The sequence below is a fragment of the Pseudomonas sp. B8(2017) genome, assembly GCF_002113575.1.
Taxonomy (GTDB): Bacteria; Pseudomonadota; Gammaproteobacteria; order Pseudomonadales; family Pseudomonadaceae; genus Aquipseudomonas; species Aquipseudomonas putida_Z.
Window position 1 is genome coordinate 1 of record NZ_NEIO01000008.1, and the last position, 56785, is coordinate 56785.

Annotated in this window: 49 protein-coding genes and 1 pseudogene; 16 read left to right on the forward strand and 34 right to left on the reverse strand. The window is 63.7% G+C overall.

All coding sequences use genetic code 11. From position 1 onward, the window contains the following. From CAG22_RS13825 to gloB, 11 genes are all read right to left on the reverse strand, one after another. Positions 1-204: hypothetical protein (locus CAG22_RS13825; RefSeq protein WP_139833458.1), on the reverse strand; the 204-nt coding region annotated here is incomplete at its 3' end. A 2-nt stretch (positions 205-206) separates the two neighbouring features. Then, a complete protein-coding gene (locus CAG22_RS13830) occupies positions 207-1160 on the reverse strand; it encodes a hypothetical protein (protein WP_085705614.1) in 954 nt (317 codons plus the stop codon). Between the two features lie 122 nt (positions 1161-1282). Then, positions 1283-2188: a LysR family transcriptional regulator gene (locus CAG22_RS13835; RefSeq protein WP_025339945.1), complete on the reverse strand. Its 906-nt coding sequence runs from the start codon at positions 2186-2188 to the stop codon at positions 1283-1285. A gap of 74 nt (positions 2189-2262) precedes the next feature. After that, positions 2263-5193, reverse strand: coding sequence for an aminotransferase (locus CAG22_RS13840; RefSeq protein ID WP_085705615.1), 2931 nt, complete (start codon positions 5191-5193; stop codon positions 2263-2265). Positions 5194-5674: 481 nt separating this feature from the next. Beyond that, positions 5675-7285 carry an ABC transporter ATP-binding protein gene (locus tag CAG22_RS13845; RefSeq protein WP_038409989.1) on the reverse strand — a complete coding sequence of 537 codons (1611 nt, stop codon included), beginning with the start codon at positions 7283-7285 and terminating at the stop codon, positions 5675-5677. A 1-nt stretch (position 7286) separates the two neighbouring features. After that, positions 7287-8306, reverse strand: a complete 1020-nt coding sequence (locus CAG22_RS13850; RefSeq protein WP_013973404.1) for an ABC transporter permease — start codon at positions 8304-8306, stop codon at positions 7287-7289. 1 nt (position 8307) lies between these two features. Then, complete coding sequence (locus CAG22_RS13855) at positions 8308-9381, reverse strand: microcin C ABC transporter permease YejB (protein WP_009686399.1); 1074 nt, start codon at positions 9379-9381, stop codon at positions 8308-8310. 1 nt (position 9382) lies between these two features. Continuing rightward, on the reverse strand, positions 9383-11218 hold the full coding sequence (locus tag CAG22_RS13860) for an extracellular solute-binding protein (RefSeq protein WP_085705616.1): 1836 nt from the start codon (positions 11216-11218) through the stop codon (positions 9383-9385). Continuing rightward, positions 11215-13044, reverse strand: a complete 1830-nt coding sequence (locus tag CAG22_RS13865) for an extracellular solute-binding protein (protein ID WP_218191907.1) — start codon at positions 13042-13044, stop codon at positions 11215-11217. The genes CAG22_RS13860 and CAG22_RS13865 overlap by 4 nt, the downstream gene beginning before the upstream one ends. A gap of 222 nt (positions 13045-13266) precedes the next feature. After that, positions 13267-14697: a lytic transglycosylase domain-containing protein gene (locus CAG22_RS13870; RefSeq protein WP_025339937.1), complete on the reverse strand. Its 1431-nt coding sequence runs from the start codon at positions 14695-14697 to the stop codon at positions 13267-13269. Positions 14698-14797: 100 nt separating this feature from the next. Next, complete coding sequence (gene gloB / locus CAG22_RS13875) at positions 14798-15577, reverse strand: hydroxyacylglutathione hydrolase (protein ID WP_085705617.1); 780 nt, start codon at positions 15575-15577, stop codon at positions 14798-14800. An 85-nt stretch (positions 15578-15662) separates the two neighbouring features. On the opposite strand from gloB, the gene CAG22_RS13880 reads away from it, so the two are divergent. The 4 genes from CAG22_RS13880 (at position 15663) to CAG22_RS13895 (ending at position 20131) form a co-directional block, all read left to right on the forward strand. Continuing rightward, positions 15663-16436 (forward strand): class I SAM-dependent methyltransferase, encoded by a 774-nt coding sequence (locus CAG22_RS13880; RefSeq protein ID WP_025339935.1) that lies wholly within the window; start codon positions 15663-15665, stop codon positions 16434-16436. Positions 16437-16449: 13 nt separating this feature from the next. Then, positions 16450-16896, forward strand: coding sequence for a ribonuclease HI (gene rnhA, locus CAG22_RS13885; protein WP_003261021.1), 447 nt, complete (start codon positions 16450-16452; stop codon positions 16894-16896). Positions 16897-16947: 51 nt separating this feature from the next. Further along, positions 16948-17706 (forward strand): DNA polymerase III subunit epsilon, encoded by a 759-nt coding sequence (gene dnaQ / locus CAG22_RS13890; RefSeq protein WP_025339934.1) that lies wholly within the window; start codon positions 16948-16950, stop codon positions 17704-17706. 175 nt (positions 17707-17881) lie between these two features. After that, positions 17882-20131 (forward strand): Orn/Lys/Arg decarboxylase N-terminal domain-containing protein, encoded by a 2250-nt coding sequence (locus CAG22_RS13895; protein WP_085705618.1) that lies wholly within the window; start codon positions 17882-17884, stop codon positions 20129-20131. On the opposite strand, the gene CAG22_RS13900 is transcribed toward CAG22_RS13895, so the two are convergent. Continuing rightward, positions 20115-20333, reverse strand: coding sequence for a hypothetical protein (locus CAG22_RS13900; RefSeq protein ID WP_003261019.1), 219 nt, complete (start codon positions 20331-20333; stop codon positions 20115-20117). The genes CAG22_RS13895 and CAG22_RS13900 overlap by 17 nt on opposite strands. Positions 20334-20490: 157 nt before the next feature. On the opposite strand from CAG22_RS13900, the gene chrR reads away from it, so the two are divergent. Further along, positions 20491-21051: a class I chromate reductase ChrR gene (chrR, locus tag CAG22_RS13905; protein WP_003261018.1), complete on the forward strand. Its 561-nt coding sequence runs from the start codon at positions 20491-20493 to the stop codon at positions 21049-21051. 187 nt (positions 21052-21238) lie between these two features. Here chrR and CAG22_RS13910 read toward each other — a convergent pair whose 3' ends face one another. Next, positions 21239-23305, reverse strand: coding sequence for a TonB-dependent receptor domain-containing protein (locus CAG22_RS13910; protein ID WP_085590414.1), 2067 nt, complete (start codon positions 23303-23305; stop codon positions 21239-21241). A 220-nt stretch (positions 23306-23525) separates the two neighbouring features. On the opposite strand from CAG22_RS13910, the gene CAG22_RS13915 reads away from it, so the two are divergent. From CAG22_RS13915 to CAG22_RS13925, 3 genes are read left to right on the forward strand one after another with little or no spacing between them, the layout of a single operon-like run. Further along, positions 23526-23774, forward strand: coding sequence for a helix-turn-helix domain-containing protein (locus tag CAG22_RS13915; RefSeq protein ID WP_075045814.1), 249 nt, complete (start codon positions 23526-23528; stop codon positions 23772-23774). Positions 23775-23785: 11 nt separating this feature from the next. After that, positions 23786-24133 carry a head completion/stabilization protein gene (locus CAG22_RS13920; protein WP_085705619.1) on the forward strand — a complete coding sequence of 116 codons (348 nt, stop codon included), beginning with the start codon at positions 23786-23788 and terminating at the stop codon, positions 24131-24133. Further along, positions 24126-24488 carry a hypothetical protein gene (locus tag CAG22_RS13925; RefSeq protein WP_085705620.1) on the forward strand — a complete coding sequence of 121 codons (363 nt, stop codon included), beginning with the start codon at positions 24126-24128 and terminating at the stop codon, positions 24486-24488. Before CAG22_RS13920 ends, CAG22_RS13925 begins: the two co-directional genes overlap by 8 nt. Here CAG22_RS13925 and CAG22_RS13930 read toward each other — a convergent pair. Continuing rightward, entirely contained in the window at positions 24485-24877 is a 393-nt protein-coding gene (locus CAG22_RS13930; protein ID WP_085705621.1) for a helix-turn-helix domain-containing protein, read from the reverse strand. The two genes, CAG22_RS13925 and CAG22_RS13930, sit on opposite strands and share 4 nt — an antisense overlap. 200 nt (positions 24878-25077) lie before the next feature. Between CAG22_RS13930 and CAG22_RS13935 the strand changes: the two genes are divergently transcribed. Beyond that, the gene (locus CAG22_RS13935; RefSeq protein WP_085705622.1) at positions 25078-25341 is read left to right on the forward strand and encodes an ogr/Delta-like zinc finger family protein; all 264 of its coding nucleotides are present in this window, start codon (positions 25078-25080) and stop codon (positions 25339-25341) included. 81 nt (positions 25342-25422) lie between these two features. Here the strand turns inward: CAG22_RS13935 and nuoN are convergent, their stop codons facing one another. From nuoN to CAG22_RS14005, 14 genes are all read right to left on the reverse strand, one after another. Beyond that, entirely contained in the window at positions 25423-26892 is a 1470-nt protein-coding gene (gene nuoN / locus CAG22_RS13940; RefSeq protein WP_025339926.1) for an NADH-quinone oxidoreductase subunit NuoN, read from the reverse strand. A 7-nt stretch (positions 26893-26899) separates the two neighbouring features. Next, positions 26900-28432, reverse strand: coding sequence for an NADH-quinone oxidoreductase subunit M (nuoM, locus tag CAG22_RS13945; RefSeq protein WP_015271056.1), 1533 nt, complete (start codon positions 28430-28432; stop codon positions 26900-26902). A 49-nt stretch (positions 28433-28481) separates the two neighbouring features. Continuing rightward, positions 28482-30335 (reverse strand): NADH-quinone oxidoreductase subunit L, encoded by a 1854-nt coding sequence (gene nuoL / locus CAG22_RS13950; protein WP_085705623.1) that lies wholly within the window; start codon positions 30333-30335, stop codon positions 28482-28484. Beyond that, positions 30332-30640 carry an NADH-quinone oxidoreductase subunit NuoK gene (gene nuoK, locus CAG22_RS13955; protein WP_003251446.1) on the reverse strand — a complete coding sequence of 103 codons (309 nt, stop codon included), beginning with the start codon at positions 30638-30640 and terminating at the stop codon, positions 30332-30334. Before nuoK ends, nuoL begins: the two co-directional genes overlap by 4 nt. A 3-nt stretch (positions 30641-30643) precedes the next feature. Continuing rightward, positions 30644-31144: an NADH-quinone oxidoreductase subunit J gene (gene nuoJ / locus CAG22_RS13960; RefSeq protein WP_003261007.1), complete on the reverse strand. Its 501-nt coding sequence runs from the start codon at positions 31142-31144 to the stop codon at positions 30644-30646. 10 nt (positions 31145-31154) lie between these two features. Further along, positions 31155-31703 (reverse strand): NADH-quinone oxidoreductase subunit NuoI, encoded by a 549-nt coding sequence (nuoI, locus tag CAG22_RS13965; protein WP_003251442.1) that lies wholly within the window; start codon positions 31701-31703, stop codon positions 31155-31157. A gap of 11 nt (positions 31704-31714) precedes the next feature. Next, positions 31715-32722 carry an NADH-quinone oxidoreductase subunit NuoH gene (nuoH, locus tag CAG22_RS13970; protein WP_003251440.1) on the reverse strand — a complete coding sequence of 336 codons (1008 nt, stop codon included), beginning with the start codon at positions 32720-32722 and terminating at the stop codon, positions 31715-31717. Beyond that, positions 32719-35433, reverse strand: a complete 2715-nt coding sequence (gene nuoG / locus CAG22_RS13975; RefSeq protein ID WP_085705624.1) for an NADH-quinone oxidoreductase subunit NuoG — start codon at positions 35431-35433, stop codon at positions 32719-32721. The genes nuoH and nuoG overlap by 4 nt, the downstream gene beginning before the upstream one ends. Before the next feature lie 132 nt (positions 35434-35565). Then, positions 35566-36930, reverse strand: a complete 1365-nt coding sequence (nuoF, locus tag CAG22_RS13980) for an NADH-quinone oxidoreductase subunit NuoF (RefSeq protein ID WP_025339923.1) — start codon at positions 36928-36930, stop codon at positions 35566-35568. Next, positions 36927-37424 carry an NADH-quinone oxidoreductase subunit NuoE gene (gene nuoE, locus CAG22_RS13985; protein ID WP_003251433.1) on the reverse strand — a complete coding sequence of 166 codons (498 nt, stop codon included), beginning with the start codon at positions 37422-37424 and terminating at the stop codon, positions 36927-36929. Before nuoE ends, nuoF begins: the two co-directional genes overlap by 4 nt. Positions 37425-37426: 2 nt before the next feature. Then, positions 37427-39208 (reverse strand): NADH-quinone oxidoreductase subunit C/D, encoded by a 1782-nt coding sequence (nuoC, locus tag CAG22_RS13990; RefSeq protein WP_013973384.1) that lies wholly within the window; start codon positions 39206-39208, stop codon positions 37427-37429. Between the two features lie 78 nt (positions 39209-39286). Continuing rightward, a complete protein-coding gene (locus CAG22_RS13995; RefSeq protein ID WP_003251429.1) occupies positions 39287-39964 on the reverse strand; it encodes an NADH-quinone oxidoreductase subunit B family protein in 678 nt (225 codons plus the stop codon). 9 nt (positions 39965-39973) lie between these two features. Continuing rightward, complete coding sequence (locus tag CAG22_RS14000) at positions 39974-40387, reverse strand: NADH-quinone oxidoreductase subunit A (RefSeq protein ID WP_003251427.1); 414 nt, start codon at positions 40385-40387, stop codon at positions 39974-39976. 383 nt (positions 40388-40770) lie between these two features. Beyond that, a complete protein-coding gene (locus tag CAG22_RS14005) occupies positions 40771-41433 on the reverse strand; it encodes a lysoplasmalogenase (RefSeq protein WP_085705625.1) in 663 nt (220 codons plus the stop codon). Between the two features lie 196 nt (positions 41434-41629). On the opposite strand from CAG22_RS14005, the pseudogene CAG22_RS14010 reads away from it, so the two are divergent. Next, positions 41630-41806, forward strand: a pseudogene (locus CAG22_RS14010) (DUF3077 domain-containing protein); the annotation flags it as partial. 239 nt (positions 41807-42045) lie between these two features. Here the strand turns inward: CAG22_RS14010 and aceA are convergent. Then, positions 42046-43371, reverse strand: a complete 1326-nt coding sequence (gene aceA, locus CAG22_RS14015; RefSeq protein WP_013973380.1) for an isocitrate lyase — start codon at positions 43369-43371, stop codon at positions 42046-42048. 489 nt (positions 43372-43860) lie between these two features. After that, positions 43861-44625: a secretin N-terminal domain-containing protein gene (locus tag CAG22_RS14020; RefSeq protein WP_170929302.1), complete on the reverse strand. Its 765-nt coding sequence runs from the start codon at positions 44623-44625 to the stop codon at positions 43861-43863. Between the two features lie 155 nt (positions 44626-44780). Between CAG22_RS14020 and CAG22_RS14025 the strand changes: the two genes are divergently transcribed. Together CAG22_RS14025 and CAG22_RS14030 are read left to right on the forward strand one after the other, a co-directional pair. Beyond that, positions 44781-46487 (forward strand): S8/S53 family peptidase, encoded by a 1707-nt coding sequence (locus CAG22_RS14025; RefSeq protein WP_085705626.1) that lies wholly within the window; start codon positions 44781-44783, stop codon positions 46485-46487. Positions 46488-46571: 84 nt separating this feature from the next. Next, positions 46572-48014, forward strand: a complete 1443-nt coding sequence (locus CAG22_RS14030) for a SulP family inorganic anion transporter (protein ID WP_025339918.1) — start codon at positions 46572-46574, stop codon at positions 48012-48014. A gap of 112 nt (positions 48015-48126) precedes the next feature. Here CAG22_RS14030 and fusA read toward each other — a convergent pair whose 3' ends face one another. Beyond that, positions 48127-50238 (reverse strand): elongation factor G, encoded by a 2112-nt coding sequence (fusA, locus tag CAG22_RS14035; protein ID WP_085705627.1) that lies wholly within the window; start codon positions 50236-50238, stop codon positions 48127-48129. Positions 50239-50311: 73 nt separating this feature from the next. Beyond that, entirely contained in the window at positions 50312-50737 is a 426-nt protein-coding gene (locus CAG22_RS14040) for a hypothetical protein (RefSeq protein WP_039613107.1), read from the reverse strand. 245 nt (positions 50738-50982) lie between these two features. Between CAG22_RS14040 and CAG22_RS14045 the strand changes: the two genes are divergently transcribed. After that, positions 50983-51285: a hypothetical protein gene (locus tag CAG22_RS14045; RefSeq protein WP_013973376.1), complete on the forward strand. Its 303-nt coding sequence runs from the start codon at positions 50983-50985 to the stop codon at positions 51283-51285. A gap of 13 nt (positions 51286-51298) precedes the next feature. Here the strand turns inward: CAG22_RS14045 and CAG22_RS14050 are convergent, their stop codons facing one another. Both CAG22_RS14050 and gcvA read right to left on the reverse strand, forming a co-directional pair. Then, entirely contained in the window at positions 51299-52552 is a 1254-nt protein-coding gene (locus CAG22_RS14050) for an aspartate aminotransferase family protein (RefSeq protein WP_085705628.1), read from the reverse strand. A 235-nt stretch (positions 52553-52787) separates the two neighbouring features. Then, positions 52788-53684, reverse strand: coding sequence for a transcriptional regulator GcvA (gene gcvA, locus CAG22_RS14055; RefSeq protein WP_015271044.1), 897 nt, complete (start codon positions 53682-53684; stop codon positions 52788-52790). 255 nt (positions 53685-53939) lie between these two features. On the opposite strand from gcvA, the gene CAG22_RS14060 reads away from it, so the two are divergent. The 3 genes from CAG22_RS14060 to CAG22_RS14070 all read left to right on the forward strand — a co-directional run bounded on the left by CAG22_RS14060 (position 53940) and on the right by CAG22_RS14070 (position 56663). Then, the gene (locus CAG22_RS14060) at positions 53940-55322 is read left to right on the forward strand and encodes an amino acid permease (protein WP_025339914.1); all 1383 of its coding nucleotides are present in this window, start codon (positions 53940-53942) and stop codon (positions 55320-55322) included. A gap of 60 nt (positions 55323-55382) precedes the next feature. Continuing rightward, positions 55383-55880: a PaaI family thioesterase gene (locus CAG22_RS14065; RefSeq protein WP_046615602.1), complete on the forward strand. Its 498-nt coding sequence runs from the start codon at positions 55383-55385 to the stop codon at positions 55878-55880. Positions 55881-55967: 87 nt separating this feature from the next. Then, positions 55968-56663, forward strand: a complete 696-nt coding sequence (locus CAG22_RS14070; protein ID WP_085614405.1) for a glutathione S-transferase N-terminal domain-containing protein — start codon at positions 55968-55970, stop codon at positions 56661-56663. Positions 56664-56785 lie beyond the last annotated feature (122 nt).

A 56785-nucleotide genomic window follows, 5' to 3' on the forward strand; every position in this document is an offset into this window, starting at 1 on the left:
GCGCAACTGGTCGGTGTGCATCGGGTGGAAGATGATTTCGCTATCGTCTGCCAGGCGATAGGGGCGCCCTGTATCCGGGCGCGGGGCGTAGGCCTCGCGCAGCAGCAGAATCGGCAGGCCGGAGCGTTCGCAGGCATTACAGGTGCCGTAGGTGTTGGGGATCTCTTCCTGCATGGCGATGTGGATGGCTTTGCTGATGCTCATGATTAACTCCTTGCCTTTGGCAGGCCGGCGACGATGTGCGACCAGGTGCAGTCGTCGTAGCTGGCGAAGCGGTCCGCCAGGCGCTGCTCGCCGGCCGCTGCCTTTTCCACCTCGTGCTGGATGGTCGGGTGCTGAAGGAGCAGTGGGTGGATCATGAGCATGTGCAGGCTCATGCACTGGATATCGGCGCGGTCGCGCAGGCCCTGCTTGAACGCCTTGAGGATCAGGTTCATGGCATGGGTGGGGGCGTTTTCCGGCAAGCCTGAGGAACCTGCGAAGTGCCAGGGTGCATGGGGATGCTGCACGGCACTCAGGCGATGCCAGGCGCCGAGCACTTGAATGATCTGTGGTGCGACGTGCTGGGTCGCCCTTACTGCCTCGGGGACGGCCAGTTCGCCAGCCATGGGTTCTCGCTCGAATACCTCGCAACTGCCACAACCATCGGGATGTAGCCAGCTGCGAACAGGCCCGAGGACTTCGCCTGCGTTTTTCAGGGTCGTGCGCAGCAGCGCCAGCCGCACGGGTTCGAACCAGGCGGTGATACCGTGCGGTTCTGGTTGACGCAGCACCTGACACTGCTGGCTGATGTGCTGGGCGATGAGGTCGGCGGGTTGATCGCTGGTCAGCCAGCCACACACGTAGTGCCAGGTAGCTGCCGATTCACGAGCGGCGCAGGTCGCGCTTAATGGGGCAAGGGCTGTGGGCGCATCGCCGGGTTTGGCGAGCCGCACCAGAGCTGGCCGGCACCCAGGATCCTGCACCAGCCCGCTGCAGTCGACGCGCGTTACGGCATCACTACCCAGCGCTTCGCTGAGGGCAGCGATGGCCAGCGGGTGCTCCGGTGGGCAGCCGGCGAATGGGTCCAGTAAAAGGTAGAAGGCCTCTTCTGGTTGGCGCTGCTGGTTGGCGAAGTGCTCGACCGACTGCACGTAGCCCTGCGCGGACTGGCTCGACATGAGAAGTTCCTTTTCTTCTTGATGGCGAGCAGAAACCTAACGAGGAATCAATGCCGCAGGTAGTTATTGGCTTCCTAACCAGTTGTAGGATTTTTCGCTTTCGGACGAGGCAGTCGTATTGCTCAGGACCTCGGGGATTCTGTTTCAAAGCATTGGCGCATCACGTCAAGGTAACGCCGGGCGCCCAGGCCCAACGGGCGCGACTTGACCCAGATGATGTCCACCCACAAGCGCAACCGGCTGGCCATGTTGTCGAAGCGCACCTCCGCCAGCGCGCCCGAAGCAATCAATGGCTCGACCAACGGCTGCGGCAGGTAGGCCCAACCGAGCCCCGATTGCACCAGGTCGAGCGTGGCCAGGTAGCTGTCGGTCAGCCAGATGCGCCGCGACAGCACCATGCGCGGGTCCGACCCGGTGGCCTTGCCCGAGGCCACGATGATCTGCCGTTGTTCGGCGAAAGCCTCTTCCGGCAACGGCATGCCGTTGTTCTGCCCGGCTGGATGGCGGGGGGAGGCGACGGCCACCAGCAATTGGCTGCCGGCCTCCAGGAATGACTCGCGCTCGTCGATGCCAGGCCGTTCGAAGACCAGTGCCAGTTGCACGCTGCCGTCATGCAGCAGGCGGATGGCTTCTGCCTGGGTGGCTGAGCGCACTTCGATTTCCAGGCTGGGAAATTCCTGGGCGAGGGTTTCCAGCGGCTGGCTCCAGCGGCCGGTCTGCAGTTCGGGGGCCATGGCGATGGTCAGGCGCTTTTCCAGCCCCTTGTGCAGTTGCAGGGCCTGGGCGTCGAGCAGGTTGAGCTGGCAGATCACCTGCCTGGCCTGGGGCTCCAGGGCCAGGGCGGCACTGGTGGGCAAGGCTTTGCGCGTGGCCCGGTCGAACAGCACCAGGTCCAGCTCCGCCTCCAGTTGGGCTATGGCCATGCTCACGGCCGAAGGCACACGCCCCAGCTTGCGCGCGGCGGCAGAGAACGAGCCTGCCTCCAGCACCGCGAGGAAGATTGCCAGGGAGTCGCTGGTAAAGGCCATTGTCAGTAAACCTGATGACGAGGAAGCGTTGTGGCCGAAAAGTATGAACACTCCTCGGCCAGCTTCGCAATGCTTTACAGGTCTTCGGTGAGCACCCGATCAATGCTGTCGACAAAGTAGTCCACGCTCGCCCGGGTGGTGCACATCGGCGGCTTGATCTTGAGGATGTTCAGGTAATCACCGGTCGGCTGCATGAAGATGCCCAGGTCACGCAGGCGGTTGCACAGGGCCATGGTTTCCTCGGTTGCCGGTTCCAGCGTTGCGCGATCGCGCACCAGTTCCAGCCCCAGGTAGAAGCCCGAACCATGCGCCGCACCGGCCAGCGGGTGCTTGTCCACCAGTGCCTGCAGGCGCGCCTTGAAATAGCGCCCGGTGTCGCGGGCGTTGTCCCACAGGCCTTCCTCCTGCATTACATCCAGCACCGCCATGCCGATGCGGCAACTGACCGGGCTGCCGCCGGCCGAGGAGAAGAAGTAGCCCTCGGCCTCCAGCGCTTCGGCGATCTCGCGGCGGGTGATGACTACGCCCAGTGGCTGGCCGTTGCCCATGCCCTTGGCCATGGTGATGATGTCGGGCACCACGCCCTGTTCCTCGAAGCCCCAGAAGTACTCGCCCAGGCGGCCATAGCCGACCTGCACTTCGTCGGCGATGCACACGCCGCCCCGGGCGCGGACCTTGGCATAGGCTTCGCGCAGGTAACCGGCCGGCAACGAAATACCACCGGCATTGCCGTACACCGGCTCGCAGATGATGCCCGCCAACTGGCGGCCACGGGCGTCGAGGTCGGCCAGCTTGGCGTCGACGTCGCGCAGGTAGTCGGTGGCGCTGTCGGCGCCACGGAAGCGGCCGCGGAAGGTGTTCGGCGCCTCGACCGGGTGCACCCAGTCCGGGCGGGTTTCCAGGGCCTGCGGGTTGTCGGCGATGGAAGTGGAAATGGCATCGGTGGCCACCGACCAGCCGTGGTAGGCCTCCAGCACGCTGAGCAGGTCGCGCCCGCCGCTGTAGGCCCAGGCCAGGCGAATCGCCAGGTCGTTGGCTTCGGTGCCGCTGTTGACCATGAACACCCGGTCGAAGCCTTCGGGTGCCAACTCCAGCAGGCGTTCGGAGAACTCGGTGATGGCCGCGTAGTGGAAGCGCGAGTTGGTGTTCAGCAGCGACCACTGCCGTGCCGACTCGGCGACCATGCGCGGGTGGCCGTGGCCCAATACAGCAACGTTGTTGAGCATGTCCAGGTACGAGCGGCCCTGCATGTCGATCAGGTAGTTGCGCCAGCCGCGTTCGATGTGAGGCGGTTGCGCGTAGTAGTGCTTCTGCGAGCGGGCGAAGCTGGCATCGCGGCGGGCCAGCAGGGCCTGTGGGTCGGGCAGCGGCTCGGCATTGCAGTCGAAGCCCAGCAACGCAGCTGGTGACGGGCACAGGGCCAGCCAGGCGGCCGCCTGGGATGGGGTGGCGAAGAACGGCGGCTGGAGGCCGCTATCCAGGCACAGCTGCACGCTGAGGAAGCCACAACTGCTGCCCAGCGGCTGGCCTTTTTCCACGGCCTGGCCATCTGCAGGCGCGTCTTCCAGGCCTTGCAGCCACAACGCCCAGTGCGCGCTGCGCAGACAGCCACGGCCGTCGCCATGGCGCTGCCAGGTGCCGGCATCTGGCGCTTGCACCAGGCTGCCGTTGGGTACATGCAGCTCGACGCCCAGGGCACAGGTGGCGGGCTCTTCGGGGCGGTCGATATGGGTTTGCGACAGGCGATACTGCCCGTGCAGGCTGCTGGCCGGGGCCGGTTGCGTGGTCAGCAGGTGCTGGTCGAAGCCTGGTTGCTCCCAGTTGCCCGCCTCGCAATGCCCGCTGAGCACGCCCAGGTCGACGCGCGTCACTACCTGCCCATCCAGTTCCGGCAGCAGGGGGGCGCAGCCGCTCAGGTCCGGCGTGGCAGGCTGCAGGCCCGCAGCCTGCAGGATGGCCGCTTCCATCAACGCGAAAGGTACGGCGGTGGCAGTGTCGAAGATTTCCCATTCATGGGCGATGTTGTCGCGGGTGTACTGGTTGCCGGGGTCGACGGCGAGCTGTTGCTCGCTGCTCAGCACCAGCACGGCGGCGCGGTTGAGCACCAGTGGCCACAGCGCCCGCAGTTCGGCTTCGCTCAGAGGGTTGAGCGCCTGGTAGGCACGCACGGCCGGCAGGATGCGCAGCGGGTCGCCCTCGGCATGGTGCAGCAGCGCCGCGCAGGTCACCGACAGGTCGGCGATGCGCCAGGTGCGCAACAGGTCACCGAAATCGATCACCCCTTGCAGCTGCCACTGGCGCTCGCCATCGCGGGCCCAGACGGCGTTGTCGTCGGTGATGTCCAGGTGCACGGCCTGGCTTGGCAGCTGGTCGACCAGCGGCGCCAGGTGCTCGGCGGCCAGCTGGGTGGCCTGCTCGATGCGGGCGCGTTGCTCGGCGTTGCCCAGCACGGGCAGCAGGTGCTGGATCAGTGGCTGAGCATGTTGCGGGTCCCATTGCAGGGTGCGCGCCAGGCCCGGGTGGTCGAAAGTGGCCAAGGCCTTGTCCAGCCGCGCGCAGAGCCCGCCGAGTTCGGCCATCAGGCGTGGTTCCATGTGCTTGAGGCGGGTCAGTGGCTGGCCGTCGATGTAGTCGAGCAGGCGCATGCGCAGGGGTTGCCCGTCTATTTCCAGCGCCAGCAGCATCTGGCCATCGCTGGTCGGGCGCACGGCGGGCACTGGCAAGCCCTGTTCGCGCAGGTAGGCCAGGGCCGCGTGCTGGGCCTCGAGCTCCCGCTGGGCGTAGCTGCCGTGGCAGGCCTTGAGCACGAAACGGCCTTGTGGTGCGTCTACACGGAAGTTCAGGTCTTGTTGGCTGCCCAGTGCCGAGAGGTTGCCGGCAATGCCGTAGTGCGTTTGCAGCACGGCATGTGCCTGGGCTTCGCCGAGCGCAGGGCTGGGCAGGCCGGAGCGCTGGATCAGCGTGGTCAGGGCAGGGGAGGCGGGCTGGTGTTGTGGGCTGGACATGGGGCTCTACCGTTGCTGCTGGGGTTGACGGTGGAGAATTTATGCCCGATCTGGCTGATGATGGAAGACGATTGTTGTCAGAAAATTTGATAATTGGATTCGCTGCCCGGAGCTGTGTATGCCGTGTTCGCCTTGGTAGACGTGGTTTTGCTGACAGTGAAGTGGGTGTCTTCTGTGGTCATTCTTGAATCCCCTGAAAACTCTCGACTGCCTGGACCGGCCTCTTCGCGGGCACGCCCGCGAAAGGGCCGGCCCTGGCGACATATTAATCAGCCTTGGTGCAAGTCTTGGGTTCGGCGAGGATTGGGAAATGGCCTACAAGGAAGGGGATAAGTCTGTTTTTCGCCTCGCCGAAAGCGGGCCGCTTTGCGGCCCATCGCCGGCAAGCCAGCTCCCACAGGGATAGCGCATGGCTTGAAGCCGGCGCGGTCGGGGTGGGAGCTGGCTTGCCGGCGATGGGCTGCGCAGCAGCCCCCAAAAGCTAACTAGCCGCATCCACTTCCAGAAACGCCGCCTCCAGCAACTGTCGGGTATACGGATGCTGCGGCGCATGGAAGATCGCCTGCGCATCCCCTTGTTCCACCACATGCCCATGCTTGATCACCATCAACTGGTGGCTCAACGCCTTGACCACCGCCAGGTCATGGCTGATGAACAGGTAGGTCAGGTTGTATTTCTGCTGCAGATTGCGCAGCAACTCCACCACTTGCCGCTGCACCGTGCGGTCCAGCGCCGAGGTAGGTTCATCCAGCAGGATCAGCGCCGGCTTCAATACCAACGCCCGGGCAATGGCAATGCGCTGGCGCTGCCCACCGGAAAACTCATGCGGATAGCGATGCCGCGTGCGTGGGTCCAGCCCCACTTCCTCCAGGGCCGCAATAATCGCCGCTTCCTGTTCCTGCGCCGTGCCGATGCGATGGATGCGCAACCCTTCGCCGACAATGTCCTCCACGCACATGCGCGGGCTCAGGCTGCCGAACGGGTCCTGGAACACCACCTGCATTTCCCGGCGCAACGGGCGCACGGCCTTCTGGTTCAGCCCTTCCAGATCCTGCCCATGAAAGCGAATGCCGCCCTGGCTGGAGATCAGGCGCAAGATCGCCAAACCCAAAGTCGACTTGCCCGACCCGGACTCGCCGACAATCCCCAGCGTCTGCCCTTGCGGCAAGCTGAAGTTGATCCCGTCCACAGCCTTCACATGGTCGACCGTGCGCCGCAGCAGCCCCTTCTTGATCGGGAACCACACCTTGAGGTCATCCACCTCCAGCAATGGCGCGCCCACCGGGTTGTGCGCCGGCAGCCCGCTGGGCTCGGCATTGATCAGCATCTGCGTGTAGTGGTGCTGCGGTGCGCTGAACAGCCTGGCGCATTCGGCCTGTTCGACAATCTGCCCGTGCTGCATCACGCACACACGGTGGGCGATGCGCCGCACCAGGTTCAGGTCATGGCTGATCAGCAGCAGGGCCATGCCCAGACGCGCCTGCAGTTCCTTGAGCAGTTCGAGAATCTTCAACTGCACGGTCACGTCCAGCGCCGTGGTCGGCTCATCCGCAATCAGCAGTTCCGGCTCGTTGGCCAGGGCCATGGCGATCATCACCCGCTGGCGCTGCCCGCCAGACAATTCGTGGGGCAGGGCCTTCAGGCGCTTGCGTGGCTCGGGAATGCCGACCATCTCCAACAGCTCCAGGGTGCGCGCCGTGGCCTCCTTGCCGGTCAGGCCCTTGTGCAGCAGGAGGATTTCGTTGATCTGCTTCTCGATGCAGTGCAACGGGTTCAGCGAGGTCATCGGCTCCTGGAAGATCATTGCAATGCGGTTGCCGCGAATGCGCTGCATGGTCTTCTCGTTCTGCTGCAGCAGGTCCTTGCCCTCGTAGCGGATGCTGCCGCTGGGGTGGCGGGCCAGGGGGTAGGGCAGCAGGCGCAGGAGCGAGTGCGCGGTAACCGATTTGCCCGAGCCACTCTCGCCCACCAGTGCCAGCGTCTCACCCTTGCGGATGTCGAAGCTGATGCCGTTCACAACGCGGTGGGCCTGGTCACCGGTGACGAACTCCACCGCCAGGTCGCGCACTTCGATCAGGTTCTGTTCACTCATGTCACTTCCTCGGGTCGAAGGCATCGCGGGCGGATTCGCCGATGAACACCAGCAGGCTCAGCATCAGCGCCAGCACGGCGAAGGCGCTGATGCCCAGCCATGGGGCCTGCAGGTTGGACTTGCCCTGGGCCACCAGTTCGCCCAGCGATGGTGCGCCCGGCGGCAGGCCGAAGCCGAGGAAGTCCAGGGCGGTGAGGGTGCCGATGGCGCCGGTGAGAATGAACGGCATGAAGGTCATGGTCGAGATCATGGCGTTCGGCAGGATGTGCCGGTACATGATCGCGCCGTTGCGCATCCCCAAAGCGCGGGCTGCGCGCACGTATTCCAGGTTGCGCCCGCGCAGGAACTCGGCGCGCACCACGTCCACCAGGCTCATCCACGAGAACAGCAGCATGATGCCCAGCAGCCACCAGAAGTTGGGCTGCACGAAGCTGGCGAGGATGATCAGCAGGTACAGCACCGGCAGGCCCGACCAGACTTCCAGGAAGCGTTGCCCGGCCAGGTCGACCCAGCCGCCATAGAAGCCCTGCAAGGCGCCGGCGATCACACCGACGATGGAACTGAGCAGGGTCAGCGTCAGGGCGAACAGCACCGAAATGCGGAAGCCGTAGATCACCCGCGCCAGCACGTCGCGGCCCTGGTCGTCGGTACCCAGCCAGTTGTCCGCCGACGGTGGGGCCGGGGCGGGTACGCGCAAGTCGTAGTTGATGCTCTGGTAGCTGAACGGGATCGGTGCCCACAGCACGAAGCTGTCTTTCTTCTCCAGCAGTTCGCGGATGTACGGGCTCTTGTAGTTGGCTTCCAGCGGGAATTCGCCGCCAAAGGTGGTTTCCGGGTAGCGCTTGAACGCCGGGAAGTACCATTCGCCGTCGTAGCGCACGGCAATCGGCTTGTCGTTGGCGATCAGCTCGGCGCCCAGGCTCAGGCCGAACAGGATCAGGAACAGCCACAGCGACCACCAGCCACGGCGGTTGGCCTTGAAGCGCTCGAAGCGCCTGCGGTTGAGGGGGGACAATGCCATGTCAGTGCTCCCGGCTGGCGAAGTCGATGCGTGGATCGACCAGGGTGTAGGTCAGGTCGCCGATCAGTTTCACCACCAGCCCCAGCAGGGTGAAGATGAACAGCGTGCCGAAGACCACCGGGTAGTCACGGTTGATGGCTGCCTCGAAACTCATCAGGCCGAGGCCGTCGAGACTGAAGATCACTTCGATCAGCAAGGAACCGGTGAAGAAGATGCCGATGAACGCCGAAGGGAAACCGGCAATCACCAGCAGCATGGCGTTGCGGAACACATGGCCGTACAGCACCCGTGGCCGGCTCAGGCCCTTGGCTTTGGCGGTGACCACGTATTGCTTGTTGATCTCGTCAAGGAAGCTGTTCTTGGTCAACAAGGTCATGGTGGCGAAGTTGCCGATGACCAGCGCGGTGATCGGCAGCACCAGGTGCCAGAAGTAGTCCAGCACCTTGCCGGTGGTGCTCAGCTCGTCGAAGTTGTTGGAGGTGAGGCCGCGCAGCGGGAACCAGTCGAAGTAGCTGCCGCCGGCGAACAGCACGATCAGCAGGATGGCGAACAGGAACGCCGGGATGGCGTAGCCGACGATGATCGCCGAACTGGTCCACACGTCGAAATGGCTGCCGTGGCGCACGGCCTTGGCAATGCCCAGCGGGATCGACACCAGGTACATGATCAGCGTGCTCCACAGCCCCAGCGAAATCGACACCGGCATCTTCTCGATGATCAGGTCGATGACCTTGGCATCGCGGAAGAAACTGTCGCCGAAGTCCAGCCGGGCGTAGTTCTTGATCATGATCCACAAGCGCTCGGGCGGCGACTTGTCGAAGCCGTACATGCGTTCGATCTCGGCGATCAGTGCCGGGTCCAGGCCTTGGGCGCCACGGTAGTTGGAGCCGGCCACGGACACTTCGGCACCGCCACCGGCAATGCGGCTGGTGGCGCCTTCGAAACCTTCGAGCTTGGCGATCATCTGCTCGACCGGGCCGCCGGGGGCGGCCTGGACGATGATGAAGTTGATGATCAGGATGCCGAACAGGGTCGGGATGATCAGCAGCAGGCGGCGCAGGATGTAGGCCAGCATGTTATTCGGCCTCGTCCGCAGTGGTTTCGCTGACGGCCGGGGTTACGCCGGGCTTGATCCACCAGGTGTCGATGCCGATGTCGTACTTGGGCGATACGTCCGGGTGGCCGATATGGTTCCAGTAGGCCACGCGCCAGGTCTTGATGTGCCAGTTGGGGATCACGTAGTAGCCCCACAGCAGTACGCGGTCGAGGGCCCGGCAGTGGTCGATCAGGCTCTGCCGCGAATCGGCATTGATCAGCTGTTCCACCAGCTGGTCGATGGCCGGGTCGCGCAGGCCGATGAAGTTGCGGCTGCCGGGGTTGTCGGCGGCGGCACTGGACCAGAACTCGCGCTGCTCGTTGCCCGGCGAGTTGGACTGCGGGTAGCCACCGACGATCATGTCGTAGTCGCGCGAGCGCAGGCGGGTGATGTACTGGGACACGTCGACCCGGCGGATGTTCAGGTCGATGCCGAGGTCGGCGAGGTTGCGCTTGAACGGCAGCAGGATGCGTTCGAACTCGGTCTGTGCCAGCAGGAACTCGATGCTCACCGGCTTGCCCTGGGCGTCGACCATCTTGTCGTCGACGATTTTCCAGCCGGCTTCCTGCAGCAGCTTGTAGGCCTGGCGCTGCTGTTCGCGGATCATGCCGCTGCCGTCGCTGACCGGGTTGTGGAAGGCTTCGCTGAATACCTGCTCGGGGACCTTGCCGCGCAGCGGTTCGAGGATTTTCAGTTCGCTGGGGCCGGGCAGGCCGCGGGCGGCCATTTCCGAGTTTTCGAAGTAGCTGCCGGTGCGGGTGTAGGCGCCGTTGAACAGCTGCTTGTTGGTCCACTCGTAGTCCAGCAGCAGGCTCAGCGCCTGGCGCACGCGCACGTCCTGGAACACCGGGCGGCGGATGTTGAAGATGAAGCCCTGCATGCCGGTGGGGTTGCCGTTGGGCAACTCTTCCTTGATCAGGCGGCCATCGCGCACGGCGGGTACGTTGTAGGCGGTGGCCCAGTTCTTCGCGCTGACTTCCAGCGCATAGTCGAACGCCCCGGCCTTGAGTGCTTCCAGGGCGACGGTGGTGTCGCGGTAGGAATCGAAGGTCATGACGTCGAAGTTGTAGAAGCCGCGGTTGATCGGCAGGTCCTTGGCCCAGTAGTCCTTGACCCGCTCGTAGCGCACCGAGCGCCCGGCCTTGACCTCGGCGACCTTGTACGGGCCGCTGCCCAGCGGGATTTCCAGGTTGCCGCGGTTGAAATCGCGGCTTTCGTACCAGTGCTTGGGCAATACCGGCAGTTGGCCGAGAATCAGCGGCAGCTCGCGGTTGTTCTTGTGCTTGAAGGTGAACAGCACCGTCAGCGGGTCTTCGGCGACCACTTCGGCGACGTCGGCATAGTACTGGCGGTACAGCGGCGCGCCGTCCTTGATCAGGGCATTGAAGGTGAACACCACGTCGTCGGCGCGCATCGGGTGGCCGTCGTGGAAGCGTGCCTCGGGGCGCAGGTAGAAACGCACCCAGCTGTTGTCCGGGGCCTTTTCGATCTTGCCGGCCACCAGGCCGTACTCGGTGAACGGCTCGTCCTGGCTCTGGCGCATCAGGGTGTCGTAGATGCTGCCGATGTTCTCGGCCGGCACGCCCTTGTTGATGAACGGGTTGAGGCTGTCGAAACCGCCGAAGCTGGACTGGCGGAAGGTGCCACCCTTGGGTGCGTCAGGGTTGACGTAGGCGAAGTGCTTGAAGTCGGCGGGGTACTTGGGTGGCTCGTCGTACAGGGTGAGCGCATGCTGCGGTGCGGCCAGGGCGGGAAGGCTCAGGCAGGCAAGCAACAGGCTGCCGGCCAGCCGGCGCAGTCGGTGCGTTGGCGTCATTGGGCTTTCTCCGAAGTCTTGATCCACCAGCTGTTCAGCCCAAGGGTGTAGGGCGGCGTGGTGACGAAGGCGAACCGGTTGCGGTAGGCCAGGCGATGATTGTCGAGGTACCAGTTGGGGATCATGTAGTACTGCCATGAGAGCACGCGGTCCAGGGCGCGGGCGGCGGCGACCTGGTCATCGCGGGTACGGGCGGCGAGCAGGGTGTCGAGCAGATGGTCGACCACCGGGTCCTTGACCCCAGCATAGTTCTTGCTGCCCTTGGTGGTTGCCTGGCTGGAGTGGAAGTACAGCCACTGTTCGAGGCCCGGGCTCAGGGTCTGGTTCAGGGTCATCAGAATCATGTCGAAATCGAACTGGTCCAGGCGTTGTTTGTACTGGGCGCGGTCCACGGTACGCAAGCGCGCATCGATGCCGATGCTGGCCAGGTTTTCGACATACGGTTGCAGGATGCGTTCAAGGTTGGGGTTTACCAGCAGCAGCTCCATGCGCAGCTGCTGGCCCTTGCTGTCGACCAGGCGCTGGCCGTTCAGCTTCCAACCGGCCTCGGCGAGCAGGCCGAGGGCCTGGCGCAGGGTCTGGCGGCTGATGCCGCGGCCATCGGTCTGGCTGACCTTGTAGGGTTCGCTGAACAAGCTGGCCGGCAACTGGTCACGGAACGGCGCCAGCAGCAGCCACTCCTTGCCGGTGGGCAGGCCGGTAGCGGCGAATTCGCTGTTGGGGTAGTAGCTGGTCGAGCGGCGGTAGGCGCCGCTGAACAGGGCGCGGTTGGTCCACTCGAAGTCGAGCATCAGCCCCAGCGCCTGGCGTACCCGTGGGTCACTGAAGGTGGCCCGGCGGCTGTTCATGAACAGGCCCTGGGTTTGCGTGGGGATGCGGTGCGGGATCTGCGCCTTGATTACCTCGCCCCGGCGCACGGCCGGGAAGTTGTAGCCGTTGGCCCAGTTCTTCGCCTGGTGCTCGATATAGATGTCGAACTCGCCGGCCTTGAACGCTTCGAAGGCAACCGTGGCGTCGCGGTAGAACTCGTATTCCACGCGGTTGAAGTTGTATTTGCCACGGTTTACCGCCAGGTCCTTGCCCCAGTAGTTCTTCACCCGTTCGAACACCAGCCGGCGCCCAGGCTGGACCTGGGTGATGCGGTAGGGGCCGCTGCCCAGCGGGGGCTCGAAGGTGGTGGCCTTGAAGTCGCGCTTTTGCCAGTAGTGCTTGGGCAGCACCGGCATTTCGCCCAGGCGCAGGATCAGCAGCGGGTTGCCGGCGCGCTTGAACACGAAGCGGATGCGCAGCGGGCCGAGGATGTCCACCCGCTGCACTTCCTGCAGGTTGGTGCGGTAGATCGGGTGGCCATCCTTGAGCAGCGTGCGATAGGAGAAGGCCACGTCTGCCGAGGTGATCGGCTTGCCGTCATGCCAGTGGGCTTCCGGGCGCAGGTTGAACACCACCCAGCTGCGGTCCTCGCTGTACTCCACCGAGCGGGCGATCAGGCCGTAGCTGGAGGTCGGCTCGTCGCCGGACGGGTCGTACTGGCCGGTGCCGACCATCAGCGGCTCGTTCAGCTCGCTGATGCCGTATTGCTGGAAATTGGGCGTGGTAATCGGGCTCGACCCCTTGAAGGTGTAGGGGTTGAGGGTGTCGAAGGTACCGAAAGCCATGGCCCGCAAGGTGCCGCCCTTGGGCGCTTGCGGGTTGACCCAGTCGAAATGGGTGAATGTGGCTGGGTACTTGAGCGTGCCGAACTGCGCGTATCCGTGGCTTTCGCTCACCATCGCGGCTGCGGGAAAGCTCAAGGCCAGGCTGAGTGACAGCAGGAGGGGACGTATCAAGTCGGCATCCGATCCAGAGGCGTTGGGCTTTGATCGGGGTACAGTAACAGCTTGGTGGGGTTGGAAAAAGAGAGGGGGCAGGGGTTTTCCAGTGGGTATTTCTCAGGCCCATTCGCGGGCACGCCCGCTCCCACAGGTACAACACCGGCCTTGATGGCGGTGAAAAACCTGTGGGAGCGGGCGTGCCCGCGAATGGGCTGCAAAGCAGCCCCTGTAACTATATCAATGCGAGAGGTAGACGGTGAGGGTCTGGCCTGGCTTCAGGGCATGGCCGCTGCGCGGGTTCCAGCGTTTGAGGTGCTTCATTTCCACGTTGAAGCGCTTGGCCACCAGGTACAGCGAATCGCCTTTGCGTACCTTGTACTGCGTGGAGCGTTGCCCGGAGGCGGCTACCCGATTGCCAGCAGCACTCGGCGCGCTGCCTCCGCGCAGGGCCAGAACCTGGCCAGCGCGCACGCTGTTGCCGGAGAGGCGGTTCCAGCGCTTGATGTCCTTGACCGAAACGCGGTTGGCCTTGGCGATGGCGCCCAGGTTGTCGCCGCGCTTGACCCGGTAGCTGCGCGCCGCCACCGGGGCTTTGGCTTCGGCCACGGCGCGGGCGAACACCGCCTTGTTCGGCTGCAGGCTGACCAGCTGCTCGGGCTTGAGGTTGGACAGGCTGTCGCTCAGCAGCTGCGCCTTGGCGGTGGGTACCAGCAGCTGCTGCGGGCCATCCACGGTCATGCGCTTCTTGAATGCCGGGTTGAGCTGGATCAGCTCGTCTTCGTCGATGTTGGCGAAGGCCGCTACCCGCGACAGGTCGAGGCGGTCGTTGATGGCCACCGCCTCGAAGTAGGGTTCGTTGGCGATCGGGTTCAGGTTCACGCCATAGGCTTCCGGCGTGAGTACCACCTGCGACAGGGCCAGCAGCTTGGGCACGTAGTCGCGGGTTTCCTGCGGCAGCGGCAGGTTCCAGTAGTCGGTGGGCAGGCCGAGCCGTTCGTTGCGCTCGATGGCGCGGCTGACCGTGCCTTCGCCGGCGTTGTAGGCAGCCAGGGCCAGCAGCCAGTCGCCGTTGAACATGTCGTGCAGGCGGCTGAGGTAGTCCAGCGCGGCGTTGGTCGAGGCGGTCACGTCGCGACGGCCATCGTAGAAGTTGGTCTGGCGCAGGTTGAAGTGGCGGCCGGTGGACGGAATGAACTGCCACATCCCCGCAGCATGGGCGCGCGAATAGGCCATCGGGTTGTAGGCGCTCTCGATGGCTGGCAGCAGGGCCAGCTCCAGCGGCATGTCGCGTTCTTCGAGGCGCTCGACGATGTAGTGCAGGTAGAGGCTGCCACGCTCGCCGGCGCTTTCGATGTAGCTTGGGTTGCTGGCGAACCACAGGCGCTGCTGCTCGATGCGCGGGTTGACGTCGATGTTGTCCTGCAGGGCAAAGCCCTGGCGCATGCGTTCCCACACGTCCTGTGGTGCCTGCTCGGCCGGCTTGACCAGCAGCGGTGAAGGCTTGTGCTTGATCCGCGCCTGGTAGTTGTGCGCGCGAACGCTATCGGATTCGTCGAGCTGACGGGTGCTCTGGCAGCCCACCAAAGTGGCGGCCAGGGCCAGCGCACTGATTTGGGCCAGGCGCGTCAGGGCGACGGAATGAGAGGTTCTGCGGCTACGGGAAGACATCGGCTGACACAGGTTTCCGGGCGAAAAATTTCGGCGATTCTAGAAACCGCTCCGGGCCTGGTCAACCTTTGACCATCGCTTGCGATATATCTTGAGGTTATCAGAAGGTGTCCTTCCAAGACCTCAAGGCAGCAAAAACAGCGACATGCGAGGGGTTTGAATGTCCCTTCCATTCGTCTGCTTTTTGTTTAACTAATGTTTCAGAGGTGCGCAGGAAGGGGTTGGTCAGGCGCTCCAAACCGATCGTTGATGGCAATGTGATGCGATTTTCGGCACGCAAACGGGTAACGTCCTCGAACCGCTGCTGAACGTGCAGGTTCTCGGGTTCCACCGCCTTGGCGAAACGCAGGTTGCTCAGGGTGTATTCGTGGGCGCAGTACACCTCGGTCTGCTCTGGCAGGGCTGCCAGGCGGGCGAGGGCAGGCTGCATCTGTTCGGGGGTACCTTCGAACATGCGCCCGCAACCGGCGGCGAACAGCGTGTCGCCACTGAACAGCACCGGCGTTGCCGGCTGGTCGCTGAACAAGGCGATATGCCCCAGGGTATGGCCGGGCACGGCCAGCACCTGGAAGGTCACGCCCAGCACGGTCACCTGGTCACCTTCGTCCAGCGCCAGGTCACGGCAGGGAATGCGCTCGTGGGCCGGGCCGCAGACCCGGGCGCCGGTCAGTTGCTTGAGCCGTTCCACGCCGCCGACGTGGTCGTTGTGGTGGTGGGTGACCAGGATGTCACTCAGTACCCAGCCGGGGTTGGCCGACAGCCAGCGTTCCACTGGGCCGGCGTCACCCGGATCGACCACCGCGCAGCGGCGTTTGGCAGTATCCTGTAACAACCAGATGTAGTTGTCGGAGAAAGCGGGGAGAGCATCGATCTGTATCATGGTGCGGATCCGATTCGCCTAGCGTGGCACATGAAGGCATCTTATCCGCGATGGCGCGGTGCGAGAACCTTCGAGGGAGAGCGCAATGACCGACCAAGCCTTTGCCCAGGCCGACCCGGACTGGGTCAAGCTGATCAGCCTGGCCCGTGAGTGGTTCAACGGCCCACTCGGCCAACTGATGCTCAAGGAGGAGGAAAAACTGCTGGAAGAAGAGCTCGGGCGCTTCTTCGGGGGTTACCTTGTGCACTACGGGCCCTGCGCCGAGCCACCGCCCAGCGCGCCCCAGGTGCAGCGCAACGTGCGCCTCGGCGCGCCGCTGCCGGGGGTGGAGATTGTCTGCGAGGAGCAGGCCTGGCCGCTGAGCGAGCACGCCGCCGACGTGGTGGTGCTGCAGCATGGCCTGGATTTCTGCCTTTCGCCCCACGGCCTGCTGCGCGAGGCGGCCAGCGCGGTGCGCCCTGGCGGGCACCTGCTGATCGTCGGGATCAACCCCTGGAGCAGCTGGGGCATGCGCCATTTCTTCAGCCACGGCGCCTTGCGCAAGGCCCGTTGCATCTCGCCGTCGCGGGTGGGCGACTGGCTCAACCTGCTGGGCTTCGCGCTGGAGAAACGCCGCTTCGGGTGCTATCGTCCGCCGCTTGCCTCACCGGCCTGGCAGCAACGCCTGGCGGGCTGGGAACGGGTGGCCGGCGGCTGGCAGAGCTCCGGTGGCGGGGTATACCTGCTGGTAGCGCGCAAGATGGTGGTGGGCCTGCGGCCGTTGCGCCAGGAGCGTCGCGAGCCGATGGGCAAGCTGCTGCCGCTGCCACTGGCCAAGGTCAACCGCACGGCGGCCAACCCGGATACTGAAAAGCACTGAACATGAGTGGTACATGAGCGAAAGCGTCGAGATGTTTACCGATGGTGCCTGCAAGGGCAACCCTGGCCCTGGCGGCTGGGGCGTCCTTATGATCTACAAGGGCGTCGAGAAGGAACTGTGGGGCGGCGAACGCGAAACCACCAACAACCGCATGGAACTGATGGCCGCGATCCAGGGCTTGATGGCGCTGAAGCGCGAATGCGAAGTGGTGCTGACCACCGACTCGCAGTACGTGATGAAGGGCATCAACGAATGGATGACCAACTGGAAGAAGCGCGGCTGGAAAACCGCGGCCAAGGAGCCGGTGAAGAACGCCGACCTGTGGCAGCAGCTGGATGAGCAGGTCAACCGCCACAAGGTGACCTGGAAGTGGGTGCGCGGGCATATCGGCCACCCCGGCAACGAACGCGCCGACCAGCTGGCCAACCGCGGGGTCGATGAGGTGCGCGCCAAGCGTTGAGCTGGGGTACAATTCCGGCCTTTGTAACTGATGCAAGTTGGAGCGCCCCGCGTGGAGCAGCAGCAAGATAAACGGTTCGTCATTCTCGATACCGAAACCACGGGTATGCCGGTCAGCGAAGGCCACCGGATCATCGAGATCGGCTGTGTCGAGGTCATCGGCCGGCGCCTGACCGGGCGGCACTTCCACGTCTACCTGCAGCCGGACCGCGAGAGTGACGAGGGCGCCATCAACGTCCACGGCATCACCGATGCCTTCCTGGTCGGCAAGCCACGCTTTGGCGATGTTGCCGAGGAGTTCTTCGAGTTCATCCAGGGCGCCACGCTGGTCATCCACAACGCGGCGTTCGACGTTGGCTTCATCAACAACGAATTTGCCTTGCTGGGCCAGCAGGACCGCGCGGACATTTCCCAGCACTGCACCATCCTCGACACCCTGCTGCTGGCGCGTTCGCGCCACCCGGGGCAGCGCAACAGCCTGGATGCGCTGTGCAAACGCTACGACATCGACAACTCGGGCCGTGAGTTGCACGGCGCATTGCTCGACTCGGAACTGCTGGCTGACGTCTACCTGGCAATGACCGGTGGCCAGACCAGCCTGTCGCTGGCCGGGCATGGTGCAGAAGCTGGGGATGAAGGGACGGGTGCTGGTGGCAGCGAGATTCGCCGTATTACCGGGCGTGTGCCCGGCCGGGTGATCATGGCCAGTGCCGAGGAGCTGGAGGCGCATGCCGAGCGCCTGGCGGCCATTGCCAAGTCGGCGGGTGGGCCATCCATGTGGCAGGCTCTTACCGAGACACCTGCTGGCTGATCTTTCGCCTGCTCCGGCCTCTTCGCGGGCGCGCCCGCTCCCACAGGTACTGCGCAAGGCTCAAGTGCAGTGACGCTCCCTGTGGGAGCGGGCGTGCCCGCGAAGAGGCCGGTCCTGACCACACAGGTTCTACTACCCTGAAATGGACGCCATGTCCTTCGGAGGTAGCCACCTGATGTACAAGGACCTCAAGTTCCCCATCCTCATCGTGCACCGCGCCATCAAGGCCGACAGCGTCGCTGGCGAGCGTGTGCGGGGCATCGCCGAGGAACTGCGCCAGGACGGCTTTGCCATCCTCGCCGCCGCCGACCATGCCGAGGCCTGCCTGGTCGCTGCCACCCACCATGGCCTGGCCTGCATGCTGATTGCCGCCGAGGGGGTCGGCGAGAACACCCACCTGCTGCAGAACATGGCCGAGCTGATCCGCCTGGCCCGCCTGCGTGCCCCCAACCTGCCGATTTTCGCCTTGGGCGAACAGGTGACCCTGGAAAACGCCCCCGCCGAAGCCATGAGCGAGCTCAACCAGTTGCGCGGCATCCTCTACCTGTTCGAAGACACCGTGCCGTTTCTTGCGCGCCAAGTGGCGCGCGCCGCACATATCTACCTCGACGGCCTGCTGCCGCCGTTCTTCAAGGCCCTGGTGCAGCACACCGCGCAGTCAAATTATTCCTGGCACACCCCGGGCCACGGCGGCGGCGTGGCCTATCGCAAAAGCCCGGTGGGCCAGGCCTTTCACCAGTTCTTCGGGGAAAACACCCTGCGCTCGGACTTGTCCGTTTCCGTGCCGGAGCTGGGCTCGCTGCTCGATCACACCGGCCCCTTGGCCGAAGCCGAAGCCAGGGCCGCGCGCAACTTTGGCGCCGACCACACCTTCTTCGTCATCAATGGCACCTCCACGGCCAACAAGATCGTCTGGCACGCCATGGTCGGCCGCGACGACCTGGTGCTGGTGGACCGCAACTGCCACAAGTCGGTGGTGCATGCGATCATCATGACCGGTGCCATCCCCCTCTATCTGTGCCCCGAGCGCAACGAACTCGGGATCATCGGCCCGATCCCGCTCAGCGAGTTCAGCCCCGAGGCGATCCAGGCGAAGATCCAGGCCAACCCTCTCGCCCGTGATCGCGGGCAGCGCATCAAGCTGGCGGTGGTGACCAACTCCACCTACGACGGCCTGTGCTACCACGCCGGGCTGATCAAGCAGACCCTGGGCGCCAGTGTCGAGGTGCTGCACTTCGACGAGGCCTGGTTCGCCTATGCGGCGTTCCACGAGTTCTTCACCGGGCGCTATGCCATGGGCACGGCCTGCGCGGCAGACAGCCCGCTGGTGTTCAGCACCCATTCCACCCACAAGCTGTTGGCCGCGTTCAGTCAGGCCTCGATGATTCATGTGCAGGATGGGGCCAGGCGCCAGCTGGACCGTGACCGCTTCAACGAAGCGTTCATGATGCACATCTCGACCTCGCCGCAGTACAGCATTCTCGCTTCGCTGGACGTGGCCTCGACCATGATGGAAGGGCCGGCCGGGCGTTCGCTGCTGCAAGAAATGTTCGACGAGGCGCTGAGCTTTCGCCGTGCCCTGGCCAACCTGCGCGAGCACATCGCCGCCGACGACTGGTGGTTCAGCATCTGGCAGCCGCCGAGCGCCGAAGGCATCCACCGCCTGGCCGCGCAGGACTGGCTGCTGCAGCCGGGGGCGGAGTGGCATGGCTTTGGCGAAGTGGCGGACGACTATGTGCTGCTCGACCCGCTGAAGGTGACCCTGGTAATGCCAGGCCTGAGCGCGGGCGGTGCGCTGGGCGAGCATGGCATCCCGGCGGCTGTGGTCAGCAAGTTTCTCTGGGAGCGGGGGCTGGTGGTGGAAAAAACCGGCTTGTACAGCTTCCTGGTGTTGTTCTCCATGGGCATCACCAAGGGCAAGTGGAGCACCTTGCTCACCGAGTTGCTGGAGTTCAAGCGCCACTATGACGGCAATACCGCCCTGAGCAACTGCCTGCCGAGCGTGGTGGCTGCCGATGCCTCACGCTACCAGGGCATGGGCCTGCGCGACCTGTGCGACCAGTTGCATGGCTGCTACCGCGCCAATGCCACGGCCAAGCAGCTGAAGCGGCTGTTCACGCGTTTGCCGGAGGTAGCCATGAGCCCGGCCCGGGCCTATGACCAGATGGTGCGCGGTGAGGTGGAGGCGGTGCCGATCGAGGCGCTGCTGGGGCGGGTGGCGGCGGTGATGCTGGTGCCGTACCCGCCTGGTATTCCTTTGATCATGCCGGGGGAGCGGTTCACCGAGGCGACCCGCTCGATAGTCGATTACCTGGCGTTCGCCCGGGCGTTCAACCAGGGCTTCCCAGGTTTCGTCGCCGACGTGCACGGCCTGCAGAACGAAAGCGGCCGCTACACGGTGGATTGCATCAAGGAATGCGAATGATCTCGACGCCGCTGCGCGCCAGTTCGAAGCGGTTTTCACCCAGGTGGTTGACCTTGTCGCCGATGGCCAGGCGATAGGTGGTGATGGGGGCGCCCAGCGTGCTGCCGTCGGTTTGCAGGGTCGATTCCTGGAACTCGTGCACAGGGTAGATGCGGCCTTCGGCGTCACGGGCGTGGAATTGGCCGACCATTACTGCTGCCATTTGGGTGGAAACCTCTGAATTACGTGGGAAATGTCTGCAGGCATAGACCGTGGAACAGCGTCGGAAGTTTTCGCCCCGCGGAAAAAAAACCAAAGCGCCGAGGAACGGTCATCTATAACTACAACGTCCCTTTACCCAGCAGAGGTTGGAAATTGCCATGAGCCAGGTGTATTCGGTAGCAGTGGTCGTCGGTAGCTTGCGCAAGGACTCCTACAACCGCAAGATCGCCCGCGCACTCTCGGAGCTGGCGCCGTCCAGCCTTGCCCTGAAGATCGTCGAGATTGGCGATTTGCCGTTGTACAACGAGGATGTCGAGGCCGAAGCAGCGCCGGAAGCGTGGAAGCGTTTTCGCGACGAGATCCGCCGCAGTGATGCGGTGCTGTTCGTTACCCCGGAGTACAACCGCTCGGTACCTGGCGGCCTGAAGAATGCCATCGATGTGGGCTCGCGGCCTTACGGGCAAAGCGCCTGGAGTGGCAAGCCGGCGGCGGTGGTCAGTGTGTCGCCGGGGGCCATTGGTGGCTTTGGCGCCAACCATGCCGTGCGCCAGTCGCTGGTATTTCTGGACATGCCGTGCATGCAGATGCCCGAGGCCTACATTGGTGGCGCGGCTAGCCTGTTCGAGGATTCGGGCAAGCTCAATGACAAGACCCGACCGTTCTTGCAGGCGTTTATCGACAAGTTCGCTTCCTGGGTGAAGTTGAACAGGGCGGTTTGAGGCCTGTTCATTCGGTGTCAGCTTTCAAAGGGGCTGCTGCGCAGCCCATCGCCGGCAAGCCAGCTCCCACACCGACCGCGTTGGCTTTGGAGATTTGCTTCTTCAGGAAATTCACATGGCTTGAGAACGATGCGGTCGATGTGGGAGCTGGCTTGCCGGCGATGGGCCGCACAGCGGCCCCAGCGGCCTAGCGGAAGCTGTAGGAAACCCCGGCATACACGCCAAAGCCTTCGCCCGGCGTCGAACGGGCCTCATCCTTTCCAGCATCGTTGTAGCCAGGTGTCACCGTCGCCGCATAACGCTTGTTGGTCAGGTTGCGCAGGTCCAGCCAGGTCTGCCAGTCCTGCTTCGGTGAATCCCAGCCCAGACGTGCGCCGAGCAGGGCATATTCATCGGCGTGGTAACTGTTGGCGTAGTCCACCTGCACCTTCGACGCCATCTGCGTGTTCACCCCCGCGTAGAAACCGCTCGGCCAGTCATAGCGCAGCTCGGCCTGGTAGTAGTGCATCGGGATGCCCGGCAGGCGGTTGTCGCCGAACTTGTCGTCATCGCGGTAGTGGAAGTCACTGAAGGTGTAGGCCTGGCGCAGGCTCAGCCTGCCAGTACCGGCACGTTCCCACAGAGTACTGTCGAGGCCGGCTTCCACGCCTTGGTGCACGGTGGCGCTGGCGTTGAATTCCTTGGCCGGAGCGCCTTGCACTATCTCCACCGCCAGCAATTCATGGCGAACCTGCGAGTAGTACCACGCCAGGTCCCAATGCCCCAATGCCGATTCGCCGCGTGTGCCCAATTCCAGTGTGGTGGCCGTCTGGTTTTGCATTTCGATCGGTTGGTTGGCTGTGGGCGCACTCCAGATCAGGGCCCAGGGATGGGGTGGTTCGACCGAGCGGCTCAGGTTGCCGTACACCTGCAGGTCCGGGCTGATGTCATAGCGCAGCCCCAGGCGTGGTGCATAGTCCCAGTCATGCTGGCTCACTTTGCCGCCCCCGGCAGGGTGGTAAGTGACATCACTCTCACGGCGGGTATAGATCATCGCCAGGCCAGTGGTCAGCCACAGGTTCGGTACCAGCTCCAGGTCATTGCCCACATGCAACACGGTGTCCGAGCCCTGGTAGGTGAAGTCGCGGGTGCGCTCACCGAACACGTCGCCATTGCGGGTGAACTGCGAAGCACCGCTGTTGGGCAGGTGCTTGGTGGTGCGCCAGCCGACGGTGGTCTTGCTCTCGTGGCCGAACAGGGTATCGCGGCGGAAGTAGTTCAAGGTGCCGCTCACATCGGTATAGGCCACCTTCAGGCGCATCGGGCCTTCGCGCAGGTCCATCGGGTAGTCGTGGTAGACCAGGCCAGCTTCCAGGCGCGCATCGTCGTCGAGGTAGAAGGTGGTCTTGTTGCCCACCCAGGTACTGCCCGGTTGCGGGCGGCTGTCGTCGCGGGCCAGGTAGGCCGGGTTCGCGGCGCGGGGGTGGTGCTTGATCTGCTCCTTGGTCAGGCGCCCGGCCAACTCGTTCTCGGTTTCCCGATAGCGCAGGTAGAAGCGGGTTTCCAGGTTCGGGTTGAAGCGGTAGCCGACGTTGGCGGCAACCCCCTTGGCGCTGCCGCTGCTGTGCGCCTGGTAGCCGTCATATTCCGAATCGGTCAGGGCCACGTAGTAGTCGAGGTTGCCCAGCACCTGCCCCGAGCTGATGTGCCGATGCTGGTAGCCGCGGCTGCCGACTTCGTAGCGCACCTGCAGCGGCGCGCTGTCGTAGCCGGTGTGGGTGACGTAGTTGATTGCACCGCCAAGGGCGAGGGCCCCCTGGTCGAAGCCGTTGGCGCCGCGCAGCACTTCGGCACGGCTCAGCCACAGCGGTTCGAACAGCTCGTAGGGCGTACCGCCCGGGCCGGTCAGGGGCAGGCCGTCGAACATCGTGTACACCCCGGAGCCGTGGGCCCCCGGTGCGCGGTTGATGCCCGAACCGCGGATCGACAGCTTGATGCCATCGTTGCCCGCCGATTGCGCGAATACCCCGGGCTGGTAGGCAAGTACATCCTGGTTGCTGGCAACCCGGCCTTGCCCTACACGCTGCATGTCCACCAGGTTGCTGGCGCCAGGCACTTCGTGCAGGCGTTCGCTGGCGGCGGTCAGGTCGTTCTGCTCCTCATCGGTGATCAGCACCTGGCCCAACTCGACCGAGGGTGCCGCCAGGGCGGGCTGGTAGGCAGCGAAAGCAGCCAGCAGGCCGAGGCAGGATGGTGGGGGCAAAACGCAACGCATTGTACGACTCCAGGCGAAAGGCGAATGGACAACGGCGTTGAGACGAGCGAAATGCCGCTTGGAGCACGAGGAAAGTCGACAAATATCGCGCAACCTTCGTCAGACGGTTTTGTACGAAAGTTCTTTACAAGCCGTAGCGATGGAGCAGGGCGACCTGCGCTTCGTAAGGTGATTGCAGACCGGCAGCGATGCCTCGCTCAATCACCCGTGGAGTTCAAACATGACTGACAACGCACGACACTCGCAGCAACCCCTGGCGGACGCCCCGGTTCGCCTGACGCCACGTGAACGGCAAGTGCTGTTGTGGTGTGCCTACGGCAAGAGCTCGTGGGAGATTGGCCGGATCCTGGAATGCAAGGAATCGACGGTGAACTTCCATGTGTCGAACATCCTGCGCAAGTTCGATGTGCCCACGCGGGTGGCTGCGGTGATCAAGGCCATTCGCTACGGCATGCTGGCCGAGCAGTGAGGGGGTGAAGCATGGGCAACGATCCTCGGTTACCGCGTTTTGCCGACTGCCATGACCCGTTCTGGCCACGGGTGGACCTGGGCAGGCTGCGTGAGCGCCTGAAGCTGCAGCGGCCTGTCAGTGAGGCTGCGCTGGAGGTGGCCGCACGCTGCGCCGCCATCGATGCGGCACGCGAGTTCGCGCGCTGGCGCGCGGTGTTGCGAGAACGGGGCTACAAGCGCCTCGAGGATGTGGCCGGGCATGACCAGGGGCGTGCATTGCGGGTGTGCTACATCCGCTTTGTCGAAGCCGCGGTCATGCATAGCCTGGGCTCGAACTCCTACCAGCCCGCCGCACACCGAGGGGCTGCCCATGAGTGAAGAATCTGTTTTCGACAGCCTGGCCCCGGCGCTGGTGGAGTTGCTGGGCGTGGATGGCAATGTACTGTTCGCCGCGCTGCTGGGGGCTTTGTTGGTGAGCGCGGCGCGTGACCGCTTGATCACCAACAAGGCCAGGCGCCTGACGCTGGGCAAGAAACTGTTGCTGGTGTTCGTGACCGTGGGGGTGGGCCACCTGTTCGAGCCGCTGGTCTCGTCACTGGTGCCCCTGCTGAGCCGTGGCATGGCGGCGTTCGTGGCTGCCGTGGTGGTGATCCCCATCAGCCTCAAGGTGATGGTCTGGCTGGATACGCTGGACCCGCGCGAGCTCATCCAGCGCTGGCGCCGCCGGGGTTAGCCGCTGGCGGCATTGGGCGAGCGACTGGTCAGTGCGCTCAATTGCCGTTCCAGTTGCTGGATGCGTTGCTTGTCCTGGACCAGCAGGAGAACGGCCTGGCGATCGGCAAGCGACAAGGTGCGCAGGCGCGCGAGCATGTCCTGTTCCCAGCCGTCTTCGTCCAGGCCTGCGCGATGTCGTTCGGGTTCACCTAACAGAAGCCAGTCCAGTGAGCATGCATATTGCCTGGCAATGTCTATGCAAAGTGAATAAGGAATGCTGTCGCGCACCTTCCAGCTACTCAATGTCTGCGGGCTGATCGAAAGCGCTCTGGACAGCTCGGCGTCGGATTCCGTAGCGGTCAGAAGCTTCAGCCTGGCCAGCACCGAAGCAAGTACGTGGGTACTCATAACAAATATCCATGACTGGTTTAATGATATTCCATGGGCTTAAACTACTCGTTATGAATACAGCCCTGCGTTTTAAGGAGCGTTCCTGCAATGAGAAGCATCAAACTGAAGAATACACCTATATATGCAGCCAATACTGACAAAACCGGACGACTATTCTCACAGAAGGTAAGCCTGAACAATGTTTGCAGGTACTTGCCGTGAGTACATACAAGCTGGTTTGCCCGCATTGCCACAGCCGGATGCGCATACGCACCAGTGAAGGGCGTCATATTTTCCTGCGGATCGCCTATTTGCAATGCACCAACGAGGCATGTGGCTGGTCGGTGCGCGCCGAGTTCGAAATGACCCATGAACTCTCGCCCAGCGGCATGCCCAACCCGGAAGTGTACCTGCCTTCGGCCAATGGTGATTTACGCAAGGCAGCGCTACCGGGGGCCGCGCAGGACAATCCCGGTAAATGAGCCTTCATGCTCACGGATAAAAAGCGCGCAGATAAAAAAACACCCCGCATGAGCGGGGTGTCTTGTTTTACCGGGGCGCGATCAGCCGATCAGTTGCAGGCCGGCTTGCTGGACCATTTCCAGCAGCGGTTGCGGGTACACACCCAGCACGAAGGCAAGAATGGCGATGGCCAGCAGCATGACGCCGCCGGTGCGCTGTTCCCACTTCAGCGGGGCGTCGTGGCGACGCAGGTTCGGCTCGACCAGGTACAGGGTGACCATGACGCGCAGGTAGTAGTAGACACCGATGGCGCTACCGATCACCAGGGCACCGACCAGCCACCACAGGTGCGACTCGACGCCAGTGGCAATGATATAGAACTTGCCGATGAAGCCGGCGGTGAGCGGGATACCCGCCAGCGACAGCATCATCACGGTCAGTACCGCAGTCAGGTACGGACGGCGCCAGAACAGGCCGCGGTACTCGTACAGTGCATCGGCGTCACGGCCGCCGTAAGGCGAGGACATCAGGGTGATGACGCCGAAGGCGCCCAGGCTGGTGATCACGTAGGTGACCAGGTACACGCCCATGGCTTCCAGGGCCAGGCCCTTGCTGGCGACCAGGGCGATGACCAGGTAACCGAAGTGGGCGATGGACGAGTAACCGAGCAGGCGCTTGAGGTTGCTCTGGGTCAGTGCCAGCAGGTTGCCGATCAGGATCGAGGCTACGGCAATCACCGCCAGTACCGTGCTCAGCACGCCGCTGCTGGCAGCAGGGGAGAGCATGAACAGGCGCACGACCACGGCGAACACCGCAACCTTGCTGGCGGTGGCCAGGAAGGCGGCGACCGGTGCCGGGGCGCCTTCGTATACGTCCGGGGTCCACAGGTGGAACGGTACCAGCGACAGTTTGAAGGCCAGGCCGACCAGCATCATGCCCAGGCCCAGCTGGGCCACCAGGCTTGGCATGCTGGTGGCGGCCAGGGCCTTGCCGATCTGGTCGAAGCTCAGGCTGCCGGCGTCGGCGTACAGCAGGGCCATGCCGAACAGCAGGAAGGCCGAGCCAGCGGCCGACAGCACCATGTACTTGATGCCGGCTTCCAGCGAGCGCTTGTTGAAGAAGGCATACGCCACCAGGCCGTAGACCGGTACCGAGAGCAGCTCCAGGCCGATGAACAGGCCGGCCAGGTGGTTGGCGCTGACCAGCACCAGGCCACCGAGGGCCGACATCAGCAGCAGCAGGTACAGTTCTTCACGGTTGCCCGGGAAGCCCTTGGAGCCTTCGCCGAGGTAGGCGTGGGCGAGGGTGACGCAAGCCAGCGTCGCCACCAGGATGATCGCCATGTACAGGCAGGCGAACTTGTCGATGGTGATCAGCGGGGTGACCGCCAGCGGCGCAACCTTCAGCGCCGGCAGGATCGACAGCAGGGCCAGGTTGAGGCCCACGGTGGACAGCAGGAAGGTCTGCGAGTGGTTGCGCTTCCAGGCGATCGCCAGCATCACCACCACCGTGGTGATGGTGGTGATCAGCATCGGCGCCAATGCGATGAAGTGTTGAGTGGTGAATTCCATAGCGCTCTTACCGGGCCGAAGCGAGTTGAGTGAAAGCGGAACCGAGCCACTGCTGCACACCACTCATGGTGGCGGCAGAGGTGTCGAGGAACGGCTGCGGATACACGCCCAGCAGGATCAGCAGTACCGCCAGACCCAGGACCATGATCAGCTCGCGACCGTCCATGCCGGCCAGCACGGTGTCGGTCTTGGCCGGGCCGAAGTAGGCGCGGTGGATCATGATCAGCGAGTACACCGAACCGAACACCAGGCCAGTGGTGGCGATCACGGTGATCCACGGCACGCTGGCGAAGCTGCCGATCAGGATCAGGAACTCGCCGACGAAGTTGCCGGTACCGGGCAGGCCCAGGGAGGCGGCGGCGAAGAACAGGCTGATGGCCGGCAGGTAGGCAATGCGGTGCCACAGGCCACCCATCTGGCGCATGTCACGGGTGTGCAGGCGCTCGTACAGCTGGCCGGCCAGGATGAACAGCGCGGCAGCGGACAGGCCGTGGGCCAGCATCTGGATCACCGCGCCTTGCAGGGCCTGCTGGCTGCCGGAGTAGATACCGATCAGCACGAAGCCCATGTGCGAGACGCTGGAGAAGGCAACCAGGCGCTTGATGTCGGTTTGCGCGAAGGCCAGGAAGGCACCGTAGAAGATACCGATCAGGCCCAGGGTCATGGCGATTGGCGCGAACTCGGCCGAGGCGTTCGGGAACAGCGGCAGGGCGAAGCGCAGCAGGCCGTAGGCCGCAGTCTTCAGCAAGATACCGGCCAGGTCCACGGAGCCTGCGGTCGGTGCCTGGGCGTGAGCGTCAGGCAGCCAGGAGTGGAACGGCACCACCGGCAGCTTCACCGCGAAGGCGATGAAGAAGCCCAGCATCAGCAGGTACTCGGTACCGGCTGGCAGTTCGGCCTTGAGCAGGTCGCTGTAGTTGAAGGTGATCACGCCGGTGTTGGTGTAGTTGACCAGCACCAGGCCGAGGATCGCCACCAGCATGATCAGGCCGCTGGCCTGGGTGAAGATGAAGAACTTGGTCGCCGCGTAGATCCGGGTCTTCTTGCCGTCCGACGAGCTGTGACCCCAGAGCGCGATGAGGAAGTACATCGGCACCAGCATCATTTCCCAGAAGAAGAAGAACAGGAACAGGTCCAGGGCCAGGAACACACCGACCACGCCGCCGAGGATCCACATCAGGTTGAGGTGGAAGAAGCCGACGTGACGCTGGATCTCTTTCCAGGAGCACAGTACCGACAGCACACCGAGCAGGCCGGTGAGCAGGATCATCAGCAGCGACAGGCCGTCGAGGGCCAGGTGGATGCTGATGCCGAAGCGCTGGATCCACTGGACTTTGTATTCCAGGGCCCAGGCAGGCTCGGCGCCCGGAGCGGGGGCCAGGGTGTAGTCGCCGTTACCCCACAGCCACAGGCCGATGCCGAGCAGCAGGGACATGGTCAGCAGCGCGATCCAGCGCGGCAGGGTGGCGCCGAAGCGCTCACCCAGCCAGCACAGGAAGCCGCCGATGAAGGGGATCAGGATCAGCCAAGGCAAAATCATGACGGGTTCGTTTCCTTTTGCAGGGTCGCAAGGTTCGCAAGATTCATGGTCATACCGCGGCCACTACCACAGCGCCGAGTACCAGCACTGCGCCAACGGCGATCGAAGCGGTGTACCAGCGCAGCTGGCCGGTCTCGGTCTTGCTCATGGCGACGTGGCCGCCGCGAGCCAGGCGAGGGATCAGGCCGATGCTGCGGTCAACCGGGTCCTTGCGCAGGATGTGGCTGATCAGCAGGTAAGGTTTGACGAACAGCTTGTCGTAGATCCAGTCGAAGCCCCAGGCGGCGAACCACCAGGCCGACAGGACACGACCGATACCGCTGTTGGCGACGGCGCTGACGAAGCGGCGCTTGCCCAGGAACAGCAGGGCCGACAGCAGGATACCGGCGATGGCGATGGCGCCCGAAGTGAGCTCCAGCGCGTGCTTGGCTTCGCCACCGGCGTGGCCGGCGCTTTCAGGCAGCACACCTGCCAGCGGCGGGGTGATCCAGGCGCCGACGAAGGTCGACAGCACGATCAGCACGCCCAGCGGCAGCCAGTGGCTGATGCCGTGGCCAGCGTGGGCTTCGGTCTTGGCTTCGCCGTGGAAGGCGATGAAGATCAGGCGGAAGGTGTACAGCGAGGTCATGAACGCACCGACCAGGCCGGCGTACAGCAGGCCGGTGTTGCCGCTGGCGAAGGCTTCCCAGAGGATCTCGTCCTTGGAGTAGAAGCCCACGGTCACGATCGGCAGGGCAGCCAGGGCAGCGCCACCGACCACGAAGCTGGCGTAGGCCAGCGGCAGTTTCTTCCACAGGCCGCCCATCTTGAAGATGTCCTGCTCGTGGTGGCAGGCAACGATCACCGCACCGGAGGCAAGGAACAGCAGGGCCTTGAAGAAGGCGTGGGTCATCAGGTGGAAGATCGCCGCGTCCCAGGCGCCAACGCCCAGGGCCAGGAACATGTAGCCGATCTGGCTCATGGTCGAGTAGGCGAGGATACGCTTGATGTCGGTCTGCACCAGCGCGGCGAAGCCGGCCAGTACCAAGGTCACGCCACCGACCACGCCTACCAGGTGCAGGATGTCCGGCGCCAGCAGGAACAGGCCGTTGGTACGGGCGATCAGGTACACGCCCGCGGTCACCATGGTTGCCGCGTGGATCAGTGCGGAGACCGGAGTAGGGCCGGCCATCGCGTCGGCCAGCCAGGTCTGCAGTGGCAGCTGGGCCGATTTACCGACCGCACCACCCAGCAGCATCAGGGTTGCCAGCACCATCCAGGTGTCGCCAGCCTGGAACTTCTGCGGGGCCAGCACCAGCAGCTCCTGCACGTTCAGGGTACCCAGCTGGACGAACAGGATGAACAGGCCGATGGCCATGAACACGTCGCCGATACGGGTGACGATGAATGCCTTGAGTGCCGCGTTACCGTTGTTGCGGTTGCTGTAGTAGAAACCGATCAACAGGTACGAGCACAGGCCCACGCCTTCCCAGCCGAAGTAGACGAACAGCAGGTTGTCGCCCAGCACCAGGAACAGCATGCTGGCGATGAACAGGTTGGTGTACGCGAAGAAGCGCGAGTAGCCGGCTTCGCCACGCATGTACCAGGAGGCGAACAGGTGGATCAGGAAGCCGACACCGGTGACCACGCCGAGCATGGTGACCGACAGGCCGTCCAGGTACAGGGTGAAGTTCGGCGCGAAGCCGTCCACCGACATCCACTGCCACAGCAGCTGGCTGTACGCGCCGCCCTCAGGCGGGGCGACGTTGAATTGCCAGATGACGTAGGCGGCGGTGGCGGCCGAAAGGCCTACCGAGCCGACGCCGATCAGGGCGGACAGGTTCTCCGAGAACCGCCCGCGCGAGAACGACAGCAGCAGGAAGCCGACGAGGGGGAAGACGAAAGTCAGGAAGAGAAGGTTCATCCGCGCATCTCACTGGCAGCATCGATGTCGAGAGTGTGGAAGCGGCGATACAGCTGCAGCAGGATGGCCAGGCCAATACTGGCCTCGGCGGCTGCCAGGCTGATCACCAGAATGAACATCACCTGGCCGTCGGGCTGGACCCAACGGGCACCGGCGACGACGAACGCCAGGGCAGAGGCGTTCATCATGACTTCCAGGCTCATGAGCACGAAGAGGATGTTGCGGCGGACCATCAGGCCAACCAGACCTAAGCAGAACAGGATGCCGGCGACTGCCAGACCATGCTCGAGAGGGATAGCACCCATGATTTACTCCTTCGCCTCGTTGCGGCCCAGGTGGAAGGCGGTGACGGCCGCGGCCAGCAGCAGCATCGAAGCCAGTTCGACCACCAGCAGGTAGGGGCCGAACAGGCTGATGCCGACTTCTTTCGGGCCCACGGTGGTACCGCTGATGCCGGCGCCGCTCGGGGTGACGAACAGCACGTACAGCAGCTCCAGCAGCAGCAGGGCGGCGAGGATCACCGGCCCGGCCCAGATACCGGGCTTGAGCCAGCCCCGTTCCTGGGCGACCGAAGCCGGCCCGAGGTTGAGCATCATCACCACGAACACGAACAGCACCATGATGGCGCCGGCGTAGGCGATCACTTCCAGGGCGCCGGCGAACGGCGCACCCAGGGCGAAGAAGATCATGGCCACGGAAATCAGCGAAATGATCAGGTAAAGCAAGGCGTGCACGGGGTTGGTGCCGGTCACCACCCGAAGGGTGGAGACCACGGCGATCCCGGATGCGAAGTAGAAAGCGAATTCCATCTTTCTGTCCTTATGGGAGCAAGCTCTTCACGTTGATCGGCTCGGCTTCGTTCTGTGCAGAGCCCTTCGGCTTGCCAGCGATTGCCATGCCGGCAACACGGTAGAAGTTGTAGTCAGGGTTCTTGCCGGGGCCGGAGATCAGCAGATCTTCTTTCTCGTACACCAGGTCCTGACGCTTGAACTCGGCCATTTCGAAATCCGGAGTCAGCTGGATCGCGGTGGTCGGGCACGCTTCTTCACACAGGCCGCAGAAGATGCAGCGCGAGAAGTTGATGCGGAAGAACTCCGGGTACCAGCGGCCGTCCTCGGTCTCGGCCTTCTGCAGCGAGATGCAGCCGACCGGGCAGGCCACCGCGCAGAGGTTGCACGCTACGCAGCGCTCCTCGCCATCGGGGTCGCGGGTGAGGACGATGCGGCCGCGGTAGCGCGGCGGCAGGTACACGGGTTCTTCTGGGTACTGCAGGGTGTCGCGCTTGCGGAACCCGTGGGAGAACACCATTGCCAGGCTGCGCAGCTGGGTGCCGGTGCCCTTAACGATGTCGCCGATATACTTGAACATGGGTCAAATCCTCACTGGGCCGCGACGGCTGGCGTGTTGTAGAGCACGATCGCAGCGGTCACCAGCAAATTGATCAGGGTCAGCGGCAGGCAGAACTTCCAGCTGAAGTCCATCACCTGGTCATAGCGTGGGCGCGGGATCGAGGCGCGCAGCAGGATGAACAGCATGATGAAGAACGCGGTCTTCAGCGCGAACCACAGGAACGACAGTTGCGGCAGGATGCCGAACGGGCCGTGCCAGCCGCCGAAGAACAGGGTTACCAGCAGCGCCGAGATGAGGATGATGCCGATGTACTCACCGACGAAGAACATGCCCCATTTCATGCCGGCATACTCGATGTGGTAGCCGTCGGCCAGTTCCTGTTCCGCTTCTGGCTGGTCGAACGGGTGACGGTGAGTCACGGCGACGCCAGCGATGAAGAAGGTGCAGAAGCCGAAGAACTGCGGAATGATGAACCACAGGTTCTGGGCCTGGTATTCAACGATGTCGCGCATGTTGAACGAACCCACCTGCACCACCACGCCCATCAGCGCCAGGCCCAGGAACACTTCGTACGACACGGTCTGTGCCGAGGCACGCAAGCTGCCCAGCAGGGCGTACTTGTTGTTCGACGACCAGCCGGCGAACAGCACCGCGTAGACCGACAGACCGGCCATGGCGAAGAAGAACAGCAGGCCGATGTTCAGGTCGGCGACGCCCCAGGTCGGGGTGATCGGGATGACCACGAAGGCGATCAGCAGGGCGCTCATGGCCACTACCGGTGCCAGGGTGAAGATCACGCGGTCGACGAAGGGCGGGTTCCAGTCTTCCTTGAAGAACATCTTCAGCATGTCGGCAGCGATCTGGAACATGCCGAACGGGCCGACGCGGTTCGGACCGTAACGGTCCTGCCACCAGCCCAGCAGGCGGCGCTCGACGAAGCTGAGCAGCGCGCCGCAGACCACCACCGCCAGCAGGACCACGATGGCCCGCAGCACGGTCAGGATCACATCGATCACTTCGGGGGTGAACCAGCTCATTGTGCTGCCTCCTGCAGACCTTCGACGGATGCACCGAAGATGGCAGGCGGAATGCCGGCCAGGCCTTTCGGCAACGCGACCAGGCCAGCGCCCAGCTCTTCATTGATACGCAGCGGCAGGCGCAGGGCCACACCGGCAACGTTCAGGCTCAGCAGAGCACCGTCGTTGACGCCCAGGCGGTCGGCTTCGGACTTGGCCAGTGCCACGTAGGCTGCCGGGATGCGCTCTTGCACCGGGGCGGCGCGCGAGGAGCTTTCTTCGCTGCCGAACAGGTGGAAGAACGGCACGGCAGTCCAGGTGCCACGGGCCGGGTTGAAGGCGCCCGGAATGGCGTTGAACCAGTGCAGGCGGTCGCCTTGCGATTCGATCAGGCGAACGCCCGGGTCACCGGCACGCAGGTGGCCACCGACCTCGTCCTGGAACTTGTTCCAGGCTTGCGGCGAGTTCCAGCCCGGCGACCAGGCGAACGGCACCTGCTGGCGCGGTTCGGCCGAACCCGAGTAGCCTTCCATGGAGAAGGCGAACGCGGTGTCCTTGTCCTGCGGGGTACGCGGTTCGTGCACGCTGATGTTGGCGCGCATGGCGGTACGGCCGGAGTAGCGCAGCGGCTCACGGGCCAGTTTCATGCCCTTGATGCGGAACGCGGCGCTTGGCGCGGCGTTGACGATGCCGGCCAGTTGCGGGGCGGCTTCGGCGCAGGCGCTGGTGACGTGGTCCAGCTGGGTCCAGTCGACCGGCTTGTTCAGCAGGGTGGCACGCAGGGCGTGCATCCAGCGCCAGCCTTCGTGGATCTGGATGCTGCTGTCCAGGTATTGCGGGTCGAATACCTGGAAGAAGCGCTGGGCGCGGCCTTCCTGGCTGACCAGGGTACCGTCGCCTTCGGCGAACGAGGCGGCCGGCAGCACCAGGTGGGCGCGGTCGGCAGTCGGGGTTTTCGAGTGGTCGGCAACGATCACTACCTTGGCTGCGGCCAGGGCTGCATCGACCTTGGCGGCCGGTACGCGGGCGTACAGGTCGTTTTCCAGCACGACGATGGCGTCGGCCTTGCCGCTGATGACCGCGTCCAGCGCGGCATCGACCGACTCGCCACCGAGCATGGCCAGGCCGAGGCTGTTGGCTTCAGGCACCACCAGGCTCAGCGAGCCGTTCTTCTCGCGCAGCTTCAGCGCCTTGGCGATGTTGGCGGCGGCTTCGATCAGCGCCGGGTCGGCCAGCGAGGTACCGGCTACGACCAGTGGGCGCTTGGCTGCGACCAGGGCGTCGGCGATGCGCTGGGCCAGGGCTTTCGCTTCGGCGTCCAGGCCTTCTACGGCAGGGGCGCTCGGGTCGATGGCGTGGGCCACGGCGAAACCGATGCGGGCCAGGTCGGCCGGGGCGGCGTGCACGCATTCTTCGGCAACGTCGTCCAGCTTGGTTTCAGCCAGCGAAGCGATGAACAGCGGGTACAGCGCGTGCTGGCCGATGTTCTTCACGGCGGCGTCGAGCCACGGCTGCACCTTCATCGCTTCGGCCATGGCCTCGGCCTTGCCCTTGGTGGCCTGGCGCACGGCCAGGGCGACGCGGGCAGCGGTCTGGGTCAGGTCTTCACCGAGCACGAACACGGCGTCGTGGTCTTCGATGTCGCGCAGGGTTGGGACCGGCAGCGGGCTGTTGTTCAGCACGTTCAGGGCCAGGCGTACGCGGGCCAGTTCACCGGCTTCCATGCCCGAGTAGAAGTACTCGGCACCGACCAGCTCACGCAGGCCGTAGTTGCTTTCCAGGCTGGCGCGTGGCGAGCCGATACCGACGATGGTACGGCCGCGCAGCAGGTCGGCGGCCTTGTCCAGGGCGGCGTCCAGGCCCAGCTTGGTGCCGTCGGCCAGGTGTGGCTGGCGTGGGCGATCCTTGCGGTTGACGTAGCCATAGCCGAAGCGGCCACGGTCGCACAGGAAGTACTGGTTGACCGAACCGTTGAAGCGGTTTTCCACCCGACGCAGTTCGCCGTAGCGCTCGCCCGGGCTGATGTTGCAGCCGCTGGAGCAGCCGTGGCAGATGCTCGGGGCAAACTGCATGTCCCACTTGCGGTTGTAGCGCTCGGAGTGGGTCTTGTCGGTGAACACGCCGGTCGGGCAGACCTCGGTCAGGTTGCCGGAGAATTCGCTTTCCAGCACGCCGTCTTCGACGCGGCCGAAGTACACGTTGTCGTGGGCGCCGTAAACGCCCAGGTCGGTACCACCGGCATAGTCCTTGTAGTAGCGCACGCAGCGGTAGCAGGCGATGCAGCGGTTCATCTCATGGGCGATGAACGGGCCGAGGTCCTGGTTCTGGTGGGTACGCTTGGTGAAACGGTAGCGGCGCTCGTTGTGGCCGGTCATTACCGTCATGTCCTGCAGGTGGCAGTGACCGCCTTCCTCGCACACCGGGCAGTCGTGCGGGTGGTTGGTCATCAGCCATTCGACGACGCTGGCGCGGAACGCCTTGGACTCTTCATCGTCGATGGAGATCCAGGTGCCGTCGGAGGCAGGGGTCATGCAGGACATGACGATACGACCGCGGGTGTCGTTCTCGTCGGTGTACTGCTTGACCGCGCACTGCCGGCAGGCGCCAACGCTACCAAGCGCCGGGTGCCAGCAGAAATAAGGGATGTCGAGGCCGAGCGACAGACAGGCCTGTAACAGGTTGTCTGCACCGTTGACTTCGAGCGCTTTGCCGTCTACGTGGATAGTGGCCATTGTTCAAAGTTCTTCGTTGGCCCGCGTGAGCGGGCGTGGCTAATGGAAATCGGTGAGCTTGCGACACGCCACGATTTCTCGGGCCTGCCGGCAAGCTGGCGAGTGGTACGGACCACCCGCCTAATCATCTTGTTATGCGCCGACCACGATCGGCTTCGCCAGGTTCGGACGCAGCGCATCGCCAGCACCAGCTGGAGCGACACCTGCCTCGAATTCCGAGCGGAAGTATTTGATGGCACTGCCCAGCGGCTCGACGGCACCTGGTGCGTGAGCACAGAAGGTACGGCCAGGGCCGAGGAAGTTGACCAGGCCCAGCAGCGTCTCGATGTCTTCGGCGCGGCCCTGGCCTTTTTCCAGTGCGCGCAGCATCTTCACGCTCCACGGCAGGCCGTCACGGCATGGGGTGCACCAGCCGCACGACTCGCGGGCGAAGAACTCTTCCATGTTGCGCAGCAGCGAAACCATGTTGATGCTGTCGTCCACCGCCATGGCCAGACCGGTACCCATACGGGTGCCGACCTTGGCGATGCCGCCGGCGTACATCTGCGCGTCGAGGTGCTCGGGCAGCAGGAAGCCGGTACCGGCGCCGCCTGGCTGCCAGCACTTGAGCTTGAAGCCGTCGCGCATGCCGCCGGCATAGTCTTCGAACAGTTCGCGGGCGGTGACGCCGAACGGCAGTTCCCACAGGCCCGGGTTCTTGACCTTGCCGGAGAAGCCCATCAGCTTGGTGCCGTGGTCTTCGCTGCCTTCGCGGGCCAGCGACTTGTACCAGTCGTTGCCGTTGGCGACGATGGCCGGGACGTTGCACAGGGTTTCGACGTTGTTCACGCAAGTCGGCTTGCCCCACACGCCAACGGCGGCAGGGAAGGGCGGCTTGGAGCGCGGGTTGGCGCGGCGGCCTTCCAGCGAGTTGATCAGTGCGGTTTCTTCACCACAGATGTAGCGGCCGGCACCGGTGTGCACGAACAGCTCGAAATCGAAACCGCTGCCGAGGATGTTCTTGCCCAGCAGGCCGGCGGCCTTGGCTTCCTCGATGGCGCGGTTGAGGTTTTTCGCTGCGGTGGTGTATTCGCCACGCAGGAAGATGTAGCCACGGTAGGCCTTCAGGGCGCGGGCGCTGATCAGCATGCCCTCGACCAGCAGATGGGGCTGTTGCTCCATCAGCATGCGGTCCTTCCAGGTGTTCGGCTCCATTTCGTCCGCGTTGCACAGCAGGTAGCGGATGTTCATGGATTCGTCTTTGGGCATCAGGCCCCACTTCACGCCAGTGGGGAAGCCTGCACCACCGCGGCCCTTGAGGCCGGAGTCCTTGACGCTTTGCACGATGTCGTCGGCCGACATCTGCGCCAGCGCCTTGCGGGCGGCAGCGTAGCCGTTCTTCGATTCGTACTCGGCAAGCCAGACCGGCTCGCCGTCGTCACGCAGGCGCCAGGTCAGCGGGTGGGTTTCGGCCGTGCGCGCGATGCGGTTGGCCGGGCCGAAGGAAGTAATGGTCATACGTAACCCTCCAGCAGTTTGGAAACGCCAGCCGGCTGCACGTCACCGAAGGTGTCGTCGTCGATCATCAGTGCCGGGGCCTTGTCGCAGTTGCCCAGGCAGCACACCGGCAGCAGGGTGAAGCGCCCGTCGGCGGTGGTCTGGCCCAGGCCGATGCCCAGTTCGCTTTGAATCTGGCTGACCACGGATTCATGGCCGCCGATGTAGCAGACCATGCTGTCGCACACGCGGATGATGTGGCGGCCGACCGGCTGACGGAAGATCTGGCTGTAGAAGGTGGCGACACCTTCGACGTCGCTGGCCGGGATGCCCAGTACTTCGCCGATGGCGTGGATGGCGCCGTCCGGCACCCAGCCACGTTCCTTCTGGACGATCTTCAGGGCTTCGATGGACGCCGCGCGCGGGTCCTCGTAGTGATGCATTTCGTGCTCGATGGCCGAGCGCTCGGTTTCGCTCAGGGCGAAACGGTCTGTCTGGATAAGCGTGCTGTTCATGCTTAGCGGTCCACGTCAGCCATAACGAAGTCGATACTGCCCAGGTACGCAATGAGGTCGGCGACCATGCTGCCTTTGATCACCGAAGGGATCTGCTGCAGGTGCGGGTAGCTCGGAGTACGGATCCGGGTGCGGTAGCTCATGGTGCCGCCATCGCTCGTCAGGTAGTAACTGTTGATGCCCTTGGTCGCCTCGATCATCTGGAACGACTCGTTGGCCGGCATGACCGGGCCCCACGAGACTTGCAGGAAGTGCGTGATCAGGGTTTCGATGTGCTGCAGGGTGCGCTCTTTCGGCGGCGGCGTGGTCAGCGGGTGATCCGCCTTGTACGGGCCTTCCGGCATGTTGCGCAGGCACTGGTCGATGATGCGGATACTCTGGCGCATCTCCTCGACACGGACCATGCAGCGATCGTAGGCATCGCCGTTGTGGGCCAGCGGTACTTCGAACTCGAAGTTCTCGTAGCCGGAGTAGGGGCGGGCTTTACGCAGGTCGAAGTCGCAACCGGTGGCACGCAGGCCGGCACCGGTGGTACCCCAGGCCAGGGCTTCCTTGGTGTTGTACGCGGCAACGCCGATGGTACGGCCCTTGAGGATGCTGTTCTGCAGGGCAGCCTTTTCGTACTCGTCGAGGCGCTTGGGCAGCCATTCGACGAAGTCCTTGACCAGCTTGTCCCAGCCGCGCGGCAGGTCGTGGGCGACGCCACCGATGCGGTACCAGGCCGGGTGCAGGCGGAAACCGGTGATCGCTTCGATCACGGTGTAGGCGCGCTGGCGGTCGGTGAAGGTGAAGAACACCGGGGTCATGGCGCCGACGTCCTGGATGTAGGTACCCAGGAACAGCAGGTGGCTGGTGATACGGAAGAACTCGGCCAGCATCACGCGGATGGTGTCGACCTTCTGTGGCACCTTGATGCCGGCCAGCTTCTCGACCGCGAGCACGTACGGCAGGTTGTTCATTACCCCGCCGAGGTAGTCGATTCGGTCGGTGTAGGGGATGAAGCTGTGCCAGGACTGGCGCTCGGCCATTTTCTCGGCGCCACGGTGGTGGTAGCCGATGTCCGGTACGCAGTCGACGATCTCTTCACCGTCCAGCTGCAGGACGATACGGAACGCACCGTGCGCGGAAGGGTGGTTGGGGCCGAGGTTGAGGAACATGTAGTCCTCGTTGGCGCCCTGGCGCTTCATGCCCCAGGCTTCCGGGTTGAAGCGTGCCGATTCCTCTTCAAGCTGCTGCTTGGCCAGGGTCAGGCTGTAGGGATCGAACTCGGTGGCGCGGGCCGGGTAGTCCTTGCGCAGCGGGTGGCCTTCCCAGGTGGGCGGCATCATGATGCGGCTGAGGTGCGGGTGGCCGGCAAAGTCGATGCCGAACATGTCCCAGACTTCGCGCTCGTACCAGTTGGCGTTCGGCCAGATACCGGTCACGGTCGGCAGGTTCAGGTCGCCTTCGCTGAGCGACACCTTGATCATCACATCGCTGTTACGCTCGATCGACAGCAGGTGGTAGAACACGCTGAAGTCGGCAGCTGGCAGGCCGCGGCGCTGGGTGCGCAGGCGCTCGTCGACGCCGTGCAGGTCGTACAGCATGCTGTACGGTTTGGCCACGCCGCGCAGGAAGCTGAGCACTTCCTTGAGCTGCTCGCGCTTGACCCACAGCACGGGCATGCCGGTGCGGGTTTCCTGGGCGACGAATGCTTCGGCGCCAAAACGGTTGTGCAGTTCGACGACCACATCCTGGTCGTCAGCCTTGTAGGGCGGAATGAAAATAGCGTTGTCCGCTGTCATGGTCTCGGTCGCTTTGGGTCAACGTTAAGAATGAAGCCAGGCCGCCGGCTCCAGGGGAGCGGGCGGCAGGTCGCTGGATCAGACTTCGTCGGGGCTGCGCAGGTTGGTTACTGCAATGCGCTGCTCACGACGCAGGTCTTTCTGGGCTGGCATCTCGGCACGGTAAATACCTTGATCACCAACAACCCAGGAAAGCGGGCGTCGTTCTTGGCCGATCGACTCCTGCAGCAGCATCAAGCCTTGCAGGAAAGCCTCAGGGCGTGGCGGGCAGCCAGGCACATAGACGTCCACGGGGAGGAACTTGTCGACCCCCTGAACGACCGAGTAGATGTCGTACATGCCGCCGGAGTTGGCGCACGAACCCATGGAGATGACCCATTTCGGCTCGAGCATCTGCTCGTACAGGCGCTGGATGATCGGCGCCATCTTCACGAAGCAGGTACCGGCGATGACCATGAAGTCGGCCTGACGCGGCGATGCCCGGATGACTTCGGCGCCGAAGCGGGCGATGTCGTGGGGTGCCGTGAAGGCCGTGGTCATTTCCACGTAGCAGCAGGACAGGCCGAAGTTGTACGGCCAGAGGGAGTTCTTGCGGCCCCAGTTGACCGCGCCACGCAGCACATCTTCAAGCTTGCCCATGAAGATGTTCTTGTGGACCTGGTCCTCCAGCAGTTGATCGGTGACGGTTTCCCGTTCACCGACCGGGTACTGCTCGTTGGGCGCATCCGGATCGATTCTGGTGAGATTGTATTGCATGCCAAAGCCTCATTGTTTCAGCTTCGCTTGCCGCTTGCGGCGACCTTCGGGAGCCCAATCAAGTGCCCCGACGCGCCATAGGTAGACAAGACCAGCCAACAGAATTGCTATGAAAACGAGTGCTTCGACGAATCCGGTCCAGCCGCTTTCGCGGACGGACACAGACCATGCAAAGAGAAAGAGGGCTTCGATATCGAAGATCACGAACAGCATCGCGACCAGATAGAATTTGGCGGACAGGCGCAGGCGGGCGCTGCCGACGGGCAGCATGCCGGATTCGAAGGGTTCGTTCTTGGCGCGGCCCCAGGCCTTGCTACCGAGCAGGCTGGACAGGCCGAGCATGAAGGCGCACAGGCCGACGACACCCAGGAGGAAGATGGCAAAGCCCCAGTTGTGGGCGATGAGTCCTGCCGAATCGGACATGCTAGAGATCCTTATACAGAGACCCAGCTCTGCAGTCTGAAATAAGTGTAGAGCGGCGACTTGGTGTCGCACATGCAGTGACCAAATGTCGCAGCTGAATCAATCGCGCTGATTTTATGGGTAAACCCCGTGCAAGTAAAATTTCTGTCGCAAATTTATTCGTAGGATTAAGTACAAAAGCCGCTTGTAACTGGCTGAAAGCCTTGAGATTCGGGCATTGCGTGCGGTTTTGTTAATTATGTTTCTTGCGACGGGTAACGAATTGCAAGTTTCGTAATGATAATTGATATCATTTGACCTGATGCCTGATATTTCCCCTGTTCTGCGTCTTGTAAAGTTCATCTGGCGATTCCCCCTACTTGCAAATGCGAAAAACGCCTGTTCTAGCAGCTTTCGACACCGCTTGCCCCGCTCTGGGTCAATACTTTATCGATTGAGCGATGACTGGCTGATGAAGCGATCGCCCACTGGCCGAGCCAGTAGGTGAGGATGATCATGTACGGCGCGGCGGCGAACGGGCTGACGAAGCGGTCGATACCGATCAGGCTGTCGGAGAGCACGAACAGGCAGGCGCCGAGCGCGGCGAGCCCGCCGCAGGCCAGGGCGCGCCAGAGCATGGCGCTGATGGCCAAGGCATAGAGCACGACCGGGATCAGTAGCGGGCCGAGGCCGTGGCTGGCCAGTACGCCGAGCAGAGTGATACCGGTGATGGCGCTCAGCAGCAGTGCGGGCAGGGCTGGGCGCAGGGTCTGGCTGCAATAGGCGCGCAGGTAGGCCAGGTGGGCGCAGAGGAAGGCAGCCAGGCCGAACACGAACAGGTCGGCGGGGATGGCCAGCAGGATGTCGCCGAGTACCGAGAAGGCCAGGCCGAGGGTGATCCAGCGGCGATAAGGTGTGGCGCGAGCACTGCGCAGCCAGGCGATCAGGGCCAGTACCGGGAACGGTTTCGCCAGCAGGGCGAGCAGGGTGTTGTCGCTGGCCAGTGCATATATATAGAGGGCGGCGGCGACCAGGGCGAGAATCATCAGGTGGCTTGGACGAAGCATGGGCGGTCCTTGCGGCTGTGCTGCCTCAAGCATAGACCTGATCCCCGGTTTTGCTTCCTCCTGTACCGGCCCTTTCGCGGGTAAACCCGCTCCCACAGGATCACCACAGTCTTCAAGATTTGCACAGTACTTGTGGGAGCGGGCGTGCCCGCGAAGAGGTCAGCCCAGGTAGTCGAGAATTTTCAGGGATAAAACAATGACCACAGAAGACACCCAATTCACTGTCGGTAAGACCACGTTCTACCAAGGCGAAAACGGCACCCACCCACTGTTCCGCATCGAGCCAGGCATTCCCTGTCGCGACGCCCGCGAGCATTCCTCGGAATTGATGGGTTTCGTGCGCGAACTGACCATCACCGGCCTGATGGATGATGCGGAGTGCAGGGCTTCGCGATTGCTTTGTAGGAGCGGCCTTGTGTCGCGAAAGGGCCGCAGAGCGGCCCCGGGATTTAAGCATCGAGGCAAAAAATGCGGGGGCTGCTTTGCAGCCCTTTCGCGACACAAGGCCGCTCCTACAGGTTCTGTGTATTCCTGATAGGTGTGGTACAGGCAAAAAAAGAAAGGCCCGGGGCTTCAGCAAGCCTCGGGCCTTTCTTCAACAGCAACCCACTATCAGTGGAACTGCTCTTCCTCGGTCGAACCGGTCAGTGCCGTCACCGACGATGCGCCACCCTGGATCACGGTGGTCATGTCGTCGAAGTAGCCAGTGCCCACTTCCTGCTGGTGCGCCACGAAGGTGTAGCCTTTGTTGGCGTCAGCGAATTCCTGCTCCTGCAGCTTCACGTAGGCGGTCATGTCGTTGCGGGCGTAGTCATGCGCCAGGTTGAACATGCCGTGCCACATGTTGTGGATGCCGGCCAGGGTGATGAACTGGTGCTTGTAGCCCATGGCCGACAGCTCGCGCTGGAACTTGGCGATGGTCGCGTCGTCCAGGTTCTTCTTCCAGTTGAAGGACGGCGAGCAGTTGTACGACAGGATCTGGTCCGGGTACTCCTTCTTGATCGCTTCGGCGAAGCGGCGGGCTTCGTCCAGGTCCGGCTTGGCGGTTTCGCACCAGATCAGGTCGGCGTACGGCGCGTAGGCCAGGCCGCGGGCGATGGCCTGGTCGAGGCCGGCGCGTACCTTGTAGAAGCCTTCACGGGTGCGCTCGCCAATCACGAACGGCTGGTCGTACGGGTCGCAGTCGCTGGTCAGCAGGTCGGCGGCGTTGGCGTCGGTACGGGCCAGGATGATGGTCGGCACGCCCGATACGTCAGCTGCCAGGCGCGCGGCCACCAGCTTTTGCACGGCTTCCTGGGTCGGTACCAGCACCTTGCCACCCATGTGGCCGCATTTTTTCACCGAGGCCAGCTGGTCTTCGAAGTGCACGCCGGCGGCGCCTGCTTCGATCATGTTCTTCATCAGCTCGTAGGCGTTCAGTACGCCACCGAAACCGGCTTCGGCGTCGGCCACGATCGGTGCGAAGTAATCGATGTAGCCATCGTCGCCCGGGTTCTTGCCAGCTTTCCACTGGATCTGGTCGGCGCGGCGGAAGGCGTTGTTGATGCGCTTGACCACGGTCGGTACCGAGTCGACCGGGTACAGCGACTGGTCAGGGTACATGGACTCGGCCGAGTTGTTGTCGGCGGCAACCTGCCAGCCGGACAGGTAGATGGCCTGGATGCCGGCCTTGACCTGCTGCACTGCCTGGCCGCCGGTCAGGGCGCCCATGCAGTTGACGAAATCTTTTTCTGGGCGGAAGGACGGGTGGGCACCTTCGGTGACCAGCTTCCACAGTTTTTCTGCACCCAGGCGGGCCAGGGTGTGCTCCGGCTGCAGGGAGCCACGCAGGCGAACGACATCAGCGGCGGTGTAGGTACGGGTCACGCCTTTCCAGCGCGGGTTCTCGGCCCAGTCTTTCTCGAGGGCTGCAATTTGCTGTTCGCGTGTCAGTGCCATGGAAATAAACCTCGTCGCATCGATCTTGGGGTAATTGTGCTGATGCTCGGAGCAGATCAGGAGCTGGCGGCTGTCCTGTTCGCAGGAGTGCGGCGGCGAACGCGAAGGCTCGAAGGGGAAGGGTGTGCAGGCCAGGCGAAAGGGCGCTCCGGCAGGTTGGCTCGTGGTTGCCTTGCTGCGGTGCTACGCGATTGCCAGTACTGCGGTGATGCGCTTCCGTCCCTCGGGACAACTTCTTCGTTGCAGTCGCAATCCCGTCGAACCGCCTTGTGGGCCGTATAGACACGAGACGCCTCCAGGGGTGGGAGGAGTGCGCCTCGAAGGCCCTTGCCAGGGCCCCTGATTAGCGGGAGCGAGGCCATCATGCCCTTGGGAAAAAGACCCTGTCAAATGTTTTGTAGTGGTTTTTTTCACTTACTACATCTTTGGTCTAATGCGACTTGGCAGTCAGTTTCAAGGCCTTTGGTCGAGGCCTTGAATTGCCTGGGATCAGTCGAGAAGGTCGACTTTGACACGCAAAGTCATGTTTTCACCCCGTTGGGTGCTGTAACTGTGGCTTGACGCGCTACGGTCGGCTTGGCTCTGCTGGTTGTAGCCGGCCAGGGTGATCCATTCTCCGAGCTTGCCGGTGATTGTCGTGTCGGTGCTTTGCACTTTCACTACATCAGCACGTTCCTGGCTGATGCGGTCATTATTGGTGCTTATTTGCAGACGAACCGTATCGCCGCTCAAGCTGGGCGTGACGTAGAAACCCTGGGTCACGTTGCGGTATTCGGTATTGCTCTGGATGCGCCCGTAGCCGTCGGTGCTGGTGCTGGTGATCGGGATGCTCTGGCCGACCTGGATCAGCGCCGGCTGGCCTTCGCTGGCCTGAATCTGCTGCATGCCGCCGTCACGGTTGCTGGTGCCGTAGTGAATGACACGTGCGTTGCCACGGTTGTCCTGGAAGTTGCTGTCGTTGTTGTCGACGCTGATCAGCAGGCGCTTGGGTGCGGTGTCCAGCTGTTGCAGCAGGGTGCGCAGGTCGTCGATGCGCTCGGGGCTGGCGTTGACGATCAGCTTGTTCTCGAAGGCGCTGACCGTGCCGTCCTTGCCGATGAATGCCTGGGCGGCGGGCAGCAGTTCGGCGCTGCTGCGGTGTTGTAGCGGCAATACCTCGGTGGCGGCCTGGGCGGTGAGGCTGGCGGCCAGCAGCAAGGCGGCGAATAGGGGGCGTAGCGGCATGTCCATGATCTCCGCAGGTGGAATGGACATGATGGCAAATTTACTGACTTCCTGCCGGGTCTGGATCATGTCGATGATGGGGAAGTGGCTACGAAAGCACCTGGGGCGAGACGGCTGTCCGCCATAGCTGAACCTTTGATCTTTCCCGTCAGTCGCATTCACAGGGAGTGAGTGGGGCTGATGGCATGAAGCGTGGTCTGATCCTGTTGTTATGGCTTTGCAGCCTTGGTGCCGAGGCTGCAGCTGATTCGTTGCGCATCAAACAGCTGCAGCGTTGTGGCGACCTGTTTGGCGATGGCCAGCAGCAATGGTGCCTGCGCGCCGAGGGGCTTGGGGCGCAGCTGCCGACGGTCTGGCTCGGTGGTGTGCGGCTGCCGACAGCCGATTTCGAGCGGCAAGGTGACCGGCTTACGCTGAAATTGGCCAAACAAGCCCTGCGCAGTGCTCCGCTGTGGCTGGAGGACGGCGAGCGCACCAGCAACCCGGTTTGGCTGACCCGCCAGCGCAGCCATGTTGTGGCCGCCGGGCCTGATGAAGTGGCGAAGAACATGGATGGCCTCACCACCTATGTGGACCTGGTAAGCCTTTTGATCGAGGAAAAACATGATGGCCTCGGCGAAGCCCGACGGATCGCCGGGAAGTACGGCGCCCAGGTCGTGGGTGCCATACCGCCGCTGAATGTCTACCAGTTGCGCTTGCCGGTGGGCGACCTGGTGCAGCGCGACGCGATGATCCTGCGCATGGGCAGTGAAGTCAGCGTGGATGCAGTGATTGTCGAGGAGACTGCCCCGGAGCGTGGCGAGGAAGGCAGCGGGCGCGACGCCCTGGCCATCGATCAGGCGGATGAATGGGCCGCCAACCGCTTCATGGACGCGCTGTACTACTACCAGCGGCGAATTGCCGCTTCCAGCTTGCCGGTGCAACCGGTGCGGGTCGGGGTGATCGAGCGAGAGGTGGACTTCGACGCGCCAGGCTTCAGCCATTATCGAGGGCGCTGCGAGCAGGCGCAGACGTGCCTGTATGCGCGCGACAATGACCGCCCAGGCAGCCACGGAAACCATGTGGCCGGTATCCTGGCGAACCCGGATGAAGGCTTTTTGCCAAGGCTGGGCAAGCACAGTCCTGGCTTCGAGGTGATTGTCGAGCGCAACTCGGATGCCGGTATCACCGCCAACATCGCTGCATCGGTGAACCTGGTCGAGGATGGGGTGCGGGTGTTGAACTGGAGCTGGGGCATCCATCGGGTAGGGGCGCGCGATGTCAAAGGTGACGAAGTCGATTCGCTGGTGCGTTCCGGGCTGGCCATGAGTGGCTATGAGGAACTGCTCGAGGAGTTCTTCCTGTGGCTGCGCGCCGAGCACCCTGATGTGGTGGTGGTCAACTCGGCGGGTAATGGTGCGTCCTGGTCGGGTACCGATGAATATCGCCTGCCATCGTCGTTCATCACCGAACAATTGCTGGTGGTGGGCGGGCACCAGCGCAGTGACAAGTCAGTGGCGGTCGAACACCCTGGCCATGTGCGCAAGCGCCATAGCTCCAACATCGACATGCGTGTGGATGTCAGTGCGGCGGCCTGCATTCGCCCGGGTGCGGGCGCTGCGCATTGTGGCACGTCGTACGCAACACCGCTGGTGACTGCAACCGTGGCGACGATGCTGTCGATCAACCCGGCGCTGACCCCCGAACAGGTGCGCATGCTGTTGCGGCGCAGCGCCTTGACCCTGGGCGCCGAGCAGGATTTCGAAGCGATGGACGCCGAGGACCTGACGGCGCCGATCCTGCCGTCTGAGCGTGGCGGCCAACTGAACCACCCCGACCTGGGGCGTTCGGCGCGCCTGGACATGCAGCGCGCTCTGGACCTGGCCGTGCAAAGCCGGGAGCGGGTGCGCTGAACGGTGGCCGCTGCCAGACAAATTCCGTAACATCGCGCCCGCTTGTTTTCGATCCGTCCATCCGGACTGCACCACAGGATGCCCATGAAACCCGCCCGACTTCGCGCCGACGTGCTCGCCGGCCTGACCACCTCGTTCGCCCTGGTGCCCGAGTGCATCGCCTTTGCCCTGGTGGCTCACCTCAACCCGCTGATGGGCCTGTATGGCGCCTTCATCATCTGCACCCTGACGGCGCTGTTCGGTGGTCGGCCGGGGATGATTTCCGGGGCCGCCGGCTCGATGGCGGTGGTAATCGTTGCGCTGGTGGTGCAGCACGGTGCGCAGTACCTGCTGGCCACGGTTTTGCTGGGCGGCGTGGTTATGATCCTGTTCGGCTTGCTGCGCCTGGGCAAGCTGGTGCGGTTGGTGCCGTACCCGGTGATGCTCGGCTTCGTCAACGGCCTGGCGATCGTCATTGCCATGGCCCAGTTGGAGCACTTCAAGGAGGGCGGGCACTGGCTCGGCGGTACGCCGCTGTACCTGATGATCGGCCTGGTGGCGCTGACCATGGCGGTGGTCTACGTGCTGCCGAAGTTGACCCGTGCGGTGCCGCCAGCGCTGGTGGCGATCCTTGGCGTTGGTTTGCTGGTGTACCTGCTCGGCCTGCCCACGCGCACCCTGGGCGACATGGCGCGCATCGCCGGTGGCCTGCCGCAGCTGGCCCTGCCGGACGTGCCGTGGAACCTCGAGACCCTGAAGATCATCGCCCCCTACGCGGTGCTGATGGCCATGGTCGGCCTGCTGGAAACCCTGCTCACGCTCAACCTGACCGATGAAATCACCGAGAGCCGTGGCTACCCGGACCGCGAGTGCGTGGCACTGGGCGCGGCCAACATGGTTTCCGGCCTGTGCGGTGGCATGGGTGGTTGCGCGATGATCGGCCAGACGGTGATCAACCTCAGCTCCAATGGCCGTGGCCGGCTGTCGGGTGTGGTGGCCGGGGTGATGGTCTTGCTGTTCGTGCTGTTCCTGTCGCCGCTGATCGAGCGTATTCCGCTGGCGGCGCTGGTCGGGGTGATGTTCGTGGTGGCGCAGCAGACCTTTGCCTGGGCGTCGTTGCGGGTGCTGCACAAGGTGCCGCTGAGCGATGTGCTGGCGATCATTGCCGTGACCGTGGTAACGGTGCTCACCGACCTGGCGGTGGCGGTACTGTTCGGCATCGTCATCGCGGCGGTGAACTTTGCCTGGCAGCATGCGCGGGAGCTGTATGCCGACAGCCATGAGGATGCAGAGGAGGGCAAGCATTACCAGGTGCATGGCACGCTGTTCTTTGCCTCGACTACGGTGTTCCTGAACCAGTTCGACCCGGCTAACGACCCGGCCAAGGTGACCCTGGATTGCCAGCATTTGAGCTTTGTCGATTATTCGGCGATTGCGGCGTTGAAGACCTTGCGGGAGCGGTATGCGAGGGCGGGCAAGCAGTTGCGGGTGGTGCATCTGTCCGAGCGCTGCAAGAAGCTGCTGAAGCGGGCTGGGGAGCAGCACTGAGAAGGGTTGTTGCCTGTGCCGGCCCCTTCGCGGGCGCGCCCGCTCCCACAGGGATCGCATAACCCTTGTGGGAGCGGGCATGCCCGCGAAGAGGCCAGTGCAGGAGAAGGATTTATTCCCCGCGGTTCTTCTTGACGATGGCATCGGCAATGCTCGCCGGTGCCTCGGCATAACGGGTGAACTCCATCGAGAAGCTGGCCCGGCCCTGGGTCATGGAGCGCATCGAGGTGGCGTAGCCGAACATCTCGCCCAGCGGCACCTCGGCACGGATCACCTTGCCGGCCGGCGTTTCGTCACCGTCCTGGATCATCCCGCGGCGCCGGCTCAGGTCGCCGAGGATGTCACCCTGGTACTCCTCAGGGGTCACCACTTCCACCTTCATCACCGGCTCCAGCAACACCGCCCCACCTTTCTGCGACAGCTGCTTGGTGGCCATCGAGGCTGCGATCTTGTAGGCCATTTCGTTCGAGTCGACATCGTGGTACGAGCCGTCGAACACCGCCGCTTTCAGGTTGATCAGCGGGTAGCCGGCCAGCACGCCGTTCTTCATCTGCTCCTCGATGCCTTTCTGGATAGCCGGGATGTATTCGCGTGGGACCACGCCGCCAACGATCTCGTTGATGAACTCCAGGCCTTCCTTGCCCTCGTCGCCGGGGGCGAAGCGGATCCAGCAGTGGCCGTACTGGCCTCGGCCGCCGGACTGGCGGACGAAGCGGCCCTCGATCTCGCAGGTGTTGCGGATTTTCTCGCGGTAGGCCACCTGCGGCTTGCCGATGTTGGCTTCGACGTTGAACTCGCGGCGCATGCGGTCGACGATGATGTCCAGGTGCAACTCGCCCATGCCCGAGATAATGGTCTGGCCGGTCTCCTCGTCGGTGCGCACGCGGAATGACGGGTCTTCCTGGGCCAGCTTGCCCAGGGCGATGCCCATTTTTTCCTGGTCGGCCTTGGTCTTGGGCTCCACCGCCACGGAAATTACCGGGTCGGGGAAGTCCATGCGTTCGAGGATGATCGGCTTGTCCATGTCGCACAGGGTGTCGCCGGTGGTCACGTCCTTCATGCCGATCAGCGCGGCGATGTCGCCGGCGCACACATCCTTGATTTCAGCCCGCTGGTTGGCATGCATTTGCACCATGCGGCCGATGCGTTCCTTCTTGCCCTTTACCGAGTTGAGTACCGCGTTGCCGGAGCTGAGCACGCCGGAGTAGACCCGGGCGAAGGTCAGGGTGCCGACGAACGGGTCGGTGGCGATCTTGAATGCCAGGGCCGAGAACGGCTCGCTGTCGTCGGCGTGGCGCTCCAGGTGCTTTTCTTCGTCATCCGGGTCGGTGCCCTTGATGGCCGGAATCTCCGACGGGGCGGGCAGGTAGTCGATGACCGCGTCGAGCATCAGCGGCACGCCCTTGTTCTTGAACGACGAGCCGAGGATGGTCGGCACGATCTCGTTGTTCAAGGTGCGTTTGCGCAGGCCGGCCTTGATCTCTTCGATGCTTAACGCTTCGCCTTCGAGAAACTTGGTGAGCAGTTCGTCATCGGCCTCGGCCGCTGCCTCGACCATGTGCGCGCGCCATTCGTCGGCCAGCGCCTGCAGCTCGGCAGGGATGTCTTCTTCGCGGTAGCTGGTGCCCTGGTCGGCATCATTCCAGTAGATGGCCTTCATCTTCACCAGGTCGATCTGGCCGATGAAATTCTCTTCGCTGCCGATGGCCAGCTGGATCGGCACCGGATGGTGGCCCAGGCGCTGGTCGATCTGCTTGACCACGCGCAGGAAGTCGGCGCCCTGGCGGTCCATCTTGTTGATGTAGGCCAGGCGTGGCACGTGGTACTTGTTGGCCTGGCGCCATACGGTCTCGGACTGCGGTTCGACCCCGTCCGCGCCGCTGAACACCACTACCGCGCCATCGAGCACGCGCAGCGAGCGCTCCACCTCGATGGTGAAGTCGACGTGGCCCGGGGTGTCGATGATGTTGAAGCGGTACTTGTGGGCGAACTGCTTGGTCGAACCCTGCCAGAAGGCAGTGGTCGCCGCCGAGGTGATGGTGATGCCGCGCTCCTGCTCCTGGGCCATCCAGTCCATGGTCGCGGCACCATCGTGCACTTCGCCCATCTTGTGGTTGACCCCGGTGTAGAACAGGATCCGCTCGGTGGTCGTGGTCTTGCCGGCGTCCACGTGGGCGACGATACCGATATTGCGGTACAGCTCGATGGGCGTTGTACGGGCCATGGCGGACTACCTGCGGATGAGCGGATTCTCCCACGGTAGCAGAACGGGAGAATCCTGCTTTACCGCCGGGCCGTCAGTCGGCCTGGGCTTGCAGCAGCCACTGGCCATCCACTTCGCGGGCCAGGCCGCTGGCAGGCAGCAGGGCCAGCAGGCGCGTGTGCAGGGCGGCTTCGGTGAAGGTCTTGAGGGTGGCCAGGTCCAGTGCGCCGATCAGGTTGAGATCGGCCTTGGTGTACGAAAGCCAGGCCTTTTTCAGGGCCTGGGCGACGTCGCTGCCGGAGGTGCTGGCAAAGCGGCGGTGCCATTGGCGGCCGTCGAAGGTGAAGGTGTGGGCGTGGCTGTAGGTGCCTTGGTCGCCACCTTCGGTGCAGCGATGGCAACGGCACGGGCCTTCGCCGAAGGCGTTGCGCAGGTAGCTGTTGAAGTCCACCACGGGCTTGAGGGACAGGCGTTTGTCGACCTCGAACAGGTCGGCGATAAGGGGTTCTTCGGCGCTCACTCGGGATCCTCGTGTGGTGTGGCGTGCATCGGCGGGCACCCTAACAGATCGGGCCCTTCAGATCACCTTTTGCAGGCCCGGCCTCTTCGCGGGCTCGCCCGCTCCCACAGGTGCTGTGCACAACCTGAGCAACATGCGATCCCTGTGGGAGCGGGCGTGCCCGCGAAGAGGCCGGTAGAGACAATAGAGATCACCTGCCGTACTCTACGCGCCCATACGCCTACACACCCACAGAGGTAACCCGCTTGAGCACCAAGTACCCGTACATCGCCACCATCACCGTCAGCGCCGAAGACCGCGGCGGCGACGCCGAGGCCTCGGAAAACCCCAACATGCGCGTTGGCCTGGAAGCGGTGACCGAAACGCTGAAGAAGGTGCATTTCGTCGGTACGCTCGCAGCCCCCGAAAAGAACGCCACGCACATCTGCGTGACCCTGGAGAACGGCCTGACCTACTACGGCCCGATCGTCAACGGCCACGCCGAACTCGAAGGCGGCTGGATTGCCTTCGAGTCCGACATGCTCACCCCGCAGGAACTGGGTCTTTAAGCCCCCGTTCCTCTCAGGCGCCCAGCTCCGCCAGGCACTGCTCGAGGATATCCAGGCCTTCCTCGAGCACTTCGGCCTCGATGGTCAGCGGTGCCAGCAGGCGGATGATGTGCCGCGCCTTGCCGCTGGGCATCAGCAACAGGCCCTTGGCCCGCGCCGCGTCCATCACCTTGGCCAGTTGCGCCGGTGCCGGGCTGCCGTCGGCATTGACGAACTCGATCCCGCGCATGGCGCCGACGCCGGTCAGGCGGCCGAGGAACGGGCTCAGGCCCGAGGCCTTCCAATGCTCGAAGCGGCGCACGATTGCCTGCTCCTGGCGCTCACCCCAGGTAGCGATGTTCTCGTCGGTCATCTGCGCCAGGCTGGCCAGGGCCGCTGCGCAGGCGATCGGGTTGCCTGAGTAGGTGCCACCCAGGCCACCCTTGGGCAGTGCTGCCATCAACTCCTTGCGCCCGACCACCGCACCCAGCGGCATGCCGCCGGCAATGCTCTTGGCCAACAGCAGCAGGTCGGGCTCGATGCCCAGACGGGGGAAGGCGAAGCGCTGGCCGGTGCGGCCGAAGCCCGACTGGATCTCGTCGATGATGATCAGGATGCCGCGCTCGTCGCAGAAGCGGCGCAGGGCCTGGGCGAAGGCTGGGTCAAGGGCGAGGAAGCCGCCTTCGCCCTGCACCGGCTCGAAGATGAACGCCGCCACGTCCTCCACTGCCAGCTCGACGCTGAACAGGCGGTCCATGGCCTTGAGGGCCTGTTCGCAGGTAACCCCGGTGTCGGTGCTGGGGTAGGGCAGGTGGTACACCGGCCCCGGCAGCTCACCGACCCGCTGCTTGTACGGGGCGACCTTGCCGTTGAGGTTCAGGGTGGCCAGGGTGCGACCGTGGAAGCCGCCGTCGAAGGCGATGATGGCGCGTTTGCCGGTGGCACCACGGGCCACTTTCAGGGCGTTTTCCGCAGCTTCCGCACCGCTGTTGGTGAGCATGCCGGCCAATGGGTAGCTGACCGGTACGAATTGGCTCAGTTGTTCCATCAGCGCCAGGTATGGGCCGTGGGGGGCTGCGTTGAAGGCGTAGTGGGTCAGGCGAGCGGCCTGGGCATGGATCGCCTCGACCACGGCCGGGTTGCAGTGGCCCAGGTTGAGTACACCGATACCGCCGACGAAGTCGATGTAACGTTTGCCGTCGGTGTCCCAGACTTCGGCATTACGGCCATGGGAAAGTGTGATCGGGTGAACGATGGCAATGGATTGACTGATACTTTCCTGGTTCATGGGCACGCGGACCTTTGTTCGAGTTTCTTATTATCCAAGCGTGTTGGCAGGTTATTCCGCAAACGAATTATTCGATTGCGGTCATTCCCTGGATTCTTGAACTAGGTGGTTTTTGTATCTGCCATTCCGGCCCTATCGCCGGCAAGCCAGCTCCCACAAGTACTCCACAGCCATCAAGACCTCTGCCGTACCTGTGGGAGCTGGCTTGCCGGCGATAGGGCCAGTGCAGGAGGAATCAATCCCCCTCGGCCACCCGCTCCCGAATCCACTGCACGAAGGCCCTGACCTTGGGCACTTCGGCCGCATGCTCGGCATGGGCGATGAAGTGCCGGCCATTGCTCGCCACCGGGTGGTCCCAGGCCACCACCAGTTTGCCCTCGCTCAGCTCTTCGGCCACCAGGTAGCGCGGAATCAGGGCGATACCGCAGCCGGCAATGGCCGCGCGGATGCACAGGTAGAACGTGTCGAAGCGGGGCCCGTGGTAGCTGTTCTGGCTATGCAGCCCCAGCCCCAGGAACCATTCGTGCCAGGCCTCCGGGCGCGACACGCACTGCAGCAGGCGGTGTTCGGTCAGCGCCTGGGCGCTGTCGAACCGGTGGTTGGCCAGCAGCTGCGGGCTGCACACCGGCACCACTTCCTCGCTGAACAGCTCGATGCAGGTTGCCCCGGGCCAGGTGCCCTGGCCGAAGAAAAACGCAATGTCGGCCTTGGCCTGCACCAGGTCGAACGGCTCCAGCTCATTGCGGATATCCAGGTGAATGCGCGGGTAGCGGTCGCCAAAACCCTTCAGCCGGGGTACCAGCCAGCGCGCGCCGAAGGTGGGCTGGGTGGCGATGCGCAGCACTTCGGTCTCGTCGCCGTAGCTGAGGATGTAGCGGCTGGAAATGTCGATCTGGGTGAGGATCTTGTTCACTTCGGTGAGGTACAGCGCGCCTGCCGGGGTCAGGTGCAGGCGCCGGCGAATGCGCTGGAACAGCGAGTGCGACAGCATGTCCTCGAGCTGTGCCACCTGCTTGCTGACGGCGCTCTGGGTCAGGTGCAGTTCCTGGGCCGCGCGGGTGAAGCTGAGGTGGCGGGCGGCCGCTTCGAAGCACTGAAGGGCGGTGGTCGAAGGCATCAGTCGTTTGGACATGACGGGCAAATACCGAGCAAAAAAGGAAGGAGTTCATTCCATAACGGAATCATGTGTTTCGAAAAGGTCGTTTGTTGACCCCGGCCTATAGATTAATACTGACCTGGATCAACGATTACAACCGGTCGTGCGAAGAGGAGGTCAGTACCCGCTTCCGGCATCTGCAAAACAACAACAACGAACATCAGAAATTTATAAGAATTCTGCTCCAGTCTTCAGCCGCCCCGCTGCGGCCGACCCATTCGAGGGTTCTTCATGGCTTCGCTACACAACAACAAACAGCGCTCCCTGCAGCACGGTCTGACGTCCCGTCAGGTATCCATGATCTCCATCGCCGGCATCATCGGTGCCGGCCTGTTCATCGGCTCCTCCAACGCCATTGCCACCGCCGGCCCGGCCATCCTCATCTCCTACGCCATGACCGGGCTGCTGGTCTTGCTGGTGATGCGCATGCTGGGCGAAATGGCCATCGCCAACCCCAACAGCGGCTCGTTTTCCACCTATGCCTCCGAAGCCATCGGCCCTTGGGCAGGCTTTACCATCGGCTGGCTGTACTGGTGGTTCTGGGTACTGATCATTCCGGTCGAGGCCATTGCCGGCGCCGACATCCTGCATGCCTACTTCCCTGGCGTGCCGTCGTGGCTGTTCGCCTTCCTGATCATGCTGGTGCTGTCGGGTACCAACCTGATCAGCGTGAAGAACTTCGGTGCCTTCGAGTACTGGTTCGCGCTGGTCAAGGTGGTGGCGATCATCGCCTTCATCGTGGTCTGCAGCCTGGCGGTGTTTGGCGTCTGGCCGCTGGCCGAGGTGTCCGGGGTCAGCCGGTTGTGGGATAACGGCGGCTTCATGCCCAACGGTTTCGGCACCGTGCTCGGTGGCGTGCTGATCACCATCTTCTCGTTCTTCGGTGCCGAAATCGTCACCATTGCCGCTGACGAAACCGCCAACCCGAAAGACAAGATCCGCCGCGCTACCAACCTGGTGGTGTACCGCATCGCCATCTTCTACCTGGCGTCGATCTTCCTGGTGGTATCGCTGGTGGCATGGAACGACCCGGGCCTGAAAGCAGTGGGCTCGTTCCAGCGCGTGCTGGAAGTGCTGAACGTGCCGGGCGCCAAGCTGCTGGTGGATATCGTGGTGCTGGTGGCCGTGACCAGTTGCATGAACTCGGGCCTGTACACTGCGTCGCGCATGCTCTATTCGCTGGGTGCCCGCGGCCAGGCGCTGAGCGTTACCAAGCGTATCTCCGGCTCGGGCGTACCGACCGTGGCGGTCATCTTCTCGACCCTGGCCGGCTTTGCCGGGTGCTTCGTCAACTATGTGTTCCCGGGCAAGGTATTCGGTTTCCTGCTGTCCACCACCGGCGCCATCGCCTTGCTGGTGTACCTGGTGATTGCCGTTTCGCAGCTGCGCATGCGGGCCCGTGCCGAGCGTGAAGGGCGGCCGCTGGAGCTGAAGATGTGGCTGTTCCCATGGCTGACCTGGCTGGTGATCGGCACCATCGTCATGGTGCTGGGCTACATGCTGTTCAGTGATGCCTACCGCTACGAGACGCTGATGACCGCCGGGGTGACCGCGTTCATCCTCCTGGTTTCGCTGACCCAGCGGCGCGCCAGGGTGGTTGCCCAGACGGCCTGATGTTTCTGCTTTAATGTGGGGGCGTTGCGCGCCCCCCATATCAATAAGCACAGGAAGCGTATGAACGACCACCCCCTTTCCCTCCAGGCCCTCGCCGCACCCGACGGCACCTGCTACGGCTGCGGTTGCTCCCACCCCAGCGGCCTGCACCTGCAAAGCCACTGGGACGCCGACGGCATCCACCTGGTGTGCCGGCACGCGCCCGACAGCACCTTCATCGGCTGGCCCGGCCTGGTCTACGGCGGGCTGCTGGCGATGCTGGTCGACTGCCACTCCAACTGGACGGCAATGGCTTACCACTACCGCAACGAAGGTCGCGAAGCGGGCAGCCTGCCGCGCATCGACTGTGTCACTGGCAGCCTTGGCCTGAACTACCTCAAGCCCACACCCATGGGCGTCGAATTGTTGCTCAAGGCGCGTGTGGAAGGTGAGGTAGGGCGCAAGACCAGGGTGATTTGCGAAGTCTGGGCCGACGATGTGCTGACAGTGACTGCCGACTCGGTGTTCGTTCGTGTCGATACCGAAAAGCTCAAGCTCAAGGCCCACGGCCAGGCCTGAGCCACCGGTGCTGATGAGTGGTCGGTGATGGTCAGCGGCCGGGGATGTCTCTAGAGTGAGAGGTTCATTCCCCAGGCAAGGTTGATCATGACCGATCTCAGTGCTTTCCCCATTACCCGCAAGTGGCCCGCCAGACACCCCGAGCGCCTGCAGCTGTATTCGCTGCCGACGCCCAACGGCGTCAAGGTGTCGATCATGCTCGAAGAGATCGGCCTGGCCTATGAGCCGCACAAGGTCAGCTTCGACAACGATGACCAGCTGAGCCCCGAGTTCATCTCGCTCAGCGCCAACAACAAGATCCCCGCCATCCTCGACCCCAATGGCCCGGGCGGCCAGCCGCTGCCGCTGTTCGAGTCGGGGGCGATCCTGCAGTACCTGGCGGAGAAGAGCGGCCAGTTGCTCAGCCAGGACCCGGCCCAGCGTTACCAGACCTTGCAGTGGCTGATGTTCCAGATGGGTGGCATCGGGCCGATGTTCGGCCAGGTCGGGTTCTTCCATTTCTTTGCTGGCAAGGAATACGAGGACAAGCGCCCGCGGGACCGTTATGTCAACGAGTCCAAGCGCCTGCTCGGTGTTCTGGACCGGCATCTGAAAGGCCGGGAATGGATGGTCGACGAGTACAGCATTGCCGATATCGCGATCTTCCCGTGGGTGCGTAACCTGGTTGAGCGTTACAACGCCCGAGATTTGGTCGGCTTCGATCAGTTCAAGGAAGTGCAGCGGGTGCTGGCGGCGTTCCTCGAACGGCCGGCCGTGCAACGCGGGCTGAAAATTCCAGGTTGATGTTGGCTGTAAGGGCCCTATCGCCGGCAAGCCGGCTCCCACAGGTAATGCACAGGGCTTGAGGTCTGTGGTGTTCCTGTGGGAGCTGGCTTGCCGGCGATAGGGCCAGTGAAGGCGAAACT

Bases quoted from the DNA above. Each gene is read 5' to 3' on its own strand.
- CAG22_RS13830 (WP_085705614.1), bottom strand. From the start codon at position 1,160: ATGTCGAGCCAGTCCGCGCAGGGCTACGTGCAGTCGGTCGAGCACTTC.
- CAG22_RS13835 (WP_025339945.1), bottom strand. From the start codon at position 2,188: ATGGCCTTTACCAGCGACTCCCTGGCAATCTTCCTCGCGGTGCTGGAG.
- CAG22_RS13840 (WP_085705615.1), bottom strand. From the start codon at position 5,193: ATGTCCAGCCCACAACACCAGCCCGCCTCCCCTGCCCTGACCACGCTG.
- CAG22_RS13845 (WP_038409989.1), bottom strand. From the start codon at position 7,285: ATGAGTGAACAGAACCTGATCGAAGTGCGCGACCTGGCGGTGGAGTTC.
- CAG22_RS13850 (WP_013973404.1), bottom strand. From the start codon at position 8,306: ATGGCATTGTCCCCCCTCAACCGCAGGCGCTTCGAGCGCTTCAAGGCC.
- CAG22_RS13855 (WP_009686399.1), bottom strand. From the start codon at position 9,381: ATGCTGGCCTACATCCTGCGCCGCCTGCTGCTGATCATCCCGACCCTG.
- CAG22_RS13860 (WP_085705616.1), bottom strand. From the start codon at position 11,218: ATGACGCCAACGCACCGACTGCGCCGGCTGGCCGGCAGCCTGTTGCTT.
- CAG22_RS13870 (WP_025339937.1), bottom strand. From the start codon at position 14,697: ATGTCTTCCCGTAGCCGCAGAACCTCTCATTCCGTCGCCCTGACGCGC.
- gloB (WP_085705617.1), bottom strand. From the start codon at position 15,577: ATGATACAGATCGATGCTCTCCCCGCTTTCTCCGACAACTACATCTGG.
- CAG22_RS13880 (WP_025339935.1), top strand. From the start codon at position 15,663: ATGACCGACCAAGCCTTTGCCCAGGCCGACCCGGACTGGGTCAAGCTG.
- rnhA (WP_003261021.1), top strand. From the start codon at position 16,450: ATGAGCGAAAGCGTCGAGATGTTTACCGATGGTGCCTGCAAGGGCAAC.
- CAG22_RS13895 (WP_085705618.1), top strand. From the start codon at position 17,882: ATGTACAAGGACCTCAAGTTCCCCATCCTCATCGTGCACCGCGCCATC.
- CAG22_RS13900 (WP_003261019.1), bottom strand. From the start codon at position 20,333: ATGGCAGCAGTAATGGTCGGCCAATTCCACGCCCGTGACGCCGAAGGC.
- chrR (WP_003261018.1), top strand. From the start codon at position 20,491: ATGAGCCAGGTGTATTCGGTAGCAGTGGTCGTCGGTAGCTTGCGCAAG.
- CAG22_RS13910 (WP_085590414.1), bottom strand. From the start codon at position 23,305: ATGCGTTGCGTTTTGCCCCCACCATCCTGCCTCGGCCTGCTGGCTGCT.
- CAG22_RS13915 (WP_075045814.1), top strand. From the start codon at position 23,526: ATGACTGACAACGCACGACACTCGCAGCAACCCCTGGCGGACGCCCCG.
- CAG22_RS13920 (WP_085705619.1), top strand. From the start codon at position 23,786: ATGGGCAACGATCCTCGGTTACCGCGTTTTGCCGACTGCCATGACCCG.
- CAG22_RS13925 (WP_085705620.1), top strand. From the start codon at position 24,126: ATGAGTGAAGAATCTGTTTTCGACAGCCTGGCCCCGGCGCTGGTGGAG.
- CAG22_RS13930 (WP_085705621.1), bottom strand. From the start codon at position 24,877: ATGAGTACCCACGTACTTGCTTCGGTGCTGGCCAGGCTGAAGCTTCTG.
- nuoN (WP_025339926.1), bottom strand. From the start codon at position 26,892: ATGGAATTCACCACTCAACACTTCATCGCATTGGCGCCGATGCTGATC.
- nuoM (WP_015271056.1), bottom strand. From the start codon at position 28,432: ATGATTTTGCCTTGGCTGATCCTGATCCCCTTCATCGGCGGCTTCCTG.
- nuoL (WP_085705623.1), bottom strand. From the start codon at position 30,335: ATGAACCTTCTCTTCCTGACTTTCGTCTTCCCCCTCGTCGGCTTCCTG.
- nuoK (WP_003251446.1), bottom strand. From the start codon at position 30,640: ATGGGTGCTATCCCTCTCGAGCATGGTCTGGCAGTCGCCGGCATCCTG.
- nuoJ (WP_003261007.1), bottom strand. From the start codon at position 31,144: ATGGAATTCGCTTTCTACTTCGCATCCGGGATCGCCGTGGTCTCCACC.
- nuoI (WP_003251442.1), bottom strand. From the start codon at position 31,703: ATGTTCAAGTATATCGGCGACATCGTTAAGGGCACCGGCACCCAGCTG.
- nuoH (WP_003251440.1), bottom strand. From the start codon at position 32,722: ATGAGCTGGTTCACCCCCGAAGTGATCGATGTGATCCTGACCGTGCTG.
- nuoG (WP_085705624.1), bottom strand. From the start codon at position 35,433: ATGGCCACTATCCACGTAGACGGCAAAGCGCTCGAAGTCAACGGTGCA.
- nuoF (WP_025339923.1), bottom strand. From the start codon at position 36,930: ATGACCATTACTTCCTTCGGCCCGGCCAACCGCATCGCGCGCACGGCC.
- nuoE (WP_003251433.1), bottom strand. From the start codon at position 37,424: ATGAACAGCACGCTTATCCAGACAGACCGTTTCGCCCTGAGCGAAACC.
- nuoC (WP_013973384.1), bottom strand. From the start codon at position 39,208: ATGACAGCGGACAACGCTATTTTCATTCCGCCCTACAAGGCTGACGAC.
- CAG22_RS13995 (WP_003251429.1), bottom strand. From the start codon at position 39,964: ATGCAATACAATCTCACCAGAATCGATCCGGATGCGCCCAACGAGCAG.
- CAG22_RS14000 (WP_003251427.1), bottom strand. From the start codon at position 40,387: ATGTCCGATTCGGCAGGACTCATCGCCCACAACTGGGGCTTTGCCATC.
- CAG22_RS14005 (WP_085705625.1), bottom strand. From the start codon at position 41,433: ATGCTTCGTCCAAGCCACCTGATGATTCTCGCCCTGGTCGCCGCCGCC.
- aceA (WP_013973380.1), bottom strand. From the start codon at position 43,371: ATGGCACTGACACGCGAACAGCAAATTGCAGCCCTCGAGAAAGACTGG.
- CAG22_RS14020 (WP_170929302.1), bottom strand. From the start codon at position 44,625: ATGTCCATTCCACCTGCGGAGATCATGGACATGCCGCTACGCCCCCTA.
- CAG22_RS14025 (WP_085705626.1), top strand. From the start codon at position 44,781: ATGAAGCGTGGTCTGATCCTGTTGTTATGGCTTTGCAGCCTTGGTGCC.
- CAG22_RS14030 (WP_025339918.1), top strand. From the start codon at position 46,572: ATGAAACCCGCCCGACTTCGCGCCGACGTGCTCGCCGGCCTGACCACC.
- fusA (WP_085705627.1), bottom strand. From the start codon at position 50,238: ATGGCCCGTACAACGCCCATCGAGCTGTACCGCAATATCGGTATCGTC.
- CAG22_RS14050 (WP_085705628.1), bottom strand. From the start codon at position 52,552: ATGAACCAGGAAAGTATCAGTCAATCCATTGCCATCGTTCACCCGATC.
- gcvA (WP_015271044.1), bottom strand. From the start codon at position 53,684: ATGTCCAAACGACTGATGCCTTCGACCACCGCCCTTCAGTGCTTCGAA.
- CAG22_RS14060 (WP_025339914.1), top strand. From the start codon at position 53,940: ATGGCTTCGCTACACAACAACAAACAGCGCTCCCTGCAGCACGGTCTG.
- CAG22_RS14065 (WP_046615602.1), top strand. From the start codon at position 55,383: ATGAACGACCACCCCCTTTCCCTCCAGGCCCTCGCCGCACCCGACGGC.
- CAG22_RS14070 (WP_085614405.1), top strand. From the start codon at position 55,968: ATGACCGATCTCAGTGCTTTCCCCATTACCCGCAAGTGGCCCGCCAGA.